The organism is Cellulomonas carbonis (assembly GCF_014636275.1).
Lineage (GTDB): Bacteria > Actinomycetota > Actinomycetes > Actinomycetales > Cellulomonadaceae > Actinotalea > Actinotalea carbonis.
The window spans coordinates 1-55,790 of record NZ_BMEB01000009.1 but is presented as its reverse complement, the minus strand read 5'-3'; the positions used below and the strand labels follow the sequence as shown (position 1 = coordinate 55,790).

Below are 55,790 nucleotides of genomic sequence, written 5' to 3'. Positions count from 1 at the left end.
TCGCCCGAGCCGACGGCCGCCTGGGTGACGTTGCGGTTCATCTCGTTGGTCGTCGCGGTCTGCTCCTCGACGGCCGAGGCGATCGTCATCTGGAAGTCGTTGATCGACGCGATGATCTCCGTGATCCGGCCGATCGCGACGACGGCGCCGCCCGTGTCCTCCTGGATCGACTCGACGCGGCGCGCGATGTCCTCGGTCGCCCGCGCAGTCTCCTGCGCGAGCTCCTTGACCTCCCCGGCGACGACGGCGAAGCCCTTGCCCGCCTCGCCGGCCCGCGCGGCCTCGATGGTCGCGTTGAGCGCCAGGAGGTTCGTCTGCTCGGCGATCGACGTGATCATCTTGACGACGTTGCCGATCTCCTTGGACGACTCGCCGAGCCGGTTGACGGCGTCCGAGGTCGTCGCGGCGGCGTCGACCGCGGTGCGCCCGACCTCGGCGGCGCGCATCGCGTTGTGCGCGATCTCCTGGATCGAGGCGCCCATCTGCTCGGACCCGGCGGCGACCGTCTGGACGCTGCGGGACACCTGCTCGGCGGCGGCCGAGACGACGCCGGCCTGCGCCGCGGTCTCCTCGGCCGTCGAGGCGATCTGCGTCGTCGTCGCGGACATCTCCTCGGCGGCGGACGCGAGCGACGCCGACGACGTGTCGATCGTGCCGAGCATCTCCCGCAGGCGGGAGACGGCGCCGTCGAGCGCGGTGCCCATGCGGCCCACCTCGTCCCGGCTCGTCAGGTCGGCGGTGACGGTGAGGTCGCCGCGCTCGAGCGCGTCCGAGACGCCGCGGACGGTCGCGAGGCCTCGGACGATGCCGCGCGCGACGGTCAGGCCGATGCCGACGGCGACGACGAGGCCGGCCACGAGCAGAAGGACCACCTGCGTGCGGCTCGCGGCGTAGGTCGCGGCGACGCCGTCGGCGGACGCGAGCGCGTCGGCCTTCTGCGCGTCGACGAGCCCGCCGATCGCGTCCATCATCGTGGTGATCGCGGCGCCGGCCGCGTCGCGGCCGTCGCGCCACGCGTCGTAGTCGTTGACCTCGCCCGCAGGCAGGAGCTGCGTGTCGCGGATCGTGACGTACTGGTCGAGCGCGCTCTCGAACGTGTCGAGCCGCTCGAGGTCCTCGCCGCTGAGGTCCATGGCACGGAGCGCGGCGAGCTTCTCGCGCAGGGACGCCTCGGAGTCGTGCGCAGCGGTGTCGAAGGTCGCGATCTCGCGGTCGTCGGCGGCGAGGGCCTGGTTGGTCACCGCGAGCCGCATCTCGAGCGTGTGGCGTCGCAGCGCCGTCGCCTCCTCGATGCCGTGGACGTTCTCCTCGTAGAGACCGCGGGCGGCATCGTTCGTGCGCGACAGCGCGCCGATGCCGACGAGGCCGACGGTGAGCGCGACGAAGGCGGCGACCCCGACGGCGACGAGGATCCGGGTGCTCACGCCACGGTCGGTGAACCACGCGGTCGCGGACCTCCGCGGCGTGGACGGTGCTGAGGACATGCTGATCTTCTTCCCCCTGGGCGGTGCACGGTCTGTGCCGCCGCTCCCATCGGCGGGACCCCGAGTCCCGTTGAGGGGTCTTCGGAAGCAAGCACGGCGCGTGTGCGTCACGCGGCCGTGAGTAAGCGGTGGGGCGGTGCTCCTCGTGGGACGAACGACCCCCGGCGCCGTCGTCGGGTGACGCTCCCGGGCGGCGCTCCCGGGCAGGGCGAGGCACGATCGGCGGATGGACGTCGCACAGCTGCTCGTGGACGGGTTCGGTCGCGTGCGGGAGGAGGTGCACGGGGTGCTCGACGGGCTCGACGAGGGTGCGCTCGCACACCGGCCGCCGCGCGCGGACGGCACGTCGGGGAACTCGGTCGCGTGGCTCGTCTGGCACCTCACGCGCGTGCAGGACGACCACGTCGCCGACGCGTTCGACTCGCAGCAGGTCTGGCTCGACGGCTGGGCCGAGCGTGCGGGGCTGCCGCTGCCGCCCGAGGACACGGGTTACGGCCACGGCTCCGACGACGTGGAGGCGGTCGTGCTGGGTGCCGACGTGCTGCGCGGGTACCACGACGCGGTGCACGACCGGACGGTCGGGCTCGTCGGGTCGCTGGCGCCCCGGGACCTGGACCGTGTGGTCGACCGGTCCTGGGACCCGCCGGTGACGCTCGGCGTGCGGCTCGTCAGCGTGCTGTCGGACGACCTCCAGCACGTCGGTCAGGCCGCCTACCTGCGGGGGCTCATGCTGCGCTGACGCTCGCGTCGCCCGACGACTGCCCAGGGGGCAGGTCGGGGCGCGGTCACCCGCCGGTGCACGCGGGGGTCTCGACGCCGTCGAGCACCGTGGTGAGCTCCCACGTCCAGTCACTCATCCCGTCCAGCACGCTGAGCGGGAGCACGACGCCGAGGCGGCCGTCCTCGAGCGGCGTGCCACGGCCGGGCTGGACGACGTGGTCCACGACCGCGTGGTCGATCGTCCGCCGCACGCCGGTGATGCGGTCCTCGAGGCGGAGCCGCAGCGTCGCCTGCGACGGCAGGATCTCGTCGATCTGCCAGACCACCTCGACGCCCTCCGGGCGGCCGTCCAGGACGCGGCGCTCGACCCCCAGGCGCTCCATGCGCTCGGGCGAGTACCGCACCTCGAGCGAGCCCTCGCCGGGGGCACCGGGGACCGCCTGCGTCGCTGCGCAGTACGCCGACGTGCTGCCGACCCCCCGCCAGGTGGTCGGCCCGTACGCGAACCCGATCCCGACCACGCACGCCGCCGTCGACGCCCCGGCGACGACGCGCATCCACCGCGGGCGGGCGGTGCGCTCCCACACGGGGGTCGCCGCGCGCACGACGGTCGGTCGCGTCCAGGCCCAGGGGAGCGGGGCCTGCGTGCGGACGACGACGGTCGCGGCGAGCGAGTCGGCGAAGGTCTTGCGCTCGCGGTGCCAGAGCGGGCGCAGGTAGCCGATGAAGAGCGGCAGCGCGTCGACCAGGTGCGCCACCTGGCGCAGGAGGACCCGCACGAGGCCGACGGGCCGGAGGTCGCCGTCGTGCAGCACCGCGATGCCGACCGCGAGCTTGCCCGGGGTTCCGCCGAGGTAGGCCTGCATGAGGACCATGACGGCGACGAGGCCGACGTAGGCGGCGCTGTCCGTCCAGACGCCGGCGACCTCCTGGGTGCCCGTGTTCAGCACCGGCCCCAGCCAGGTGGGCGGCTCGACCGGCTGGACGGGGAAGAGGAGGAACGCGGCGCCGGTGAGGAGCACCTGGTCGAGCAGCGCTGCGGCGACGCGGCGCCCCCAGCTCGCGTAGGGGGGCTCGACCGGGACCTGGAGCGGCGGGAGGTGGGGCAGCGGCGCCTGTGCCGTCGCACGCGTGATGGCCGATCCGCCCCCGTCGATCGTCATGCCGGTGATCGTGGCAGAGCGCGGACCCGTGGCGACAGGGTCCGACGGGCTGGGGCCCGCGACCGCGGCTCGGCACCGCCGCGGGCGCGCGTCGTCGTCGGGGCCCGGTGAGGGTCGCGGGCGGGCGCCGGGCGTGGGGGAATAGGTCGAGGGGCGCACAGGTTCCGGTGAGTGGTTGAAAGTTGTACGGTCTCGGTACCGACGAGTCAGGAGAGTGCGCGATGCAGTTCGGAGTCTTCACGGTCAGCGACCTCACGCAGGACCCCACGACGGGCCGCATCCCCACGGAGCAGGAGCGGATCCGCGCGGCGATCGCGATCGCCAAGAAGTCCGAGGAGGTCGGCCTCGACGTCTTCGCCCTCGGTGAGCACCACAACCCGCCGTTCTTCTCCTCCTCGCCGACGACGACGCTCGCGTACATCGCCGCGCAGACCGAGCGGATCGTCCTGTCGACCGCGACCACGCTCATCACCACGAACGACCCGGTGAAGATCGCCGAGGACTACGCGATGCTCCAGCACCTCGCGGGCGGACGCGTCGACCTCATGATGGGCCGCGGCAACACCGGCCCCGTCTACCCGTGGTTCGGGCAGGACATCCGCAACGGCATCCCGCTCGCGATCGAGAACTACGCGCTGCTGCACCGCCTGTGGCGCGAGGACGTCGTCGACTGGCAGGGCAAGTTCCGCACGCCGCTGCAGTCCTTCACCTCCACGCCACGCCCGCTCGACGGCGTGCCGCCCTTCGTGTGGCACGGGTCGATCCGCAGCCCCGAGATCGCCGAGCAGGCCGCCTACTACGGCGACGGCTTCTTCCACAACAACATCTTCTGGCCCATCCACCACACCCGGCAGATGGTCCGGCTGTACCGCCAGCGCTTCGAGCACTACGGCCACGGCAGCGCCGACCAGGCGATCGTCGGGCTCGGCGGTCAGGTGTTCATGCACAAGAACAGCCAGGAGGCCGTGCGCCGCTTCCGCCCGTACTTCGACGTCGCGCCCGTCTACGGCCACGGCCCGTCGCTCGAGGAGTTCTCCGAGATGACGCCGCTGACGGTCGGCTCGCCGCAGCAGGTCATCGACCGGTACGCGTCCATGCGGGACGAGGTCGGCGACTACCAGCGCCAGCTGTTCCTCATCGACCACGCGGGCCTGCCGCTGGAGACGGTGCTCGAGCAGATCGAGATCCTGGGCACCGAGGTCGTCCCCGTGCTGCGCAAGGAGCTCGCCGTCGGGCGCCCGGCGCACGTCCCGGACGCGCCCACGCACGCGTCGCTCGTCGCGAAGGCCGGCGGCCCGGTCGACGCGACCGTCTACTCGGTCGACGGCGTCACCGGCCGTCGCGCGGAGGAGGTGCAGGCATGAGCGCGCAGGGCATGCGGGGCGCGCGGGACGCGGGCGGCACGCGTCGTCTCGCCGTCGTCAGCGCGGGGCTCCGGCAGCCGTCGACGACGCGCCTCCTCGCCGACCGCCTCGCCAAGGCGACCGTCGTCGCGCTGGGGGAGCTGGGCGTGCAGACGCAGGTCGACGTCGTCGAGGTCCGCGAGCACGGGCACGACCTGACGAACATGCTCGCGACGGGCTTCGCGTCGGAGTCGCTCGAGAAGGCCATCGAGACCGTGGTCTCGGCAGACGGCCTCATCGCCGTGACGCCGATCTTCAGCGGGTCCTACACGGGACCGTTCAAGACGTTCTTCGACGTGATCGACGACGGCGCGCTCGCGGGCATGCCCGTCCTGCTCGGCGCGACGGCGGGCACCGCCCGCCACTCGCTCGCGATCGACCACGCGATGCGGCCGCTGTTCGCGTACCTGCGGGCGCTCGTCGTCCCGACGGGCGTGTTCGGCGCGACCGAGGACTTCGGCTCGGCCGACCGCCGCAGCGTGGGCAGCACCGACGGCAGCGCCGACGGCGTCCCGCCCATCGCCGTCCGCGTCGACCGAGCGGCGCGCGAGCTCGCGCCGCTCGTGGCCGGCCGCAAGGCGAGGGAGCGGACCGACCCGTTCAGCGACCCGACGCCGTTCGAGCGGCTGCTGGCTGGGGGGAGCTGAACCGGTCACCAGCCGCGATGGCCTGAACGGGCGGCGAAGCGGTCCATCGCGGCGAGGATCTCCGGCGCCTGCCACACCCGGTCACGCATGCCGCGGCCGACCTGCTCCAGCACTCCGTCCTCGACGAGCCGGTCGATCGCGAGCTGCGCGTTGACAGGGGTCACGCCGAGCTTCTCCGCGGCGAGGCGCACGTCCACGACGGGCCGGGTGGTCACGAGGTCGGCGAGCGCCCAGGCGGCCGCGCCTCGGCGCGCGCGGATGCGGTCATCCCAGACCGCGCGCGCGCCCGTGACGTCGGCGATGAGCATGCGCGAGCTCGCCAGGGCAGGGAACACCGCCTCGCAGACCTGCACGACGACGGGTTCGACGTCTCCGGACCGGTAGACGGTCAGGGCCTCGAAGTACCGGTCGGTGTCCGTCAGGAGGCCTGCGGACACCGGGACGATCGCCTCCCTCGTCAGGCCACCGTGGCGGAGCTGGGCGTGCAGGAGCGCCCGGCCGGTGCGGCCGTTGCCGTCGGGGAACGGGTGGATGGACTCGAACTGGGCATGCGTCAGCGCCGCCTGGGCGAGCAGCGGCATGTCGTCGCGGGACATGAACGCAACGAGGTCGTCGATGGCGGCGGGTACGCGTCGATGCACGGGTGCGACGAACGCGGCGCCGTGCGGGCTCCGCGAGCTTCCCCCGATCCAGACCTGGTCGGCACGCCAGCGCCCCGCGACCGCGGACGCGTGCCCGGCCATGAGCGCCCGGTGCATCTCGAGGATGGCCTGGCCGTCGAGGTGGTCGACCGCGGCGAGAGCTCGGGTCATCGCGGTGACGGTGGCGACGATCTCGTCAGCGTTCGCGCGCCCCTTGCGTCCCAGCTCGGCCATGGCAATGGCCTTCGAGGACGACGTCAGGTTCTCGATCTGCGACGAGCTCGCTGCCTCGGTGCGCAGCAGGAGCGCGGCGAACGACGTCGTGGCCGCGTGCGTCTCGCCGTCGAAGCGCGCGATCTCCGCGGAGGCCTCGGCGACGAGCGCGGCGACCTGCGACGACAGGTGGACCGACGCGTCGGCGATCCGCGGCGCGACGGCGGCCTCGTATGGTCCGGAGTGTGCGCTGCGCCCGGCGCGCGGCCCGTAGTCGGCGTCGGCGGGCCGCCACTCGACGATCTCGGTGGTGAAGGACGGCCACGAGGTCGGAGCAGGCTGAGGTGTCTCGGTGCGCGGCGGCACGGGAGCGTGCGGGCTCGCCGGGGTTCGTCCCCTGGACGGGTCGGTGCGGGGATCCGTTGGCACCGCCTGACCGTAGCATCGGATGTGCGCTTATCCGTTGTTAAGCCCACGTGTTCAGAACGGTTGGCTGCCTCGGGACGCTCCTTACCCCGAGCCGAAGGTCCCTGGCCCTCCCACCGACGCCCTGCCACGGTGGGAGGGTCTCCAGGAGGCCGCCATGGACAGGCGAGCGCAGATCATCGACGTCCAGGGCCTCCAGGACCTCGTCGAGGCCCTGCTGGCCCGGGGCTACACCGTCGTGGGACCCACGGTCCGCGACGGCGCGGTGGTGCTCGGCCCGATCTCGGGCGTCGACGACCTGCCGCGCGGGGTGCACGACCGGCAGGACGCCGCCCTCTACCGCCTCGAGACCCGCGACGACGACGCCCTGTTCGGCTACGCCGCCCCGGTCCAGGGCGCCAAGCCGGTGTTCTTCCCGGCCGACGAGCTGCTGTGGCGCGCGCACCGCTCACCCGACGGCTTCGACGTCGAGGACCCCGACGGTGAGCGTCCCGGTCCCGTCGCCCTGATCGGGGCGCGCGCGTGCGACCTCACGGCCGTCGACATCCACGACGAGGTGCTCATGCGCCGCCGCTACGTCGACGACCACTACGCGCGCCGTCGCGCGGGGACGTTCGTCGTCGCGGTCGCGTGCGGTGAGCCCGGCGGCACCTGCTTCTGCGCGTCCGTCGGCACCGGCCCGTGCCCGCGGACCGGCTACGACCTGCTCCTCACCGAGCTGCTCGAAGCTGAACACCACTTCCTCGTCGAGGTCGGGACCTCGCGCGGCGCCGACGTCCTCGCCGACGTGCCGACCACCGTCGCGACGCCGTCGGACGTCACGGCCGCCGGCGACGTCGTCGCGCGCGCGACCGAGCGCATGGGCCGCACGCTCGAGACCGAGGGCCTGCGCGACCTGCTGTACGCGAGCGCCGAGAGCCCGCGCTGGGACGACGTCGCCTCACGCTGCCTCGCGTGCACGAGCTGCACGCTCGTGTGCCCGACGTGCTTCTGCACCTCGGTCGGCGACGTCACGGACCTCACCGGCGACGTCGCCGAGAGACACCGCGTGTGGGACTCGTGCTTCTCCGAGCAGTTCTCCTACATCCACGGCGGCGCGCTGCGCAGCGAGACCCGCTCGCGCTACCGCCAGTGGATGACGCACAAGCTCGGCTCGTGGCAGGACCAGTTCGGGATGCTGGGCTGCGTGGGCTGCGGACGCTGCATCACGTGGTGCCCCGCCGCGATCGACATCACCGCCGAGGCCGCGGCCCTCCGCGCCGCCGCACCACCACCGGGCCCACCCGCCGCCCCACCCGTCCCGGTGCCGACGGGGGTCCGGCCATGACCAGCGTCCTCGACCCGCAGCCGACGACGGCCCCCGAGGCCGCCGACCCCATGACGCCCGTCCCGTACCGCCTCGAACGGCTCCGCCAGGACACGCGCGACACGTTCACGCTCGAGCTCGAACCCGTCGCCGGACCGCCGCTCGCGTACCGCGCGGGCCAGTTCACGATGCTCGACGCGTTCGGCGTCGGCGAGGTGCCCATCTCGATCAGCGGCGACCCCACGCGCCCGGGCCCGCTCGAGCACACGATCCGCGACGTCGGCGTCGTCACCCACGCGCTCGTCACCGCGGAGGAGGGGGCGGTCCTCGGCGTCCGCGGCCCCTTCGGCACGACGTGGGACGTCGCCGACGGGGAGGGAGGCGACGTCGTCCTCGTCGCGGGCGGCATCGGGCTCGCGCCGCTGCGGCCCGCGCTCCTGGAGCTGATCGGGCACCGCGACCGGTACGGACGCGTCGTCCTGCTCTACGGCGCGCGCACGCCCGAGGACATCCTGTTCGGCGACGAGCTGCGCACCTGGGCGGTCGACCACGGCGTCACCGTCGAGGTCACCGTGGACAACGGGCAGCACGCGTGGCGTGGCAAGGTCGGGCTCGTCACGCACCTCGTCCCGCGCGCGGGCTTCGACGCGCGCAACACCCTCGCCCTGGTCTGCGGGCCCGAGGTGATGATGCGGTACGCCGCCTCGGCGCTCGTCGACCGCGGCGTCCCCGCAGGCCGAGTGCGCCTGTCCATGGAGCGCAGCATGAAGTGCGGCGTCGGCCTGTGCGGCCACTGCCAGCTGCGCGAGCTCTTCGTCTGCGTCGACGGACCCGTGCTCACCTACGACCGCCTCGCCCCCCTGCTCACGTGCCGGGAGCTGTGATGACCACGACCCTGCCCGTGCTGCCGGTCCCGCACGTCCCGGCCCGCGCACCCCACGCGATGCCGACCCTCGCGGTGTGGAAGTTCGCGTCGTGCGACGGGTGCCAGCTCACGCTCCTCAACTGCGAGGACGAGCTCATGGCGCTCGCGGGTCGCATCCGCATCGCGTACTTCCCCGAGGCGACGCGCGCCGTCGTCGACGGACCGTACGACGTGTCGCTCGTCGAGGGCTCGGTGACCACGCCCGAGGAGATCGAGCGCATCGGCCACATCCGCGAGATGTCCCGCACGCTCGTGACGATCGGCGCGTGCGCGTCCGCCGGCGGCATCCAGGCGCTGCGCAACTTCGGCGACGTCGCCGAGTTCCGGTCCGTCGTCTACGCGCACCCCGAGTACCTGTCGACGCTCGCGCGCTCGACGCCCATCTCGGCGCACGTGAGCGTCGACTTCGAGCTGCGCGGCTGCCCCGTCGACAAGGGGCAGCTCCTCGAGGTGCTGTCCGCGTACATCCAGGGCCGACGCCCGCGCATCCCGACCTACAGCGTGTGCGTCGAGTGCAAGCGCCGCGGAGCCGTGTGCGTGACGGTCGCGCACGGGACGCCGTGCCTGGGTCCCGTGACCCAGGCCGGCTGCGGCGCGCTCTGCCCGGCGTTCGCGCGCGGCTGCTACGGCTGCTTCGGCCCGCAGGACACCCCGAACACGGCCGCCCTCGCGGACCGCCTGCTCGCGGGCGGCATGGCGCCCGTCGACGTCATGCGGATCTACCGCACGTTCAACGCGGCGTCCGAGCCCTTCCGCCGCGAGAGCGAGCGCCACGAGCCCGGGCCCGACGACGACGCGCGCGACGACGCGCCCCACGACGCGGCCGCCGACGCACGCCCCGAGCGGGAGGTGCCGCGATGACCCACAAGCTGAGCGACGGCGGTCAGGTGCTCGAGGTCGGCACGCTCGCGCGCGTCGAGGGCGAGGGCGGCATGCACATCTCGTTCCGCGACGGCCGGGTCGAGGACGTGCAGCTGCGCATCTACGAGCCGCCGCGGTTCTACGAGGGGTTCCTGCGCGGCCGCGCCTGGACCGAGCCGCCCGACATCACCGCGCGCATCTGCGGCATCTGCCCCGTGGCCTACCAGTTCAGCTCGTGCCTCGCGATCGAGGACGCGTGCGGCGTCACCGTCCCCGACGCGATCCGGACCGTGCGCCGGCTCCTGTACTGCGGTGAGTGGATCGAGAGCCACGCGCTGCACGTGTTCCTCCTGCACGCCCCCGACTTCCTCGGGTACGACGGCGCGATCGAGATGGCGCGCGACCACCCGCACGTCGTCGAGATGGGCCTGCGGATCAAGAAGGCCGGCAACGACCTCATGACGGTCGTCGGCGGGCGGTCCGTGCACCCGGTGAACGTGCGCGTCGGCGGCTTCTACCGGATGCCGACGCGCGTCGAGCTGCACCGCCTGCGGCCCGCGCTCGCCCGCGCGCTCGACGACGCCGTCGCGACCGTGAGCCTCGTCGCGACCTTCGACGTCCCCGACTGGGAGCAGCCCTGGACCTACCTGTCGCTGCGCCCCGACCACGGCTACCCGATCGAGGGCGGGCGCGTCGTCACCTCGACCGGCGCCGACTGGGACGTCCGCGACTTCCCGCAGCACGTCACCGAGGTGCACGTCCCGCACTCGACCGCGCTGCACGCACGGCTCGACGGCGAGGACACCCCGTACGTCGTCGGGCCGCTCGCCCGGTACACGCTCAACCACCACCGGCTCTCACCCCTCGCCAAGGACGTCGCGCACGAGGCCGGCCTCGGGTCGACGTGCCGCAACCCGTTCCGCTCGATCGTCGTGCGGTCCGTCGAGCTCGTGTACGCGCTCGAGGAGGCGCTGCGGATCGTCGACGCGTGGGCCGACGGCGTCGCACCGTCCGTCCCCGTCCCGGCGCGCGCGGGGGAGGGCTTCGGCGCGACCGAGGCGCCCCGAGGCGTCCTGTTCCACCGCTACCGGCTCGACGACGACGGGACGATCCTCGACGCGCAGATCGTCCCGCCGACGTCGCAGAACCAGCCGAGCATCGAGGCGGACCTGCGCGTGATGGCCGAGCGGTGGACGGTGCTGTCCGACGACGACCTGTCCCACCGGTGCGAGCACGCGATCCGCAACTACGACCCGTGCATCTCCTGCGCGACGCACTTCCTCGACCTGAGGGTGGAGCGGTCATGAGCGCGCTCGTCGTCGGGCTCGGCAGCCCCGACCGCGGCGACGACGCGGTCGGGCCCGCCGTCGCGCGCGGCGTCGCGGCGCTCGGCCTGCCGGGCGTGCGCGTGCTGACGCACGAGGACCCCACGGACCTCGTCGAGCTGTGGACGGGCGCCGAGCTGGCCGTCGTCGTGGACGGCGTCCGCTCGGGTGCGCCGGCCGGGACGCTGCACGTGGTCGACGCGGGCGTGGGCACGCGGGGACTCGCCCATCCCTGGACGGCCACGGCGCACGGCGGCACGCACGCGTTCGGGCTCGCCACGGCCGTCGAGCTCGCGCGCGCGCTCGACCGGCTCCCGCCGCGGCTCGTCGTCGTGGGCGTGGAGGTCGCGGTGCTCGACCACGGGGCGCCGTTGAGCGGTCCGGTGGCGCACGCCGTCGGGCCGGCGGTCGACGCGGTCGCCGACCTCGTGGCACCCGTGCGCTCCGCCGCCTCGGAGGTGCCCCGTGTGCGTCGGTGAGGTGGTCCGCGTGCGCGAGGTGCTGCCGGGCAGGCACGTCGTCGTCGACGGCGCCCGGACGCTGCGCGTCTCGCTCCTCGCGCTCGACGGACCGGTCGTCGAGGGCGACTGGTTGCTCGTGCACGCCGGCCTCGCGCTCGAGCGGCTCACGGACGACGAGGCCCGGGACGCGCTCGCGCTCCGCGCGGGCGACGAGCCGCCCGACGAGCCACCCGCCGACGGACCGTCCGCCGACGGACTGCCCGCCGACCCCCGTCCGGACGCACCGACAGGAGACCCGACATGACCGGCACCCGACGCACCGGACTGCTCCTCGCGCTCACGACGGCCTGCATCAGCGGCGTGGCCGTCTTCCTCAACGGCTACGGCGTGCGGGCGTTCGGCGACGCGACCGCCTACACGACGACCAAGAACCTCGTCGCGGCCGCGGTGCTGCTGGCGGTCGTCGCCGCCGGCCGCGGCGGGTCGGCGCGCCTGACCCGCCCGACGACGACGCGCGCGTGGGTCGGGCTCGGCCTCGTCGCCGTCGTCGGCGGCAGCGTGCCGTTCGTGCTGTTCTTCGAGGGGCTCGCGCGCGCCTCGTCGAGCCAGTCGGCGTTCCTGCACAAGACGCTGCTCGTCTGGGTCGCGCTGCTCGCGGTCCCGCTGCTGAAGGAGCGGATCACGGCCTGGCACGGCATCGCGTTCCTGCTGCTCGTCGTCGGGCAGGTCGGGCTGGTCGGCGGCGTGCCGGCCGGCCTCGCGTCCGGTGAGCTCATGGTGCTCGCGGCGACGCTGCTGTGGGCGGTCGAGGTCGTGCTGGCCAAGCGGCTGCTGAGCGGTCTGTCGGCGTGGACCCTCGGCGTGGCCCGCATGGCGGGCGGCTCGGTCGTCCTCGTCGCGTGGTCCGGCGCGCGCGGGCACCTCGACGGACTCGGCGCGGTCGACGCCGTCGCGTGGGGCTGGGTGCTCGTCACGGGCCTCGTGCTGGCCGGATACGTCGCGACGTGGTTCGCCGCGCTCGCCCGCGCGCAGGCGGTCGACGTCACGGCCGTGCTCGTCGTCGCCGCACCCGTCACGGCGGTCCTCGCCGCGGCCGTCGAGGGCGTCTCACCCGCGCCGCAGGCGGGGTGGCTGCTCATGGTGCTCGCCGGGACCGCGGTGATCGCGTGGCGCGGGTGGGCGCACCCCGCGCTGCCGACGACGCCGCCGCTCACCGGCCTGCCGGCCCGGCCGGCCGCGGGGCCGTGATGTCCGTCGACGGGCCGGTGCTGTTCGCCCGCTACGCCTACCCGCCCAACTCCCTCGGGTACTGCGGCCCGGACGCGGGCCGTGAGCTGCTCGAGCGCGTCAGCGCCGCGACCGCCGCGCCGGCACCGGACGGCGCGACGACGTCGCCGACCGTGCGGCCCGACGACGGCGGGCTCCGACGGCTCGCGCGGTCGTTCGAGGGCGCATGGCCGTACCTCGAGCTGATCGCGCACGAGAACGGCCTCGCCGACCCGCTCGACCCCCGCGTGGTGGAGGCCTACTGGGTCGGCAACCACCTCCTGCGGTCCGTCACCCCGCGCGCCTTCGGGGAGTGCCTCGCCACGCGGTTCCGCGGCCACGGACGCGCCGTGTGGTCGGGCGTGAGCGACGCGCTAGCGACGGGCCTCGCCGGAGCGCCGCACCACGGCTTCCACGTGCTCGCGGTCTACCCGTGGGTCGGCCTGCTCCGCTCGGGCGCACGGGACGAGCCGCTGCGGGTGCTGGACCGCTGCCGGGTCCGGCCCGGCCAGGTGGTCCAGGTCTCCGCCGATCGGGCGCTGGTCCGGTCCCGGCCGCTCCGCTGGGACGGGCACCGCCTCACCGAGGGGCCGCCCGTGCTCGAGGAGGTCGTCCGGGCTCGTGACGGGTACGGCCTCGCGCCCGGGCTCGCGCCGGGCGACTGGTGCTCGATGCACTGGGACTGGGTGTGCGACCGGCTCGACCGGCGGGGCGTCGTCGCGCTGCGGTGGTGGACGGCGCGCCAGCTCGACCTGGTCGACGCGCTCGCCCGACCGCCCGGGGTGCTCGCCGACGCGTGACCCGCCCGGAGGCGCCGAGCCCGCTCAGACCCGACCGGGCGGGGTGGGGCAGCCCTCGGGCCGACCGGGTGCGCCCGTCGCGGGGGCGCCGTCGCGTCCGGCGCGCTCCGCGCCTCGTGCCGACGCCTCGGTGCCGCACGAGCCGTCGGCCGCCTGCGCCGGCGGCTGCGCACCCGGTGCCGGGCTGTCCGGCGCGGACGGGTCGGTCGTCGCCGTGCCGCCGTCCGTCGTGGCGTCGTCCGTCGTGCCGCCGTCCGTCGTGGCGTCGTCCGTCGTGCCGCCGTCCGTGACCGCACCGTCCGTCGTCCCCGACGTTCCGCCGGAGGTGACCGTCCCGTCGTCGTCCACGGCGGGGGACGGGTCGGTCGTCGGACCCGGATCGATCGTCCCCGGATCCGACGTCGTCGGTTCGGTCGACGGGTCGCTCGTGGACGGCTCGCTGGTCGACGGGTCCGTGGCGTCCGTCGGTGAGGCCGTGCTCGGGCCGCTCGTGCCGGTCGACGGCGTCGACGTGCCCGCGCCCTCGGGGGCCGTGGCCGTTCCCGACCCGTCCGTCGTGGTGGTGCCCGCGCCCTCGGTGGTCGTCGTCGTCGGGGTGGCGGTGCCCTGGGCGTCGACGGCGAAGGTGGTCCCCGACGAGCCCGACGACGTAGCCGACGGGCTCGTCGCACCCGTGCCGGAGGTGCTGCCCGACGTCGTGCCCGAGGTGCTCCCGGACGTCCCGGTCGAGGTGGCGCCCGTCGTGCTCGACGACCAGGTCGACGCCGTCGTCCCGCCCGACGTCGCCGTCGACGTCCCGCCCGCAGAGGTGGTCCCGCTCGCCGTCGTCCCGGCCGAGGTCGCCCCGGATGTCGCGGGAGCCGTCGTGACCTGCCCGGCCGGATCCGCTGCTGCGGGAAGCGCGACGGTGACCGCGGTGGCGGACCCGACGATCGCCGCGACCGCGATGCCGGCCGCGCTCGCGGCGAGCGACCCGACGGCCGACGCCCCGGCCAGCGCGGTCGTCGCCGCGGCCGTGCCGCCCGCAGCTGCGCCGACGGCGACGCCGGTCGCGGTCCCCGCGACGCCGGTCACGGCCAACGCGGCCGAGGTGGCGACCGACGTCGCCGCCGCTCCGGCCGCTGCGCTCGCCCCGACCGCCGTCGTCGCTCCGGCAGCGCTGGTCACGCCGGCGGCACCGGCCGCTGCGCCCACACCCGCGGCCGCGCTCGCCCCTGCCGCAGCGCTCGCACCCGCGGCCGCGCTCGCCCCTGCCGCAGCGCTCGCCCCGGCAGCAGCGCCCGCGCTCGTCGCTGCGGTCGCTCCTGTGGCGCAGGCGGCCGCGGCCGTCCCGGCGGTCGCTCCCGTTCCGGCGGCGACGGTCGACGCCCCCGCGGCGGCGCCCGTCCCCGCTGCGCAGGCGGCGCCCGCACCCGCACCGGCCCCCGCACCGGCCCCGGCCACGCCTGCACCCCACGCACCCGCGGCCCCGAGTGCCACGTCGCGCACGGCAGCGAGGACGGCGGCGGAGGTCGCGCCGAGCACGGCGGGGGCCACGAGGACGCGCATGGTGCTGCCGACGTCGTCGAGCTCGATGACCCGGGCCTGGCACGGCGTGCAGGTCGCGACGTGCGCCTCCACGCGCGCCGCCTGGCGCTTGCCGAGCCCGCCGCGCACGTACCCGCCGAGGCTGTCGCTCACGGCCGTGCACGCGCGGCTCGCGGGCGCGGGCCCGACGTGCTGCTGCAGGAACGCCTGGCGCAGGCCCTCGCGCGCGCGGTACGCGAGCGCCGCGACCCCGCCCGGCGTCAGACCCAGCACGACGGCGACCTCGGCCGGCTTCCTGCCCTCGATCTCCGTGTACCAGAGGACGGCCTGCCACCGCTCGGGCAGGGACCGGAACGCGCGCGCGGCGGCGCCGCGCTCGAAGTCCCCGAGCACGGCGTCGTCGGATGCCGCCACCGGGTCGGCGGCGCGTTCGAGCGCGTCGGCCTCCACGGGGGCCGTGCGGGACTCGGACGCCGAGCGGTCGACCGCGACGCGGCGCACGACGGTGAAGAGGTACGCCCGGAAGGCGACGTCGGGACCCTGGCCCCGGCCGAGCGCGGACAGCACGCGCTCGAACGCCTCCGCGACGACGTCGTCGGCGTCCGCCTCGGACCGCGTGTAGTGGCGCGCGACGGCGAGCGCGGCCCCGACGTGACGCTCGTAGAGGCACTCGTAGGCCGTCCGGTCGCCCGCGCGCACGGCCGCGATGAGCCCGGCGTCGCTCACGGGCTCCCGCGGTGCGTCGCGCGGTGCCGCGCGCAGCGGTTCGTGAGGGAGCGGTTCGTGAGGGAGCGGTTCGAGGACGTGCGGTGCGCGGAGGGGCTGCGCGTCGAGGGCCGGTGGCGCCTCGTGCGGCGCGGCGAGCCGGGGCGGGACCGGGCGCGGCGTCGGCGCGACGTGCGCACCCTGCGTGCGGGACCTGCGCGTGCCGTGCAGGGCGCGTCGGCGTGCGTGCTGCTCGGCCTCGTCGGTCATGGTCGTCCCAACCGTGTGGCTGCCCCGGAGAGCCAGAGTCTCATGCCGGGGACCTATCGGCACAGGGTGTCCGAGATCGGGCGAACCCGGACGACACGGCCCTAGGTCCTTGGCGCGCGGCCCGTCCGGCTGGGACGGTGGGGGACGGCAGGGGCGCGCAGCTCGTGCGGGGCCCGCAGCACAGCGGTGTGCGGAGGTGTCATGTCACGTCTCGTGATCGGCCTGGGGTCGGCCCGGTGGGCGGACGACGGGGTGGGTCCCGCCGTCGCCGCGGAGGTCGACCGGATGCGGCTGCCCGACGTGCACGTCGTGGTCGAACCGGACGCGCTCGGCCTCATCCCGCGGTGGGACCACGCCGACGTGGTGGTGGTCGTCGACGCCGTCGCGACGGGCGGCGTCCCCGGAGCGCTCACCGTCCACGAGGTGGTCGGCGACGGCGCGGCCGGCACGTCCACGGGTGCGTGGGCCTCGACGTGGTCCCGGCCGGCCGGCCCGCAGCCGTGCGGGCTCGCGGCCGCCGTCGAGCTCGCCCGTGCGCTGCACCGGCTCCCGCGACGGCTCGCCCTGGTGGGGATCGAGGCCGGGTCGTTCGACGACGGGTCCGCGATGAGCCCACCCGTGAGCGCGGCCGTGCCGCGCGCCGCGGCGGTCGCGGCAGCGCTCGTCTCGCTCGGCCTCGACCGGGCACCCGTGGGCGCCGCGCCCGCCGTCGTCGGCTGACCGCGCCGGCCCGCCGGAAGGGGCGGGCCGCCTCCGGATGCCGATGCCCGGGAGTAGTGGTTCCGTTCTCACACGGGCTCCCCGTCGCAGTCAGTAAACGTTGCACCGTTCACCAGCGGCGCTGTCGGCACCGTCGGCACCGTCGGCACGGTCGCCGCCGGTCCGGGTGACTGGGGGACCCGCGGTCCGCCGTCCGGCGGGCCGGTCGCGGGGGCGCGCCCCCGCCGTCCCACGGAGGTGGCAGGTGAGAAGGACCACGACGCGGCGTGCGGCCAGGTGGACCGCTCTCGCGGTGGCCGGAGGCCTCGCGCTCACGGCATGCGCGCAGGGCACCGGAACGGGCGGGGGAGAGGCGGACGACACCGACTTCGACCCCGAGGCCGAGCTCGAGGGCTCCATCAGCATCATGGGGTTCGGCGTCGGCGACGACGTCGCGGAGACCCGCTTCCAGGCCGCCCAGGAGGAGCTCGGCGAGGTCGAGATCGAGCTCGTCGAGGGGGACCTCGACATCCAGCAGTTCCTCTCCGCGGTCGCCTCGGGCAACCCGCCGGACCTGATCTACGCCAACCGCGACCAGATCGGGACCTTCGCGTCGCGCGGCGCCATCGTCCCGCTCGACTCGTGCATCGAGGGCGAGGGGATCGACACCGACGTGTTCCGCGAGCCCGCGCTCGCCCAGGTCACCTTCAACGACTCGGTCTACGGCATCCCGGAGTTCAACCAGGTCCAGGTGCTCATGGCGAACCAGGACCTGCTCGACGCCGCGGGCGTCACCGTCGAGGACCTCAACGGCTCGGACTGGGCCGCGGTCGAGTCCGCGACCGACGCGCTCGTCGTCGGCGAGGGCGGTGGCCTCCAGGTCATCGGCTTCGACAGCAAGCTCCCCGAGTTCCTGCCACTGTGGTCGAAGATCAACGGCGCCGACCTGCTCTCCGAGGACGGCCGCACCGCGCAGCTCGACGACCCGGCCGTCGTCGAGGCGCTCGAGTTCGCGGTCGGCATCTACGACCGCCAGGGCGGGTTCAGCGCCGTCAAGGCCTACCGCGACTCGGCCGACTTCTTCGGGGGCGGCAACCAGTTCGCGACGGGCGTGCTCGGCGCGATGCCGATGGAGCAGTGGTACGTCAACGTGCTCAACGACGTGTCGCCCGACGCCCCCATGGCGTTCGACAGCATGCGCACCAAGGACGGCGACCCGGTCGCGTACGCGTCGGGCTCGGCGTGGGCCGTCCCGGCCGGGACGGACACGGCCGACATCGCGTGCCGCTTCGCGCGCGTCATGACCCAGACCGAGACGTGGATGGCCGCGGCGCAGAACCGCGCCGAGACCCGTGAGGCCGAGGGCCAGCTGTTCACGGGCCTGCTGACCGGCAACGCCGAGGCGGACGAGCAGATCCGCGACGAGTTCATCACCGGCGACGCCCCCGAGCCGTGGGCGTCGGCCATCGAGGCGGTCTACGAGAGCAACGACAGCACCTTCTCGCTCCCCGCGAACCCGGCCGATGCGGAGTTCAAGGCCGCGTGGCAGGACGCCGTCAACCGCGTGCTCAACGGGCAGGCCGAGCCGCAGGCGGCGCTCGAGGAGGCGCAGGAGGAGGCCCAGACCGCGCTCGACGAGGCCTGGGAAGAGTGGGACGCCGAGCAGGACTGATGGCCACCACGACGCACGACGGCGGTGCACCCTCGGGCGCGGCGGGCACCCCGCCGCGCCGGGGGGCGCGCTCCGACGGCGGCCTGCCCCCCGCCGGGCGCGCACGCCGGCGCCGCGACACCCGCGCGGCCCTGCTGTTCATCAGCCCCTGGATCCTGGGCTTCGCAGTCTTCACGCTCTGGCCCGTGATCTACAGCGGGTACCTGTCGTTCACCGACTACGACGTGCTGACCGACCCCGAGTGGGTGGGTCTGGAGAACTACGAGCGCATGCTCGACGACAGCGACGTGCGCCTCGCGCTGTGGAACACGTTCTACTTCACGGCGATCCACGTGCCCCTGCTCGTCGTCGTGTCCCTCGCGCTCGCGCTCCTGCTGAACCAGGCGGGGCGCTCGGCCGGGTTCTTCCGGACGGCGTTCTTCCTGCCGAAGATGACGCCGCCGGTCGCCGTCGGCGTCCTGCTCCTGCTCCTGTTCAACGGGCAGAACGGCCTCATCAACCAGGTGCTCTCGTGGTTCGGGATCCAGGGGCCCGCGTGGACGACGGACCCCGACTGGGTCAAGCCCGGCCTCATCCTCATCAGCCTGTGGTCGGTCGGCTCGTCGGTGATCATCCTGCTCGCCGCGCTGCGCAACGTGCCCCAGGAGCTCTACGACTCCGCGCGGGTGGACGGTGCGGGCTTCTGGCGCGTGACGACGCGGATCACCATCCCGATGATCAGCGGCGCGCTGTTCTTCGTCTTCATCGTCAACTCGATCGCGGGATTCCAGACCTTCACGGAGGCCTACACGGCGTACTTCGGGTCCGGTAACTCGACGTACTCCAACGACGCCGCGCTGTTCTTCGCGATCTACCTGTTCCGGCAGGCGTTCGAGTTCCTCAACATGGGCTACGCGTCCGCCCTGGCGTGGCTGCTGTTCGTGATCATCCTCGCGATCACGCTCGTGCAGCTGCGCGTCTCCAAGCGCTTCGTCTACTACGAGGGGGAGCAGCGGTGAGCGCCACCTCCGGTCCCGGCACCTCGCTCGAGGGCGGCCCGCTCGACGCGGTGGCGCGCGCCGCGGCCGTGGACGCCGTCGGCGGGCTGCCGCCCGAGCGCCGCAAGGCCCGGTTCACCGTCAAGCGCGTCCTGGTCGTGACGGTCCTGGTCCTGCTGACCGTCGTCTTCATCTACCCGTTCGTGTGGCTCGTGAGCGCGTCGTTCAAGCCGCGCGGCGAGGTGTTCGACAACAAGCTGGTCCCCGAGACGTTCACGCTCGACAACTACGTGCAGGTCTGGCAAGAGGCGCCCATGGCGCTCTGGCTGTTCAACACGGTGCTCGTGACGGTGCTCGCGGCGGTGACCGTGACGCTCTCGAGCGCGCTCGTGGCGTGGGGGTTCTCGTACTTCCGCTTCCGCGGGCGCAACGCGCTGTTCGGGCTCGTGCTCGCGACGATGATGCTGCCGGGCGCGGTCACGATGATCCCCACGTTCCTCATCTGGAACGCGCTCGGCCAGGTCGGGACGCTCACGCCCCTGTGGGCCGGGAACCTCTTCGGCTCGGCGTTCTACATCTTCCTGCTGCGGCAGTTCTTCCTCGGGCTGCCGCGGGACGCGTTCGAGGCCGCGACGATCGACGGCGCGAACAACTGGCAGCTCTTCTGGCGGATAGCGCTGCCGCTCACGCGGCCCGCGATCGTCGTGACGCTGCTGTTCGAGTTCCAGGCGGCGTGGACGGATCTCATGCGCCCCCTCATCTACCTGCGCGACTCGAGCACCTTCACGGTGCCGCGCGGTCTCAAGGCCCTCGTCGACCAGTACGGGTTCGGGGGTGAGTGGCACTGGGAGATCATCGTGACGGCGAGCGTCATCACGACCGTGCCGATGATCGTCCTGTTCTTCCTCGGTCAGCGGCACTTCATCGAGGGCATCGCCACGACGGGCTCCAAGGGCTGAGGAGGACATGACCAGGGGGGACGGCACGCGCGGTCCGGTGGCGCTCCCGCCGCACCGCCGGCCGACGATCAAGGACGTCGCGCAGGCCGCGGGGGTGTCGCGGTCCGCGGCGTCGCGTGCGCTCCGGAACGACGGCTACGTCGGGGAGCGCTCGCGCCGTCGCGTCCTCGAAGCGGCGGCCGACCTCGGCTACGTCCCGCACGTCACGGCGCGGTACCTCAAGGAGGGCGTGAGCAGGTGCGTGGGGGTGCTCGTCGCCGACCTGCGTGACCCCGACGGCGCCGCGCTCGCCGCGGGCGTGGCCCGGTCCGCGCGCGACGCCGGGCTCGCGACGATGGTCGCCGACCTCGCCGGACGACCGGGCGACGCGCTCACGTGCCTCACGGACTTCGTCGCCTTCGGCGTCGCGGGGGCCGTCCTCGGGCCGGTCTCCGACGAGCCCGCCACGTACCTCGGGCGGTACGGCATCCCGGTCGTCGAGGTCGGTGAGCGGCTCGCGACGGTCCCGTGCGACGCCGTCGTCGGCGGGGAGCCGTACGACGCCGGACGGGAGGCCGTGCGGTGCCTGCTCGAGCGTTTCGCCGAGCCCGACCGCCCGGCGGCCGTGGTGACCCTCCCGCCCGGCGGGCACGGTGACGACGGGTCCGGCGCGCGCGCCTCGGGGTTCTAGCGGGCCGGCTGCGCGACGAGCGGGAGGACGTCGAGCGCGTCGACGTCGGGCACGGGGTCGGTGCGCAGCCGCGCGTGGGTCTCGACGTCGAACCGCTCGCTGCCGTACCGCAGCTTGGCGCGCTCGACCCCCTCGGCCGCGAAGCCCGCGGCGTGCGCGACGCGGCACGAGGCGGGGTTGTTGGTGCGGTGCGCCAGCTCGAGCCGGTGCAGGTCGAGCTCGTCGAACGCCCAGCGGCTCACCGACGCGAGCGCGCGCGTCGCGAGGCCCCTGCCGCGCACGCTCGCGCGCAGCCAGTACGAGACCCACGCCGTGTCGTGCACGTGCTCGACGTGGCTCAGGCCGATGTTCCCGACGGCGCGCCCGTCGACGGTGATCGCGAGCTGGAACGTGCGCGGGCCCCACGGCTCGAGGTGCTCCGCGACGAACGCCGCGCCCGAGTCGGCTGCGGTCACGTCCGCACCGCCGAGCTGGCGCGCGAGGTCGGGGCTCTCGACGACGGCGCCGGCGAGGTCGCCGCCGTCAGCCGTCGTCCACCGCCGGAGCACCACCGCCATGGGAACCGATGCTCGCACGGCGTCACGGGCGCGGCGCGGCCTCGAGGTGGATCGCCTTGAGCACCGTCATGGCGCTGAGGAGGTCCGGGCCGTAGCCCGCGCCGGCGCCGCTGTCGCGCCGCGGGTCCGCCGAGCCGCCCGGGGCGCCGCCGAACACGGCGTTGACCTTGACCGTCCCGACCTCGAGCTCCTCCGCGGCGCGCAGCGCGTTCGCCATGTCGGGCGTGAGCACCGTCGCGGCGAGCCCGTACCGGCCCGCGTCGGCGAGCCGCAGCGCCTGGTCGAACGACGCGACGCGGCGCACGGCCGCGACCGGCCCGAACGTCTCCTCGGTGAGCAGGTCGACGTCGTCCGGGCAGCCGTCGACCACCGTCGGCGGGTACCACGCGCCGGGGCGGTCGAGCGGCGCCCCGCCGGCGAGCACGCGCGCCCCCGCCTCGACGGCGCCGCGCACCTGGGCGTCGACGACGGCGAGCTGCTCGGCGTCGACCATCGGGCCGAGGTCGGTCGCGTCGTCCCGCGGGTCGCCCACGGTCATGGCCTGCGCGATGCGGACGAGCTCGGCGACGACGGCGTCCGCGACGTCCTCGTGCACGTAGACGCGCTCGACGGACGTGCACAGCTGGCCGGAGTTCGTGAACGCTCCGGTCGCGATCTGCTCGGCCGCCCAGCGCGGGTCCACGCCCGCGTCGACGACGAGCGGGTCCTTGCCGCCGTTCTCGAGCAGGACGCGACCGCCGCGCGCGCCCACGACGGACGCGATCCGGCGGCCGGTCGCCGACGAGCCGACCTGGGCCACGAGCGCGACGCGCGGGTCGGCGACGATCGCCGCCCCCGTCGCACCGTCGCCGTTGACGACCTCGAGCACGCCCGGCGGGAGGGCCTCGGCCACCAGGCGCGCCATGCGCCACCCGGCGTCCGGGCAGCGCTCGGACGGCTTGTGCACCACGGTGTTGCCCGTCACGAGCGCCGCGGCGAGCAGGCCCGCAGCGGCCGGGAACGGGTCGTTCCACGGCGTCACGACCGCGACGACGCCGTGCGGCTCACGACGCACCACGTCGACCGCGGACGACGCGCCCGCGAGCGTGCGGCCGGCCGCCCCGAGGCCCGTCGTCGCCGCCTCCTCGAGGATCGACGCCGCGACGTGCGCCGACTCGACGGACTGGCGCAGCAGGCGGCCGGTCTCCGCGGTCAGGGCCGCGCCGAGCTCGTCCGCGGCGTCGTCGACGGCGCGGGCCGCGGCCCGCAGCGCGGACGCCCGGTCCGCCGGGGCCGTGCGTCGCCAGGTGGCACGGGCGTCCCACGCGGCGCCGACGGCGGCCGCGACCTCGTCGTCGGTCGCGGGGACGAGCACCGTCCCGCTCCGGCCGTCGACGGGCTCGGTGCGGCGCAGCTCGCGCGGGCCCGTGGCCGGGACCTCCCGTCCGGCGAGGAAGAGCCGGTCGACGCGTGCGCTCGCGGGCGCTGCGCCGTCGCGCCGGGCCTGGACATCGGCCTCGACATCGGCCTCGACATCGGCCTGGCCATCGGCCTTCCTCTCGGTCGCGGGCGACGTGGGCGTCGAGGTGTCCGTCACAGGTGTCCTCCAGGGAGATGTGGTCTCGGAACCACTTCGAGATGCGCGTCCGCCGACTGCGGTTCACGCTGGCTCGGGTCGGGCGATCAGGACGACTTTGTCGGATCCGAGGGGGTTCTGCGACTCATGCGCGTGCTGGGTGTCAATGCGATCTACCACGACCCGTCGGCCGCCCTGGTGGTGGACGGCGAGGTCGTGGCCGCGGCGGAGGAGGAGCGGTTCAGCCGGCGCAAGAAGGGCAAGCGCCCCGTCCCGTTCGCCGCGTGGGAGCTCCCCGAGCTGTCGATGCGCTGGCTGCTCAAGGAGGTCGGGCTCAGGCCCCAGGACCTCGACGCGGTCGCGTACTCGTTCGACCCCGCGCTGACCAAGCCGGCCGAGGAGCTCGGCCTGCACGACCCGTGGGACCACCTGCGCATCACGTACGCACAGCGCGCCCCCGGCTTCCTCGCGGCCGCGCTCCCGGGGCTCGACGAGGCGCAGGTGCGCTTCGTCCCGCACCACGTCGCGCACGCCGCGTCGGCCGCGCTCGCCTCGCCCCACCCGCGCAGCAGCGTGCTCGTGCTCGACGGCCGCGGCGAGCGCGCCTCGCACCTCGCGGGGCGCTACGTCGACGGCCGGCTCGAGGTGCTGTTCCAGCAGGAGCTGCCGCACTCGCTCGGCCTCGTCTACGAGTCGCTCACCGAGCACCTCGGCTTCCTGCGGTCCAGCGACGAGTACAAGGTCATGGCGCTCGCGTCGTACGGGTCGCCGCGCTACCTCGAGGAGCTCCGCGAGATCATCCGTCCCACGGGCGACGGCGGCTTCCTCGCCGAGGCCCCCGACTGGTCCCGCTGGGCGCCGCGGCGCGACCCGGACGCGGCCCTGAGCGAGGACTCGTGGCGCGGGCCCCACGCCGACCTGGCGTGCTCGGTGCAGCAGCGCCTCGAGGAGGTGCTCGTCGAGCTCGCCCGGTGGGTCCACGAGCAGACGGGCGACCGCGTCCTGACGATGGCGGGCGGCACCGCGCTGAACTGCGTCGCGAACTCGCGGATCTGGCGTGAGACGCCCTTCGAGGACGTGTGGGTCCAGCCCGCCGCCGGGGACGCGGGCACCGCGCTCGGGGCGGCGCTCCAGGTCTCCGCCGACGGCGGCGAGGTCGCCGCGCCCATGCCGGGCGCGGACCTGGGCCGCGAGTGGTCCGACGACGAGCTCGCGGCGTGGCTGCGGTCGGCGGCGGTCCCCTTCGAGACGCCGGAGGACCACGCGGGTGCCGTCGCCGACGTCCTCGCGCGCAACGGCGTCGTCGCGTGGTTCGACGGGCGCAGCGAGTTCGGCCCGCGCGCTCTCGGGCACCGCTCGCTGCTCGCGCACCCCGGTCACCCCGAGAACCTCGAGCACCTCAACGTGGTCAAGGGCCGCGAGCAGTTCCGGCCCGTGGCGCCCATGGTCCTGCTCGAGCACGCGGCCGAGATCTTCCACGACGGCCCGGTCCCGAGCGACTACATGCTCTTCGTGCACAGCGTCGACCCGGCGTGGCGCGACCGGATCCCCGCGGCGGTCCACGTCGACGGGACCGCGCGCATCCAGACGGTCGACCCGGCGCGGCAGAAGCGGCTCGGCGCGACGCTCGAGGCCTTCCGCGCGCGCACGGGCCTGCCCGTCGTCATCAACACGAGCCTCAACACGGCGGGCCGGCCCATGGTCGACGACCCGCGCGACGCGCTCGAGCTGTTCGGCTCGGCGCCTGTCGACCTGCTCGTCCTCGGGCCGCACCTCGTGCACCGCGGGTCGATGTTCGGGACGGCCCGATGACGACGGCCGCGACGACGGGTCGCGTGACGGGGCCGACGGACGCGTCCTCGGGTGGGCCGGAGGCCGCGCCCTCGGCCGAGCCCTCGACCGCCCGCGCCACCGGGTCGGCGACGGCCGCGAGCACCCTGCGGTACGCCGTCGTCCTGCCCTCGATCGGGCGGCCGTCGCTCGGCGTGACGCTGCGCAGCCTCGCGGGACAGGTGGTCACGCACGACGCGCCCGCACCCGAGGAGGTCGTCGTCGTCGACGACCGGCCCTTCGGCGACGCCGAGCCCCCGGCACCGCTCGCGCTCGACCCCGACCTGCCGTGGCCGGTCCGCGTCGTCCGCACGGGCGGACGCGGGCCCGCCGCGGCGCGCAACGCGGGCTGGCGCTCGACGACGACGCCGTGGGTCGCGTTCGTCGACGACGACGTCGTCCTGCCCGAGGGGTGGGTCGCGGGACTCGCGGCGGACCTGGCCGCGGCCGACGCCGACGTCGCGGGCGTCCAGGGACGCCTGCACGTCCCGCTGCCCGCGCACCGCCCGCCGACCGACTGGGAGCGCAGCACGCGCGGCCTCGAGGACGCGCTGTGGGCGACGGCCGACATGGCGTACCGCCGCACGGCGCTCGAGGCGGTCGGCGGCTTCGACGAGCGGTTCCCGCGTGCGTACCGCGAGGACGCCGACCTCGCGCTGCGCGTGCGCCGCGGCGGGTGGCGGCTCGAGCGCGGCGACCGCACCACCGTGCACCCCGTCCGGCCGGCCGACGACGGCGTGAGCCTGCGGGTCCAGGCGGGCGCCGCCGACGACGCGCTCCTGCGCGCGCTGCACGGCCCACGCTGGCGCGACCTCGCCGAGACCGGCCGCGGCCGCTTCCCGTGGCACGTCACGACCGTCGCCGCGGCCGCCGTCGCCGCGGTCGGGCTCGCGGCACGTCGCCCGTGGGTCGCCGGGGCCGGTTCGGCCGCGTGGCTCGCCCTGACCGCCGACTTCGCACGTCGTCGTCTCGCCCCCGGGCCACGACCGGGGCACGACGGGTGGCGCGACGAGTGGACCCGCATGGCGTGGACCAGCGTCGCGATCCCGTTCGCGGCGGTCCGCCACCGCGTGCGCGGTGCGCTGCGGCACGCGGCCGCGACCGGCGACGGCCCGCCCGAGCCGTGGCCCCCGGCCGTGCGCGCGGTGCTGTTCGACCGCGACGGCACGCTCGTCCACGACGTCCCGTACAACGGCGACCCCGAGCAGGTGCGGCCCGTCGACGGCGCGCGCGAGGTGCTCGACGCGCTGCGGGCCCGGGGCGTGCGGGTCGGCGTCGTGAGCAACCAGTCGGGCGTCGCGCGCGGCCTCCTCACGTCCGCGCAGGTCGACGCGGTCAACCGCCGCGTCGAGGACCTGCTCGGCCCGTTCGACGTGTGGCAGGTCTGCCCGCACGGCCCCGACGACGCGTGCGTGTGCCGCAAGCCCGCGCCGGGGATGGTGGTGCGCGCCGCCGCGGCGCTCGGCATCGCCCCCGCGGAGTGCGCGGTCGTCGGGGACATCGGCGCGGACGTCGGTGCGGCGGTGGCCGCCGGTGCCCGTGCGGTGCTGGTCCCGACTGCGGTCACGCGCACCGAGGAGGTCGACGCGGCGCCGCTCGTCGCCCCCGACCTCCGGGCTGCGGTCGCGATGCTCGGGGTCGGGCCGTGAGCGCGGCGCGGCTCGGCCGCGTGCTCGCCGTCCGGCTCGACTCCGACGGGGACGTCCTGCTGACCGGCCCCGCGCTGCGCGCGCTCGCCGCCGAGGCGACCGCGCTCGACGTGCTCGTCTCGTCCGCGGGCCGCCGTGCGGCCGAGCTGCTGCCCGACGTCGACGACGTGCTCGTCTTCGACGCGCCGTGGAGCGGCTACCTCCCGCCCCCGGTCGACGCGGCCGCCGTCCACGAGCTCGTCGAGCGGCTGCGGGCCCGGGCGTACGAGCGCTGCGTCGTCTTCACGTCGTTCCACCAGAGCCCGCTGCCGATGGCGCTGCTCGCGCGCCTGGCGGGCGTCGGGCACGTCGCCGCGACGAGTGAGGACTACCCCGGGTCGCTCCTGGACGTGCGGCACCGCCGTCCCGAGGGCCTGCACGAGGTCGAGGCCGCGATCGACCTGGCGGTCGCGGCGGGCGCCGCGCGCCCCGCGGACACGCGGCTGCGCGTGCGCGAGCCGCTGCCCGACGTCACGGGGCTCGTCCCCGCGGGCCGGTACGTCGTCGTGCACCCCGGCGCCTCGGTCCCCGCACGTGCGCCCCTGCCCGAGCACGCGTCGGCGCTCGTCACGGCGCTCGCCGGGGCCGGGCACGACGTCGTCGTCACCGGCGGGCCGGCCGAGACGGCGCTGACCGCCGCCGTGGTGGCGGGTGCCTCCGCGCACGCGGTAGGCGGCGCGTCGGCGAGCCGGGCCGGAGGCGTCGTCGACCTCGGCGGACGCACCACGCTCGCGGAGGCGGCCGCGGTGCTCGCGCGCGCCGACGCCGTCGTCGTCGGCAACACCGGTCCCGCCCACCTCGCCGCGGCCGTCGGCACACCCGTCGTGTCGCTCTTCTCGCCCGTGGTGCCCGCCGAGAAGTGGGCACCGTGGGGCGTGCCGACCGCGCTGCTCGGCGACCAGGCGGCCGCGTGTCGGGGGACCCGCGCGCGCGAGTGCCCCGTCGCGGGTCACCCGTGCCTGACGGGCGTCCCGCCCGCCGACGTCGTCGCGGCCGTCGCGTCCCTGTCCCGCACCCTGGAGGTCAGCGCATGAGGGTCCTCGTGTGGCACGTGCACGGCTCGTGGACGACGTCGTTCGTCCAGGGGCCCGACGAGTACCTGGTCCCCGTGGTCCCCGACCGGGGCCCCGAGGGGCGGGGGCGCGCGCGGACGTGGGACTGGCCCGCGTCGGCACGCGAGGTGACGCCCGAGGAGCTGCGCGACGCCGAGGTCGACGTCGTCGTCCTGCAGCGCCCCGAGGACCTCGAGCTCGCCGAGCGCTGGACGGGTCGGCGTCCCGGCGCCGACCTGCCCGCGGTCTACGTCGAGCACAACACGCCCGCGGGTCACGCGGCCGCGACCGTCCACCCGCTCGCGGACCGCTCCGACATCCCCGTCGCGCACGTCACGGCGTTCAACCGCCTCATGTGGGACTGCGGCCGGGCGCCGACGACGGTCGTCGACCACGGCGTCGTCGACCCCGGCCACCGGTGGACGGGCGAGCGGGCGCGGCTCGGCGTGGTCGTCAACGAGCCCGTGCGTCGCTGGCGCGTCGCGGGCACGGACCTGCTGCTCGACGTCGCGTCGCGGCTGCCCGTCGACGTCTACGGCATGGGCATGGCCGCGCTCGACGAGCGTGCCGCGGCGCACGAGCCGCCCGCCGACGTCGTCACGCACGACGACGTGCCGCAGGACGCGATGCACGACCTGCTCGCGCGCGACCGGGTGTACCTGCACCCCTACCGCTGGACGAGCCTCGGGCTGTCGCTGCTCGAGGCGATGGCGATCGGCATGCCCGTGCTCGCGCTCGCCACGACGGCCGCACCCGAGGCCGTGCCGGCGTCGGCGGGCCTGGTCACGAGCGACGTCGACGCGCTGGTCGCCGCGGGCCGCCGGTGGCTGCACGACCCCGACGAGGCGCGGGCACGGGGGCTGGCCGCACGCGAGCACGTGCTCGCGCACTTCGGCCTCGACCGCTTCCTCGACGACTGGCAGACCCTGCTGAAGGAGGTGACGCGATGAGGATCGACCTCGTCTCGGAGCACGCCAGCCCGCTCGCCACGCTGGGTGGCGTCGACGCGGGTGGGCAGAACGTCCACGTCGCCGCGCTCGCCCGCGAGCTCGCGCGCGAGGGGCACGACGTCGTCGTGCACACGCGTCGCGACGCGCCCGACCTGCCCGAGCGCGTGACCATGCCGGGCGGCGTCAAGGTCGTGCACGTGCCCGCGGGCCCCGCGCGCGCCGTCCCGAAGGACGACCTGCTGCCGTGGATGGCGGACTTCGGCGCGTGGCTCGCGCAGGAGTGGCGGCGGTCGGGTGCGCCCGACGTCGTCCACGCGCACTTCTGGATGTCGGGCCTCGCGGCGCTCCAGGCGTCCCGGTCGATGCCCGTCCGGGTCCCCGTCGTGCAGACGTTCCACGCACTGGGCTCGGTCAAGCGCCGCCACCAGGGCGACCGCGACACGAGCCCGCCCGGACGCATCCAGACCGAGGCGACGCTCGGCCGCTCGGTCGACCTCGTCGTCGCGACGTGCAGCGACGAGGTCGCCGAGCTGCGCCGGCTCGGCATCCCCGCGTCGCGCATCACCGTGGTGCCGTGCGGCGTCGACCTCGAGCGCTTCGTGCCGCACGGGCCGGTCGCGCACCTGTCGACGGACACGGCTGCGGACGGTGCCGAGGACGGCGGGGCGTCGGGGCCCGCGGGCTCGGCGGACCTGTCCGCAGGCGCGGCGCCCGCGCGGCACCGCCTGCTGTCGATCGGCCGGCTCGTCGAGCGCAAGGGCGTCGCGACGGTCGTCGAGGCGCTCGCGCAGCTGCCCGACGCCGACCTCGTCATCGCGGGCGGACCCGCGGCGCACGAGGTCGCGGCCGACCCCGAGGCGCAGCGGCTCGCGGACCTCGCCGAGCGGCTCGGCGTGCGCGACCGCGTGCACTTCGTCGGCAGCGTGGCCCGCGACGACGTGCCCGCGCTCCTGCGCGGCGCCGACGTCGTCGTCGCGACGCCCTGGTACGAGCCCTTCGGGATCGTGCCGCTCGAGGCCGCGGCGTGCGGCAGGCCGCTCGTGGGGTCCGCCGTCGGCGGGCTCCTCGACAGCGTCGCCGACGGCGTGACGGGGCTGCTCGTCCCGCCGCGCGACGCCGACGCGCTCGCGGCCGCGCTGAGGACCCTGCTCGACGACCCGGCCCGACGGCGGCGCTTCGGCGCCGCGGCCCGGACGCGGGCGGTCGAGCTGTACGGCTGGGACTGCGTGGCGCGCGAGACGCTGCGCGCCTATCGCTCGCTGGTGGGGGACGACGCCGCGACCGCGCGCGTCGGGGACGCAAGGACGGTGAGGGCGGTATGAGCTGGATCTCCGAGCACGTCGCAGAGCTCAACCCGGCGCTCGACGCGCTGCGGGACCAGGGGGACGTCGTCGAGCGGTGGGGCCGCGACCTCGCACGCCTCCTGTGGGACGGCGGGCGCCTCCTTGCCGCCGGCAACGGGGGGAGCGCCGCCGAGGCGCAGCACCTCACGGCCGAGCTCGTGGGCCGGTTCCTCGCCGAGCGCCGCGCGCTGTCGGCGATCGCGCTGTGCGCCGAGACGTCGAGCCTCACGGCGATCGTCAACGACTACGGCGCCGACGAGATGTTCGCGCGGCAGGTCGAGGCGCACGGGCGGCCCGGGGACGTCCTCGTCGCGCTGTCGACGTCGGGCACGAGCCCGAACGTCCTGCGCGCCGCGGAGCGCGCACGGGACCGCGACATGACGGTGTGGGCGCTCACGGGACGGGGGCCGAACCCGCTCACCGGGCTCGCGCACGAGTCGATCGCGGTCGACGCGCCGTCGACCGCCGCGGTCCAGGCCGTGCACCTCGTCGCGGTGCACGCGGTCTGCGCCGCGGTGGACGCGCACGTCGGGGCTCTCGTGCGACGCGAGAAGCACCTGCGGGTGAGCGCATGACGACGCCCACGAGCGCCCGGCCGCACGTCGTCGTCGTGGGCGACATGGTCCTGGACCGCGACGTCGACGGCCGCACCGAGCGGCTGTGCCCCGACGCACCCGTGCCTGTCGTGGACGTCACGTCGCGGCGCGAGAGCCCCGGCGGCGCGGGGCTCACGGCCCTGCTGGTCGCCGGGTCCGGGGCGCGGACGACGCTCGTCGCACCCGTCGCCGACGACGACGGCGGCCGCGCCCTCCGGTCCCTGCTCGGCGACGTCGACCTGCTCGCGCTGGGCCACGAGGGTCCGACGCGGCGCAAGATCCGCGTCCGCAGCAGCGGCCAGTCGCTGGTCCGCGTCGACGACGGCGGCCCCGGAGCACCCGTCGACGTGCCCGAGGACCGGCTGCGCGCGCTGCTCGCGACGGCCGACGTCGTGCTGGTGTCCGACTACGGCGCCGGGACGACCCACGACGCCGTCGTGCGGCGCGTGCTGGCCGAGGCCGCGACCGAGCGGCCCGTCGTCTGGGACCCGCACCCGCGGGGCGGGGCACCGGTCGCAGGTGTCGCGCTCGTGACGCCGAACGCCGCCGAGGCGCGGCGCGCGGTCGAGGACCTCGCGACGGCGAGCACGGACCGGGGCGTCCGGGGTGCCCGGAGCGCCCGGGAGGTCCGGGACGTCCCCGCGACCGAGGACGCGCTCGCGCAGGTCCTGCGGGACGCGTGGGACGCGACCGGGGTCTGCGTGACGGCCGGCGCGGCGGGGGCGTTCCTCGCCCAGGCGGCGGGTGAGCCGCTGTTCGTGCCCGCACCCGTCGTCATCGGCGGGGACCCGTGCGGTGCGGGGGACCGGTTCGCGGCGACCGCCGCCGTGGCCGTCGCGCGCGGCGCCGACCTGCGCGACGCCGTCGGGCTCGCGGTGCGCGACGCGTCCGCGTGGGTCGCCGACGGCGGCGCCGAGGGCTACCGCCGACGCGAGCGGTCCGGGGCGCCCGTGTCGGCGCAGCGGGCCGGGGACGGCGTGGTCGCGGTTGAGGCCGGTCGCGGGGCCGCGGCCCCGGACGGGCCCGCGCTGCGTCCGGTCGGCGACGGCGTCGACCTCGCCGAGGTCGCGGCGCGGCTGCGGTCCGGCGGGCGACGGCTCGTCGCGACCGGCGGGTGCTTCGACATCGTCCACGCGGGGCACGTCGCGACGCTCCAGGCGGCGCGGCGGCTCGGTGACGCGCTCGTCGTGCTCATCAACTCCGACGAGTCGGTGCGCCGGCTCAAGGGGCCGACGCGGCCCGTCGTCACCGCCCGGGACCGCGCACGTGTGCTCGAGGCGTTCGACTGCGTCGACGCGGTGGTCGTCTTCGACGAGGACGACCCGCGTGCGGCGCTCGAGCAGCTGCGGCCCGACGTCTGGGCCAAGGGCGGCGACTACGGCGACGCCGAGCTGCCCGAGGCCCCGGTCGTGCGCGCGCACGGCGGACGCGTCGTGCTGCTGCCGTACCTGGGCGGGCGCTCGACGACGTCGATCCTCGAGCGCTCGCGCTCGGCATGAGAGTCGAGCGATCGCGCTCGGCATGAGGGGCGGAGCGCTCGCGCTCGGCGTGACGCTCGGGCCCCGCAGCACGGACCCCGCCCGACCGGGCGGTCCACCCACCACGAGAGGAACCCTGTGACGACCAGCACGACCCCCTCCGGCGCACCCGCCGGCCTGCCCACCCCGCGCGAGATCGGCACGGTGTACGTGACCGGCGGCGCGAGCGGTCTCGGCGCCGCCGTCGTCGACGCGGTGGCTGCGGCGGGCGGCACCCCGGTGGTGCTCGACCGTGCCGCGCCGCGCGACGGCGTCGCGTACGTCGAGGTCGACCTGTCCGACTCGGCCGCCGCGGCGCGCGCCGTGGAGCAGGCCGTGGGGCAGGTCGGCCCGCCCGACGCCGTCGTCACGGCCGCGGGGACCGACGCGTGCGGACCGCTGCTCGAGATCGACCCCGAGACGTGGGAGCGCGTCGTCCGCGTGAACCTGTTCGGCACGGTCGCCGTCGTGCGGGCGGCGCTGCCCTACCTCGAGCGCGTCCGCGGCACGGTGGTGACCGTCGGGTCGACCCTGTCGCTGCGCGGCATGGGCGACGCGACGGCGTACAGCGCGTCCAAGTACGGCGTGCGCGGGTTCAGCCACGCGCTCGCGGCCGAGTACAAGGGCCGCGTGGGCGTGACGCTGCTCATCCCGGGCGGCATGCGGACCGCGTTCTTCGACGGCCGGACCGAGCAGTACAAGCCCGGCCCGGACGCCGACCTCAACGACCCGGTGCACACCGCCGGGACCGTCATCACGGCGCTGCGCCAGCCCGTCGGCTGCGAGATCCGCGAGATGCTCGTCATGGCGTCGGGCGAGTCGTCCTGGCCGTGAGCGGCGTCCGCGGGACCGGCGGGGCCGGCGCGGGTGCGCGTCCGGTCGTGCTCGCGCTGCGGGCGCTCGGGCTCGGGGACGCGCTGACCGGCGTGCCCGCGCTGCGCGGGCTGCGCCGGGCGTTCCCGGGCCACCGCCTCGTTCTGGCGGCACCGGCCGGTGTCGGCGGGTGGTTGCGGGACCTCGGCGTCGTCGACGACGTCGTCGGGTCGTCGGGCCTCGATCCCGTCCCGTGGGGCGACCGCGACGGTCCCGACGTCGCGGTCAACCTCCACGGGTCGGGGCCCGAGAGCCACCGGTTGCTGCTCGACCTGCGGCCCGGCCGGCTGGTGGCGTTCGCGAGTCCCGAGGCCGGCGTCGACGGGCCCGCGTGGCGGCGCGACGAGCACGAGGTCGACCGGTGGCTGCGCCTCGTGCGGTCCGTCGGAGCGGAGTGCTCGCGCGAGGACCTGCGGCTCGACGTGGGCGTCGCGCGGGGGATGCGCGACGACGACGCGGCGCCCGTGGTGCTGCATCCCGGCGCCGCGTCGGGGTCGCGGCGGTGGCCGGTCGACCGGTGGGCCGCGCTCGCGGCGGGACTCGTGGCGGGCGGCCGACGCGTCGTCGTCACCGGCGGACCCCAGGAGGCAGCGCTCGCGGGCGCCGTCGTCGACGGTCTGCCGCCGGACCGCGCGGCGAGCACCGCGGGGGACCTCGACCTGCCGGGACTCGCGCGCCTGGTCGCGGACGCCGCGCTCGTCGTCTGCGGGGACACGGGCGTCGCGCACGTCGCGACGGCCGTGGGGACGCCCTCGGTCCTCCTCTTCGGGCCGACGCCTCCGCGGTGGTGGGGTCCGTGCATCGACGAGGACGCGCACGTCGTGCTGTGGCACGGGGAGCCCGGGCGGCCGGGCGACCCGCACGGCGACGAGCCCGACCCCGCGCTCCTCGCGGTCCCGACGGCGGAGGTCCGCGACGCCGTCGAGGTGCTGCTCGCACGGGTCGCGCCGACGCACGCGTGACGGGCGCGACCGTCGCGGGCACTCGCTGGTCGCGCTTCCGGCGGCACGGGCTCTCGCGTGGCGGCGCTCCCAGTTCCATGCGTGAGGATGGGCCGCGTCGTCGGACCGGCGACAGCGCGGACGGGGCCCGGACACGCACCGACGCGTGAGCAGCACCACCAGCAGCGCCCACCCGCACGACCCACCTGCAGCGAGGAGCCGCATGACCCTGGCCGACGCGCTGCGCGCGGGGACCCGCGAGGCGCACGAGAGCGCCGAGGGCACGCCGTTCGTCGGCGACCTGCTCGAGGCCCGCGTGCCGGTGTCGGCGTACGTCGACCTGCTCGTCCAGTACCGCGCGGTGTACGCGGCGCTCGAGGAGACGGGCCGGGCCCTGCGCGACGCGGGCCGTTGCGGGGGCCTCGCCGACCCGGCGCTCGAGCGGTCGGCCGCGATCGAGCTCGACCTCCGTGCGCTCGACGGCGACGCGTGGCGTGACCGGCCCGTCGTCCCGGCCGCCGCCGAGCACGCCGGCCGGATCCGCGCCGTCGGCGACCGCCCGGGCCTGTGGGCCGCGCACGCGTGGACGCGGTACCTCGGTGACCTGTCGGGTGGTCAGGCGATCCGCGTCGCGCTCAGGGACCGGCACGGTCTCGGCGACGACGCGCTGCACTTCTACGCGTTCGACGTCGGTCGCGTGAAGCCCTACAAGGACCGCTACCGCGCCCTGCTCGACGCGCTGCCCCTGACGCCGGACGAGGTCGACGCCGCGGTCGACGAGGCCCGCCGCGCGTTCGCCCTGACGAGCGCCACGATGCGCCAGGTCGGCGAGCGCCACCCCCGCTCCTGAGGACGCGCCGCCGTCGTCCCCGCGCCGACCCCGCAGGCGGGGAGCGCCCCCGGCGCCGACCCCGCAGCCCGGGAGCGCCCCCCGCGCCGACCCCGCAGCCGGGGAGCGCCCCCGGCCCGCGTGCCTCGCCGCCCCACCCGGGTCCGTCGCCGCCCCGACACCCGCATCGCCGACTTCGCGCAATTGCCGCCGAGTTCGCGTGCGACGTCCGCGAGCTCGACGGAGAAGCGCGAACTCGGCGATCGGGGAGCGTGGAGGGGCGGGTGCGCCGCCCGGTCAGCGTGCCCCGCCCCGCCCCGCCCCGCCCCGCCCCGCCCCGCCCCGCCCCGCCCCGCCCCGCCGCCCCGCCGCCCCGCCCGCCGCCCCGCCCGCCGCCTCGCCGCCCGGATCGCCGACTTCGCGTATTCGCCGCCGAGTTCGCGTGCGACGTCCGCGAGCTCGACGGAGAAGCGCGAGCTCGGCGATCGGGGAGCGGGCGGGCGGGGCGCGAGAAGTGGCAAGTCGGCGTTCGGGGAGGGCAGGTCCGGTCAGGGGCTGGGTTGGTCGGCACCTGCCTACGCTGACGGGATGGCCCGCTACGTCGTCGACGCCCGCACGCTGCTGCACCTGGTGGACCACGGCGCACGGGTCGATCCGGCGATCCATCTCGTGGCACCCGGTTCGATCAGGTCGGAGGCGCTCCAGCTGCTGCTCGACGACGTCAGGGCCGGCACGCGCACCGACGAGGAGGCGCTCGCCGCGCACGAGCAGGTCACCGCCCTGAAGCTGCGGCTGCTGGGTGACCGGGTGTCGCGAGGCACGGCCTGGCGCATCGCGCGCGAGCACGGCTGGGACAGCCTGCGCGACGCCGAGCACCTCGCGATCGCCCGGCTCCAAGCGGACGCGCTCGTGACGGTCGACCCGCAGCTCGCGGCCAGGGCCGACGGCGTCGTGCCGCTCGCCCCCCTGGAGGCCCTCCTCGCCGACGCCGACGCCGACGCCGACGCCGGCCCGACCGAGGACGCTTCGACCTAGGCGCCGCGCAGCAGCAGGGACCCGTCCGTCATCCGCCCCGCGATCCGGTCGACGAGTGCCGCGACGTCCGACGTGACGTCCGTGAGCAGATGACGGTCGTCGACGTCCGCCTCGGCGAACTCGCGGTGCATGTGTCGCGTGGCGTCGGCGTCGGTGAAGCCGTGCCCGGTCCGCGCGGCGACCCGGCCGAGGCACGTCTCGAGCGGTGGCAGGAGCACGACGTAGTGCAGGTGAGGGACCGCCGCACCGAGCCGGTCGACGAACGCCTCGACCATCCACGGCCCGAGGACGCCGTCGTACACGGCGTGGAAGCCGCCCGCGACGAGGCGCCCGGTGGCCGCCGCGGCGGCAGCCACCACCACCCGGTTCTGCTCGTCGGCCTCGGGCAGCCACGGCGCGATCGCCCCGCGCACCAGGAACCCGAAGAACGAGTCGCCCGTGACGAGGGCCGACGGCTCCAGGCCCTCCGCGAGCGCGGCGGCGACGGTCGACTTGCCGGCCCCGGGCGGGCCCGTGACGACGACGAGCTCGGCCATGCGCTCAGCCGATGCGGTGCAGCGCCACGAGGGTGACGTCGTCGTCGCTGCGGGGTGCACCCGCGAGCAGGGCGTCGACCAGCCCGTCGGCGTCGGGCGGGGCGGCCTCCGCGTTGGCGACGAGGGCCCGCAGCGACGCGCTCATCGCCGTGCCGCGCTGCTCGACGAGCCCGTCGGTGAAGAGCACGACCGAGTCGCCCGAGCCGAGGGTCGTCTCGTGGACGTCGAGCTCCGCCGCGAGCCCGAGCCCGAGTGCGGGGCCGCGAGCGCCGTCGAGCAGCTCGGCCCCGGCCGCCCGGCGCACGAGCGCGGGGAGGTGGCCGGCCGACGCCGCCACGAGCCGCCCCGTCGCAGGGTCGAGCTCGACGGCGCCGATCGTCGCGAGCTCCCCGGGAACGAGCTCCGCGACGAGCCGCCCGAGCCGCGCGATCGCCTCGGCGACGCTCCCGGTGTCGACGAGGTACGCGCGCAACGCGTTGCGCAGCTGCGCGGTGATCGCGGCCTTGCCGATGCCGTGCCCGGCGACGTCCCCGATCATGACGACGAGCCGGCCGTCCGGCAGGGCCGTGACGTCGAACCAGTCGCCGCCGACGACGTCCTGGCCGCTCGGCGTGTAGCGGCTCGCGAGCGCGTACCCGGCGGGTGTCGGGGGTCGCGTCGTGAGGACGATCTGCTGCAGCGCACCGGCGAGCCGCGCGTCCTCGGCCGACCGCCGCACGAGCACCTCGCCGACCGTCACGGCGAGCTGCTCCGCCGCGGCGACCTCGAGCGGGTTCCACGGGGTCGACGTGCCGCGCACCTGCTCGACGTACGTCGCGAACGACGCGCGCGGCGTGAGCCGCAGGCCGTCCGGCGTCTCCTCGAGGCCCTTCTCCGTCGGGTCACCCGCCCACCGCACCTCGGTGAGCACCTCGGGCTTGAACCACACGAGCGCGTCGTCGGGCGCCCCCGACGCGACGGGCACCGCGAGGATCCCGCTCACCGTGTCCCGGACCCGCGCGGCGACGTCGGACCCGGGGAGCGCGGTTCCGAGCGCGTCGGAGACGACCGTCGTCCGGGTGCGGTCGGCCCAGAGCTCGGCGAGCAGCGCGGTGACGTCCTCGAGCGCGGGCGTCCGGCCGACGAGCGCCGTGCGTCCCTGGAGCCGGACGGCCGCGCCCGCCGCGCCGTCGACCAGGTCGAGCACGGCGTCGTCGCCCGTCAGAGCGGCCACCGGGCGCCGGTCGTGCGCCGTGACGAGCCGCGCGAGGTCGCCCGCCGTCGCGGTGAGCGCGAGCGAGTCGAGGTACTGGTTGCGGTTCTGCCAGCCCTCGAGCAGGACCGAGGCTGTGCGCCCGAGGAACTCGGCCGTGCCGCGCTGGCCGGCCGTGGGGAAGTGCGGGCCGCGGTAGTGGTGGCACGCGACGAGCCCCCACAGGACGCCGCGCGTGATGAGGGAGACGGACATCGACGCCTCGACGCCCATGTTCGCGAGGTACTCCAGGTGCACGGGGGACACGCTGCGCAGCGCCGAGTCCGACAGGTCGACCGGCTCGCCCGAGGGACGCAGCGGCGGGACGAGCGGGCTCGGGGTGTAGCGCGCGTCGGGGATCGACCGCAGCCACTGCGACGTGTACAGCGCGCGGGCCTGGGCCGGGATGTCGCTCGCGGGGAAGCGCAGGCCGAGGTACGGGTCGAGGCCGAGGTCGGGCGCGGCGTCCTCGGCGACGACCGTCCCGTTCCACGCCGCGTCGAACCGGTAGACCATGACCCGGTCGAAGCCCGTGACGGCCCGCACCGCGCGCGCGAGCTCGGCGGTCAGCGCGTCCTCGGCCCCGGCGGCCTGGAGCCCGCGCAGCGCGGCCCGGGCACGCACCGACTGGTCGGCGGGCACGGGCCGGCGCGGCTCGAGCTCGAGCAGGACGAGGTCGTCCGACGCGTGCGCGAGCAGGTCGAACGAGCGCCGCCCACCGTCGGGGAGGTCGACGTCGACCGTCCGCGGCTCGACGGCGTCGAGCGCGGCCAGTCCCTCCTCGGGCCAGGACGCGCCGAACAGCTCCTCGAGCGCGACGCCGACGACGTCCTCGGCGTCGCGCCCCAGGTGCTCACGCACGCTCCAGGAGGCGACGACGACGCGCGTCGTGCCCGCGACGACGGCGAGGAGGGCGCCGTGCGGCTGCACGGAACCCGGGATCCGGATGGGCTCGTCGGCGCAGTCGATGACGACGCGGGAGATGTCTGCGTCGGTCGTGGGCTCGGACGTCACGGGTCTCCAGGGAAGGGGCGGCGGCCCGGGGGAGACCGACGGCGGACGCTCAGGCCGACTCGACGAGAGCGCGTTCGAACCAGGAGACGGTACGTCGAAGACCCTGGTGCCAGTCCACCTCGGGCTCCCAGCCGAGCAGCTCCTGGGCCAGCGTCGTGTCGGGCCGCCGCACGGTCGGGTCGTCCTGCGGTCGCTCCACGAACGTGATGCCGGCCGTGGACCCGGTGGCGGCGAGCACGTCCTCGGCGATCTCGAGCACGGTCCGCTCGTGCGGGTTGCCGATGTTGACGGGGCCGGGGTGCCCGCTCTCGGCGAGCGCGAGGATGCCGCGCACCAGGTCGTCGACGTAGCAGACCGAGCGCGTCTGGGACCCGTCGCCGGCCACCGTCAGCGGCTCGCCCGCGAGTGCCTGGCGGATGAACGTCGGGATCGCGCGCCCGTCGTACGGGCGCATGCGCGGCCCGTACGTGTTGAAGATGCGGACGATCGCGGTGTCGACGCCGTGCGCGGTCCGGTACGCGGTGGTGAGCGCCTCCGCGTAGCGCTTCGCCTCGTCGTAGACGCCGCGCGGGCCGATCGGGTTGACGTGTCCCCAGTAGTCCTCGCGCTGCGGGTGCTCCTGGGGGTCGCCGTAGACCTCCGACGTCGATGCGAGCAGGAACCGCGCGCCCTTCTCCTTCGCGAGGCCCAGCGCGTGCCCCGTGCCGATGGAGCCGACCTTGAGCGTCTGGATCGGCAGCTTGAGGTAGTCCACGGGCGATGCCGGCGACGCGAAGTGGAGCACCAGGTCGACCTCGCCGGGCACGTGGACGAAGTCCGTGACGTCGCACCGCACGAGCTGGAACCGCGGGTCCTGGACGAGGTGCGCGACGTTCGCGGGCGACCCGGTGAGGAAGTTGTCGAGGCACACGACGTGCCAGCCGCGTGCGACGAGCTCGGTGCACAGGTGGCTGCCGAGGAACCCGGCGCCGCCGGTGACGACGACGCGGCGCGGCGCGGACTCGGACGACGAGGTGGACTCGGGCGCGGGTGCCTCGGTCATGCGGCGTCTCCTCCGTTGCTCGGTGCGGGGCGGGATGCGGGTGCGGTCGGGCGCGCGTCGTCGTCCGGCCTGCCGGTCAGGACCGCGAGGTCGCGCAGGACGTCCGGCGTCGTCACGCGGCGGCCGCGGACGGCACGGGGCAGGTCGCGCACGGCGTCGAGCACGCCGAGACGCGTCGCGCCCGACGCCCCGGCGCCCACGAGAGCGCGCGCGACCCGGGCGGCGGCGGCGCGGGCGGGCAGCCGCAGGACGCCCGTGAGCACCGCCGACCGCGTGATCGCGCGGACGCGCCGCGCGGGGGAGTGGCGGCGCGGTGACGGGTGGTGGTGCACCACGGCCGCGGGCAGGTGCACGAGGTCCCAGCCGGCCGAGGTGAGGTCCCACGCGACGCGCTCCTCCTCGCCGGGGAAGCGCACGACGTCGTCGAACCCGCCCACGGCGAGGAACGCGTCGCGGCGCACGGCGACCGCGCACGCGACGAAGCCGAGGACGCGCGGACCCGGCAGCGGCGCGGTGCGCGCCCCGAGCGGGGAGCCCGCGAGCACCTCGTCGAACGGGTCGGGGCGCTCCTGCGGCCCGACGAGCACCGACGCCTGGACGACGGCGACCGTGGGGTTCGCGTCGAGCGCGTCGGCCGCGGTGCGCAGCGACCCGGGTGCCCACCACGAGTCGTCGTCGGCGAACGCGACGTACGGCGTCCGCGCGCGCCGCACGCCGACGGTCCGGGCCGCCGCACCACGGTTCGCCGGCAGCGGGACCACCTCGACGTGGGGGTGCGCGGCGCGGACGGCGTCGACGGTCCCGTCGGAGGACCCGTTGTCGACGAGCACGACGGGTGCGCGGTGGCGTCCGAGGGACGCGAGCAGCTCGTCGCGACGGTTCATGCTCGCGACGACCACGGTGACCCGGGGGTCCTCGACGGGCGGCGCCGACGGGTCGGGGCGTCCGCCGTCGGGCCCACCGGCAGGGTCGGGGGCAGGGGTGGGCTCGGGCACAGGCCCAGTCCTACCGTGATCGTCCGACGACGGCGCGTCGAGCGGTCCGCCCCGGCCGCGCGCGCACCGCCGGGCGCGCCTAGCGTGGAGGGATGACGACCTCGAACCCGGACCCGGACCCCAGCGAGACCACGGGTCTGGAGCCCGGCGGCTCCGTGGCGCCGGGCGACACGCCGCCCGGTGAGGCGAGCACGACGTCGGGCGTGACGACCCACCAGCCCGACCTGCCGAGCGAGCGGACGAACAAGGCCGTCTACGGCGTCGTGGTCGCCCTCGGCCTGCTCGTCGTCGTGATGCTCGTGGCGTACGCCGCGGGCGCGTTCGGCTGACCTCCCTCGGAGCGGGAGGTCAGGCTCAGCCGGCGAAGACCTCCTCGACGTCCGTCGTGAACAGGTCGGCGCCCTTGATCGCGGCCGTGCGCTCGGGGCCGAGCACGACGGTCCGGCCGTCGTCGTCGACGACCTGCGACGCGCCGCCCTCGGGCCCGAGCGGGAGCACGATGCGCTGCGGCTCGGGCTCGTGGACGGCCGACGGCGCCCGGCCCTCGATGAGGTCGTGGATGTTCGTGGCGACCACCTCGGCGTGCGCGCGCGCAGCGGTGGCCCGCTTGTCCTCACGGACGTCGGTGATGTCCCCGACCGCGAACACGCGGTCGTGCCCGACGAGCGAGAGGTGCCGCGTGACCCGCACGGACCCGTCGTCGCGCCGCAGCGCGGACAGGTCGTCGTCGAGGTAGTCGGTCAGGGGTCGTGCGCCGTGGCAGCGGAACCACATCTGCGCGTCGACGCGCTCGCCCGCGGTCGTGTGCACCGTGAAGGGCCCGTAGCGGCCCACGTCGAACGGCGGCAGGTAGCCGAGGGGGGCGCCGGTGACGATCCGCACGCCCCGCGCCTCGAGCTGGGCGCGGACCGACGCCCGCAGCTCCGGCAGCAGGTCGGGCGCGGGCAGGATGTCGTCCTCGCGCTCGACGAGGGTCACGCGCAGGTCGCCGAACGCCGCGGTCAGCTCGCCTGCGAGCTCGACGCCCACCGGACCCGCGCCGACCAGCAGCACGTCCTCGCAGCGCACGAGCTCCTCACGCATCCGCGCGAGGTGGGCGCGGGCGACGTCGGTCGCGTTCTCGAGGAACTTGCACGGGAACGGGTAGCCCGTGCCGGTCGCGAGCACCACGTAGTCGGCGTGCAGCCGCTCGGTGCTCGAGAGCCGGACGAGGCCCGGCGAGACGAGGCGCGCCCAGTCCTGCACGACCCGCCCGCGGGCGAGCAGCCGGTCGTACGGGTGGAAGACCCGCTCCTCGAACTCGTGGTCCACCGCGGCGCGCAGCGCGCCGACGGAGTGCACGAAGGCGTCCTTGGGCTCGACGAGGACGACGTCCGCGACGTCGTCGAGCGCCTGGGCGACGGCGACGCCGCCGTACCCGCCGCCGACGACGACGACCTGTGGTGCTGCCATGGCTCCGCCTTCCCTCGTGGTGCTGCCACCATCGTCGGTCGCGGATCCGGCCGGTCGCGGGACGTACGGCCCGGGCGGGGTGCGCGCGACCTGGACCCGCGCACGCGGGAGGGGGTCGGCAGACGGGGTCAGCCCGCGGGGTCAGCCCGCGTCGTGCCCGCGCGCGGGTGCGTCCTCGCGCTCGTCCCCGACGCCCGGCAGCAGCTCGTCGGGCAGCTCGGCGCACGGGACGACGACGGCGTCCTGGACCTTCCAGTCGAGCGCCACGAGGGCGTCGCGCGCCTGGGCGAGCTCCTCGAGCGACGGCGGCGCGCCGATCGGGACGACGAACCCCTCGACGTGGAACACGTGGCCCTCGTCGCGCACGCGCGAGCCGGCCTCCGCGACCCACGGGAGCCCGCGCAGCAGCGCGTCCACGCGTCCGACGAGCGGGTGGACCTCCTTGCCGTCGACGGTCGTCGCGCGCGCGTCCATGAGCGCGGTGACCGCCGTCCGGACGTTGCCCACGCCGTCGCGCAGGATGCTGCCGGAGATGAAGAGCGCGGCCGCGGCGTCGGCCCACCACCAGCCGACGCCGACCCCGACGATGCCGACGATCCCGCCCACGGCGGTCATCCAGTCGGCCTTGTTCATGTCCGCGTCGGCGTAGAGGACGCGGTCGTGGAGCTTCTCGGCGAGCGGCATCTTCGCGCGGCCGAGCAGCACGGGCGGGACCGCCGTGTACGCGAGCGCCGCGATCATGAGCCACCCGGACCAGACGACGTGCCCGCCGACCTCCATGACGCCGATCGGCGGGTGCTCGGCCTTGAGCAGGCCGCTCCCCGAGTCCCACACAAGGAACGTCCCCATGATCACCAGCGACGTCCCGGCGACGAGGTGGCCGACCCCGATCGAGCGGTGGTGGCCGTAGGGGTGGCGCGGGCTCGGCGGCTTGCGCGTCAGGTGCAGCGCGACGAGGAACGAGATCGGCGGGATGAACGACAGCAGGTCCTCGGCCCACGCGGCCTTCATGGCCTGCGAGCTGCCCATCGTCACGTAGACCGCGACGACGGCGGTCACGAGGAACCCGATCGTCACCCACGCGAGCCGGACGGCGCGGCGCAGGGCCTCCTCCTGCTCGCGCGGGAGCTCGGTGTGCCCGAACCGGGTCGGCTCGCGCCGCCCGTCCTGGCGCCCGCCCTGCTGACCCACGTCGCTCATCCGCCCACGTCCTGCGCGAGGAGGAAGCGCTCGAGCGCGACGAGGAACGCGTTCTCGCCCATCGGGGTGGCCATGACGTGCAGCTCCTCCTCACCCTTCTCGCCGGGGACGCTCGCGTAGGGCCGCGTGAGGGCCGCGTGCGACGCCCACGGGCTGCGCGCGGTCAGCCCGCCGACGACGACGTCGAGCGCACCCGTCTCGAGGTCGCCGAGGAGCTCCTCCTCCGAGCCCGCGGCCCACACGACCTCCGCGTCGAGGCTCTCCGCGAAGTCCTCCACGAGCTCGACCTCGCGACCCGACGGCCGGAGCGGGTCCCCGAGCCCCTCCGGGAGGTCGGTCCACGGCGGGTTGGGCGACACGCCGACCCGGAGGAACCCGCCCTCGACGCGGTCGAGCGTGCCCCGGGGGTCGGCCGGGATGTCGGCGAGCGAGTCGACCTGGCAGCCGGCCGTCAGCGCGACCGCCACGAGCGCCGCGATCGCCGCGAGGTGCGTGCGCCGGCGCAGCGTCAGCGTGTCGTGGTCCCTTCCCCTCACACCGCCGATTGAACTCCACCGGTGCGGTTCTGCACGTCGAGGGCGATTTCTCCGTCGCGGGACCCCGTGCCGACCGCGTCGGCGGACGCGTCGGCGCCCGCGGGCGTCGAGCGGCGCAGCCAGTCGACGATGCCGCACACCGCCTCGGTGCACCCGCCGCACCCGGTGGTGGCCCGCGTGGCCCGGGCGACGTCCTCGACCTCGCGGGCCCCGTGCTCGAAGCACGCGACGATGTCACCCTTGGTCACGCCGTTGCACCGGCAGACCGTCGCGCGGTCGGGCATGAGCGTGGGGGACGGCTCGGCGGCGGCGCTCGCGGCCCCGGCGACCCGCCGGAGCAGGAGCTGCGCGGGGTCGGCCGGGACGGGCGTGCGGCGCGTGTACGCGGCCGTGAGGTCGGCCGCGACGCGCGCGTCGCCGACGCACGTCGCCCCGACCAGCACGCCGTCGGCGACGACGACCTCGACGTGCCGACCGCCGTCGGGGTCGCTGAGCCGCACCGACCGGACCGGCCGGCCGACGTCGCGGCGCGAGCCGCACACGCCCATCGCGACGACGTCGAGGCCGTGGGCCTTGAGCCGCACGACGTCGTCGGTGCCGGTCGCGTCGGGCGGCTCGTCGGGCGCGCGGCCGGCGCCCGGGATCGCCCCGGTGCCGCCGCCCGGCGCCGCGCCACGCTCCGTCAGCTCGGCTGCGAGCCGCGTGGCGAGGCGTCGCGCCTGGTCCCAACCCTGGGCGACGAGGCCGGTACCGCCTTCGGGCGGCTCGGCGCAGTCGCCGATCGCGTGCACGCGCGGGTCCGCGGTGGTGCAGGTCCGGTCGACGAGGACGCCGCGCCCGACGGCGAGGCCCGCGGCGCGCGCGAGCGCCGTCTCCGGCTCGGTGCCCGCGGTGAGCACGACGAGCTCGGCGGGGACCACGCCGTCGTCCGCATCCCCGAGGCGCAGCCCGCCCGCGCGGCCGCCGTCGAGCACGACGCCCTCCGCCGCGGCGTCCGCACGCACGTCGACACCGAGCGCCGTGAGCCCCCGCCCGACGACGTGCCCGGCGTCGGCGTCGAGCTGGCGGTCCATCGCGTGCGGTCCGCCGTGGACCACCGTGACGCGCAGCCCGCGGCGCGCGAGCCCGCACGCGGCCTCGAGGCCCAGCACGCCGCCACCGAGCACGACGGCGCGTCGCGCGTTGACCGTGGCGGCGACGATCTCCCGCGCGTCGTCGAGCGTGCGCAGCGCGTGGACGCCCGCGGGCAGCGGTCCGCCGGGCGCGAGGCCCGCGAGAGCCGGCACGCGGGCGCGCGCACCGGTCGCGAGCACGAGGTGGTCGTAGGCGTGGCTCGACCCGTCGTCGGCGAGCACGACGCGGCGCTCGCGGTCGACCGCGTACGCCGCGACGCCCGGCAGGACGCGCACGCCCGCGACGTCCCGCCGCGGGAGCGTGAGGGACGCGACGTCGACCTTGCCCGCGACGACCTCGCTCAGCAGCACGCGGTTGTACGGCTCGTACTCCTCCGCGCCGAGCACGGTCACCTCGACCGCACGGGCGCCCGCGGGCGTCCCGGCGACCCGCTCGACCAGCTCCTCCACGAAGCGCGCGCCCACCATGCCGTGCCCGACGACGACGACGCGTGCCGGCCTCATGCGCCCACCTCGGCCCGCTCGGGGACGTGGGCGCGCACGCGCACGGCGGCGACCTTGAACTCGGGCATGCCCGAGATCGGGTCGGTCGCGTCGGTCGTGAGACGGTTCGCGCTGCCCTCCCCGCTCCAGTGGAACGGCATGAACACCGTGTCGGGGCGCGCGCCGGGCGTCACGTGGGCGACCGCGACGGCCGTGCCGCGCGCGGACGTGACCTCGACGGGCTCGCCGTCGGCGATGCCGAGGCGGTCCGCGAGCAGCGGGTGCAGCTCGACGTACGGCTCGGGCTGCGCAGCGGCGAGCGCGGGCACGCGGCGCGTCTGCGCACCCGACTGGTAGTGCTGCAGGACGCGCCCGGTCACGAGGTAGAGCGGCTGGTCGGGGTGCAGCCGGTCGGACGGGCCGCGGTGGTCCACCGGGACCATGAGCGCGCGACCGTCGGGCCGCGGGAACCCGTCGGCGAACAGCCGGGGTGTGCCGGGGTGCTCGGCGCCGTCGCGCGCCGCGGGGACGGGCCAGTGCAGCGCCTGACCCGCGGCCTCGGCGGCGTCGAGACGCGCGTGGCTCAGCCCCCCGTAGTCGGCGATCCCGCCCGAGCTCGCGCGGGCGAGCTCGTCGAAGACCTCCGCCGGGTCGGTCGGGAAGCCCGACGTCACGCCGAGCCGCGCCGCGAGGTCGTGCAGGACGTCGAGCTCGGAGCGGACGCCCGGCGGCGGTGCGAGCGCGCGGCGCCGCCGGATGACCCGGCCCTCGAGCGACGTCATCGTGCCCTCCTCCTCGGCCCACTGGGTCACGGGCAGGACGACGTCGGCCAGGAGCGCGGTCTCCGACGGGAGGAAGTCGCACACCACGAGCAGGTCGAGCGCCTGGAGCCGCTCGCGGACCGCCTGGTTGTCGGGGGCGCTGACGACGAGGTTGCACCCGTGGACGAGCAGCGCGCGGGGTCCCCCGGGCGTCCCGCAGCGGCGCACGAGCTCGACGGCCGCGACGCCCGGGCCGGGCAGGTCGTCGGGGTCGACGCCCCAGACCGCGGCGACGTGCGCGCGTGCGGCCGGGTCGTCGATCTTGCGGTACCCGGGCAGCTGGTCGGCCTTCTGGCCGTGCTCGCGTCCGCCCTGCCCGTTGCCCTGCCCGGTGATCGCGCCGTACCCGCTGCTGGGCCGTCCGGGCAGCCCGAGGCTCAGGGCGAGGTTGATCGCGGCCGTCACCGTCGCGGTGCCCTGCGTGCTCTGCTCGGCGCCGCGGCCCGTGAGCACGACCGCTCCGGCGCCGCCGTTGACGGGGGCCGCGGCGGCGAGCACGCGCGCCGCACGGCGCAGGTCGTCCGCCGGGACGCCGGTCACGCGCTCCGCGCGCTCGGGCCACCACGCCGCGACGCTGCGTCGCACGTCGTCGGCCCCGGTGGTCCGCGCGGCGAGGTAGTCGGCGTCGACGAGCCCCTCGGCCCAGACGACGTGCAGGAGCGCGAGCAGCACCGCGAGGTCCGTCCCGGGAACCGCCTGGAGGTGGAGGCCCGCGCCGTCGTCGGCGAGCGCGGCCGTGGGCGAGTGCCGCGGGTCGACGACGACGAGCCCGCCCGCCGCCCGCGCGCCCGCGAGGTGCTGCGTGGACGGGGGCATCGTCTCGGCGAGGTTGGACCCGAGCAGGAGGACGGCCTGCGCGCCCCCGAGGTCGGCCAGCGGGAACGGCAGACCCCGGTCGACGCCGAGCGAGCGGTTCGCGGCCGCGGCCGCGCTCGCCATGCAGAACCGGCCGTTGTAGTCGATGAACGGCGTGCGCAGGACGACGCGCGCGAACTTGCCGAGGGCGTAGGCCTTCTCGTTGGTGAGGCCGCCCCCGCCGAAGACCGCGACCGCGTCGCGCCCGTGCCGCTCCTGGATCTCGGTGAGGCGCCCGGCGACGAGGTCGAGCGCGTCGTCCCACGTCGCGGGGTGCAGCTCGCCGTCGGCGCCGCGCACCAGCGGTGTCGTGAGCCGGTCGGTCGCGCCGAGCACCTGGGCGCTCGTCCAGCCCTTCTGGCACAGGCCCCCGCGGTTGGTCGGGAACTCGCGGCCCGTGACGGCGACGGGCGCCCGGACCCGCCGCGCCTCGGCGTCGGCGGGCCCGAGCGTCATCGCGCACTGCAGCGCGCAGTACGGGCAGTGCGTCGCCGTCATCAGATGACCGAGGCGGCGAGGGTCGAGCCGCGCCGCGCGTAGACCGCCCACGTCACGAGCGCCATGACGGCGTACATCCCGACGAACGCCCACAGCGCGGGCTCGAGGCTGCCGGTCGCGGTGCTGGAGACCGCGAAGCCGCGCGGGATGAGGAACCCGCCGAAGGCCCCGACGGCGCCCGCGATGCCGATGCACCCCGCGGCGGCCTTGCGCCCGCGGGCGGCGGCGTCCGTCGTCGTCGCGCCGACCTGGAAGACCGCGGGGATCATCCGGTACACGGAGCCGTTGCCGACGCCCGTGGCGATGAAGAGCACGAGGAACGACGCGAGGAAGCCCCAGAAGTCCCCGCCGCGCAGCGAGAGCACCGCACCGACCGTGCCGAGCGCCATGACCCCGTAGGACGCGATGGTCACGCGGGCACCGCCGAGGCGGTCGGCGAGCATGCCGCCCGTGGGCCGGGCGAGGGAGCCGACGAGCGCTCCGAGGAACGCGACGGTGAGCGTGACCTCGGGGAACTGGCCCTTGAGCAGCGTCGGGAACGCACCCGAGAACCCGATGAACGAGCCGAACGTGCCGATGTACAGGAACGAGATGATCCACGTGTGCCGGCTGCGCGTCGCGGCGCCGAAGGCGCGATAGTCCGACTTCATGCCCGCGAGGTTGTCCATCCGGCGCCACGCCCAGAAGGCCGCGAGCAGCACGAGCGGGATGAACATCAGGCCCGCGCGCTCGAGGTGCAGGCCCGCGCCCGCGACGATGACGAGCGGGACGGCGAGCTGGACCGCCGCGGTGCCGATGTTGCCGCCGGCCGCGTTGAGGCCGAGGGCCTTGCCCTTCTCGCGCTCGGGGTAGAAGAACGAGATGTTCGCCATCGACGACGCGAAGTTGCCGCCGCCGAGGCCCGCGAGCGCGGCGACGACGAGGAGCGTCCCGAACGACGTCTCGGGCCGCGTGACGACGTACGCGAGGGCGCTCGCGGGCAGGAGCAGCAGGAGCGCGGAGACGATCGTCCAGTTGCGGCCGCCGAGGAGCGGGACCGCGAAGGTGTACGGGATGCGCAGGGTCGCGCCGACGAGGCTCGGCAGCGCGATGAGCCAGAACTGCTGGTCGACCGTGAGCGCGAAGCCGACGGACGCGAGCTGCGGGACGACGATGCTCCACGACGCCCACATCGCGAAGCCGAGGAACTCGGCGAAGATCGACGGTGTGAGGTTGCGGCGCGCCGTGACGCGTCCGCCGTTCTCCCAGAAGTGCGGGTCCTCGGGGTCCCAGCGGTCGATCCACCGGCCGCGGCGGCGCTCGACGACGCCCGTGGGGGAGAGGGTGGTCGTGGCTGTCGCAGTGGTCGTGCCGGGTTCGGTGGTGGTGCCGGGTGCGGTGGTCACGGTCGGAGCGGCCATGAGGACCTCCTGGTCGGTGCCGGGCCCGGCAGGCCCGGAGCGGCTGGCGCCGACGCTAGGCAGCGGGTGTTTCCACCGGTGTGGCCCGGGTGTTACCCCCGCGGAACGTTGTCCTCACGCGGGCTGGTGCGCGCGTGTGAGGCGCGGTGGGCCGTCGCCGAGGGCGAGCTGACACGGTCGTGTCCCCAGGGCTCGCTCGGTGGCCCCAGGCGGGGGAGGATCGCTGTCATGTCCGGGGACGTGCGTGAGCTGGCGATGTTCCCGCTGGGCGCCGTGCTGTTCCCGGGCATGCCGCTCCCGCTTCGCGTCTTCGAGCCGCGCTACGTGGCGATGCTCGCGGCGGTGCTCGAGGACCCGCAGCGGGAGTTCGGCGTGGTCCTCATCGAGCGAGGCTCCGAGGTCGGCGGCGGCGACGTCCGCTTCGACGTCGGGACGGTCGCCCGGATCGCCTCGGTCGACGTCGCCGAGGGGTGGATCGAGCTGGTGGCGACCGGTGCCGAACGGCTCGAGGTGGTGCGCTGGCTCGGCGACGACCCGTTCCCCCGGGCGGAGGTGCGCGAGCTGCCCACGCTCGACCTCGACGCCTCCGCGCTGCCCGCTCTCGACGCCGCCGAGGCCCTGGTTCGCGCCACCCTGACGAGGGCCAGCGAGTTCGTCGAGCTGACGTGGCCACCGGACGTCGTGCTGTCCGCGAGGCCGTTCGAGCGCATCTGGCAGGTGGCCGGGATCGCACCGCTCGGCTCGCTCGACCAGCTCACTCTGCTGCGCTCGACGACGGCCGCGGAGCTGCTGACCACGCTGGTCGAGGAGACGCGAGCCGCCGACGTCCGCCTGACCACCGTCTGGGCCGACGACGACGACGCGGACGGGGACGTCAGCTGAGCCAGGTGCCGGGAGGTCAGGCCGTGGGTCGCGGCCGACGGCGCCTCGCCACCGTGGGCGTCACCCGAACCAGCGCCGCCACCGGGACTCCTCATGCCCCGGCGCGGCCTCCTCGCCCAGCGCGCGGGCGGCCTCGGCGAGGTCGTCCCCGGTGAGCGTCATGACGTCGGTGCGGTCGAGCGCATCGACCCGCCCGCTCCCACCCCGCACGAGCCGCAGTGCCTGACGGTTGAGCGCCTGCTCGAACAGCGTGCGGGCGAAGCGTGCGTTGCCGGACTCCTCGCCGGGGCGCAGGCCCTCGATGATCCGGCGCAGCGTCGCGTCGGCGCCGGGCGCGAGCACGTAGTCGTGCTGGGCGAGGATCAGCGTGAAGATCGCCTCCAGCTCGCCCGTGGAGTAGTCGGGGAACCTGACCTCGCGGGCGAACCGCGAGCGGAGGCCGGGGTTGGAGAGCAGGAACGCCTCCATGAGGCGGGGGTAGCCGGCCACGATCACGACCAGGCGGTGTCGGTGGTCCTCCATGCGCTTGAGCAGGATCTCGATCGCCTCGGCGCCGAAGTCGACCCGCCCGTCGGTCTCGGGTGCCAGCGAGTACGCCTCGTCGATGAACAGGACCCCGTCGAGCGCGCGGCGGATCACGCGGTCGGTCTTGATCGCGGTCGCGCCGACGTACTGCCCGACCAGGGCCGCCCGGTCGACCTCGACCAGGTGGCCCTTCTGCAGCAGGCCGACCGCCCGGTACATCTCGGCCAGGAGGCGCGCCACCGTCGTCTTGCCCGTGCCCGGGTTCCCGAGGAAGACGAGGTGCTGGGACGTCGCGACCTCGGGCAGCCCGTGCGTCGTGCGTCGGGCCTGCACCTGGAGGAAGGCGACGAGCGCCTGCACCTGCTCCTTGACCGTCTCGAGGCCGACGAGACCGTCGAGCTCCGCCTGCACCGCCGCCAGCGGCCGGGCTGGGCCCGGACGTGCGCCGAAGAGGTCGTCCACGCCTCGCAGCCCGTGGCGCGGCAGCTGGTCTCCCAGGCGCCCCACGGTCTCGCGCAGGTCGTCGAGCGGCTTGCGGTGGGAAGCCATGCGGCGAGCCTAGGTGTCGCTCCCCGGGTGCGCCCGGCCGCGCTCAGTGGGCGCGAGCGGGCGCGAGGCACCACGGCGCGAGCAGCCACGCCGCGGCGGCGCAGAGCGTCCCGAGCGCGAGCGCGCCGACCCACGGTGCCCCGACGGCGAGCGCGAGGGCGGACCCCGCGAGGCCGGGCAGCGGGACGAGCACGAGACGCCGTCGGGCGCCGTCGAGGCGTGGTCGGGCGCGCAGGGCGGCGTGCAGCACGACGGCGTTCGCCACCTGCACCGCCACCCCGGCGGCACCTCCGACCATGGCGCCGACCGAGAACCCGCCCACCGCGTACCACGGCGTCGCCCAGGAGAGAGCCGCTCCGGACAGACCGCCGATCAGGAGCCCGGCCATGACACCCACCCACAGGAGCCGACCCAGAACGGTGAGGCCGGCGGGGGCCTCGGGTGCAGAGGTCCGGTGGCAGGAAGCGGATCGAGGGCGCTCGGCTGTGCCGCTCGTATCGGACCGTCGAGGTCGTGGAGGAAGATCTCGATCCGCCGCGGCTGACCCGTACGCCGGCCCGTCGTCGTCAGGTCGATCACCTGACTGCGGTGCAGTGCCTCGCCTCTTCATCTCGGGCATGCCGTTCCCGGCCAAGCGCAGGTGGTTGCTCAACGTCGAGGCGGACCCGCACGTCGTCGTCCACCTCAAGCAGGGCGTCGTCGCCGACGTGCCGGCCGTGGCCAGGGTGATCGAGGGCCCCGCCGAGCGGCGCCCGCTCATCGAGGCGGCGGCCCGCAGGTGGGGGCGCGACGACGTCGACCGGATGATGGCTCAGAGCCCGCTCATCGAGCTGACACCGGTCGACGCCGGCGCGGAGGGCGACGCGATCGGCTGAGCCCTTGCAGGGTCGTCTAGCCGGTGGCCGGACGCTTCATCGCCCGAGGGCTCAGAGCAGCGTGTGCAGTGCCGCGAAGCCCGCCCCGCCGAGGAGGCATGCGGCGGGTAGCCACGTGAGCAGGGAACGGAGCTGACGCCCGGCGACGCCGAGGAGGACGGTGAGCACCGCGGCGACGGCACCGAACACGGCAGCCTCGCTGCCATAGCGCAGGACGACGAGGTACGTGACGATCGCCTCGCTGACCCAGCAGCCGACGAGCAGCGCAGGGCCGAGCCCGCGCACGCGCCCCGTGGCTGTGCGCCAGGCCCGCCCAGCCCAGCCGAACAGGGGCCCGCCGAGCACCCCTGCGACCGCCCAGATGATCAGGAAGGCGTTGCTCACGCCGAAGCCGCGCAGATGGGCGACCAGGTAGTAGCCGAAGACCTGGGCGACGCAGGCCAGCAGCCCGGCAGCCGACGCGTGCCCGTCCCGTCGGGCCAGCGCCCCGACCGCGAACGGGAGCACCAGCCAGGGGCTGACCGCGTTGCCCAGGCCGGCGAACGCTGTGCTGCCGAGGAGCGTCTGTCCGAGGGAGGTCAGGCCGCCGACGCCCAAGCCCGCCGACGACGCGAGCAGGATCAGCCGGCCCGACCCGGCCAGCGGTCCACCTCGGGGCCGCTGAGCGGGCAGGGACGGAGCAGGACCGGTGGTGCCGTCCGGCGCGCCTGCGGCACCGTCGGCGAGGCTCGGACGGTCAGCAGAGATCTCGCGCACGGCTCGATCGTCGGCCCTCGGCGCGTCTGCACGCGTCCGTCCTCGGTCGGACCGCAGGCTGCCCGCGGCTCCGACCAGGGTGCGACGCCCACGCCAGTGCCCTTTTCGCCCGGGTTCGTCCTGCGCCACACTGGCGCCGACAGCAGCCGTCGGCTGGTCGCCGGAACCGAGGAGCTCGCCGTGCGTACGTCCCGACTCGTGATTGCCCTGTCCCTGACCGCCCTCGGCACGGTGGGTCTCGCCGGGCCCGCTGCCGCCGACCACTACAGCAGCGTCACGGTCGACGGGTCGTCCTGCTACGCCGGCGGGCTCAGCACCGGCATCGGGTACGACCTGTTCACCACGGACGTGCGCGTGACGTACGCGCCGGACGGCTCTCTGCTCGAGTTCACGTGCCGGTTCCCGACGACGCCTGCGCCGGACGAGAACTGGTACGTGCCCTGGACCGGGAAGGGCCCGTACGTCATGGCAGGCGTGGTCTGCGCCGACGAGGACGGTCGCCTGTTCGAGGAGTCCGGCACGTTCCGCATCACCCCCAACGGCAAGGCGACGCTGCGCTGCCGCCTGCCCGTCGAGGAGGTCTGACCGCCGGCGCCCGCCTCATCGGCGCAGCGCCTCGGCCACCTCGCTCGGGTCCGACGTCGGTCGGTCGCACACCAACCCCCGGCACACGTAGGCCGCGGGCCGCTCGTCGAGCAGCGGCCGGCCGGCCAGCAGCGGCACGCCCTCCGTGTCGGGCTCGCCGTGGACGACGACGGCGCCCGGAGCGGGGGAGCGCCGCGCCGCCCGCAGCAGCTCGACCGTCATCGGGTTGTCCACCGGGCCGACGACGGCGACCTCGCGCGGCCCGTCGAGCAGCGCTTCGAACGTCGCGAGCGCCCACCCGGCGGCCCGCGGCACGCGCGCCCCGACGGCGACCGGCTCCCTGAGCGCCGCCTCGGCCGCCGCCCGGTGGTCGGTCGAGCCCGTGAGCGCCGCGTACGTCAGGAGCGCACCGGCCGCGGCCGACTGGCCGGCGGGGGTCGGGCCGTCCCCGACGTCGCGCGGGCGGCGGATCGACGCGAGCACGGTGTCCGTCGCGTCGTCGGCGGTGTCGTAGAAGCCGCCGGCGCCGTCGGTGAAGCGCGCGAGGACCGCGTCGAGCAGCGCACCAGCGCGGGCCAGCCACGCGGCGTCGCCGGTCGCCTGGTGCAGCGCCAGGAACCCGTCGGCGACGTGCGCGTAGTCCTCGAGGACCGCGGGCGCCGTGCCCACCGCGCCGTCGCGCGACGTGCGGGCCAGGCGGTCACCCGTCAGGTGCACGCGCACGAGCAGGTCCGCGGCGCCGACGGCGGCGTCGAGCCAGTCCGGCCGCTCGAGCAGTACCGCGGACTCGGCGAGGGCGGCGACCGCGAGGCCGTTCCAGCCCGCGACGACCTTGTCGTCGCGGCCCGGCCGTGCGCGCTCCTCCCGTGCTGCCATGAGGCGGGCCCGTGCGTCGGCCAAGCGGGCCTGGTCGTCCTCGACCGGGTCGACGAGCAGCTGGAGCACCGAGGAGCCGTGCTCGAACGTGCCGTCGTCGGTGACGGAGAACGTCGTGGCCGCCCAGGCGCCGTCGTCGTCGCCCAGGACCTCGCGGAGCTGGTCGGGCGTCCAGACGTAGAACGCCCCCTCGGCGGGACGGCCCTCGGCGTCCGGGCTGTCGGCGTCGAGCGACGACGCGAACCCGCCCTCACCGGTCCGCAGCTCGCGGACGAGGAAGTCGGCGGTCTCCGTGACCACCCGCTGCGCGAGCGGTGATCCCGTGAGCCGCCACCAGTGCACGTACACGCGCAGGAGGAGCGCGTTGTCGTAGAGCATCTTCTCGAAGTGGGGCACGACCCAGTCGGCGTCCACCGAGTACCGCGCGAAGCCGCCGCCGAGCTGGTCGTACATCCCGCCGCGCGCCATCGCGTCGAGCGTCCGCTCGGCCATCCGCAGGGCCGGGTCGACGTCGCCCGACGGCGCCCCCGTCGCGGTCGCGTCGAGCGCGTCCGGCAGCTCGAGCGGGTCGGCGCCGTCGCCGTGGCCCGCGGTCCGCGCCGAGTGGCGCAGCAGCCACTCGAGGACCATCGACGGCGGGAACTTGGGTGCCCCGCCGAACCCCCCGCGCGTCGTGTCGAACGAGCGCGCGAGCGTGGCCAGGGCGCGCTCGGCGGCATGGGGGTCGAGGTCCTCGCCCAGAGGCGCCGTGGGCGGTCGCTCGGCGAGCGCGGCCCGGATGCTCTCCGCGCTGCCGTCGACCTCGTCGCGCCGCGTCGTCCAGGCGGCGGCGACGGACGCGAGGACCTGCGGGAACGACGGCATGCCCTGGACGGGCTGCGGCGGGAAGTACGTCCCGCAGAAGAACGGCGCGCCGTCGGGTGTCGCGAACACCGTCATGGGCCAGCCGCCGTGGCCCGTCATGGCCTGCGTCGCCTCCATGTAGACGGCGTCGACGTCGGGCCGCTCCTCGCGGTCGACCTTCACCGAGACGAAGTGCTCGTCCATGAACCGCGCGGTCGCCTCGTCCTCGAACGACTCGTGCGCCATGACGTGGCACCAGTGGCACGCGGCGTAGCCGACGGAGATCAGGAGCGGGACGTCGCGGCGCCGCGCCTCGGCGAACGCCTCCTCGCCCCACTCGTACCAGTCGACGGGGTTGTCGGCGTGCTGCTGGAGGTACGGGCTCGTGCTTCGGGCAAGACGGTTCGGCATCTCACTCCTCGCTGGCGGTCACTGGGACGAGTGATGCGATCTGTCCGAAACGACCTACTGGACAAACCTTGCGGACAGACGGAAGAGCCCTGCAGGACGGGCTTGGCAGCCGTCGCGACGGCGCCCGCGCGGTGCTTCGTGTCGAGATTGACGCTACGCGTCGACGGCTCACGGTGCCCCGGCATGAACACCACCGCAAGGTCGCACGCGACCGACCAGGACCCATGCCCCGCACCGAACGCAACTCGAGCATGTGTCTCGTGACGGGTCAGTTGGAGGCTCTTGGTGTGTCCCGCGTTCGGTGGAGTCGGGTTCCTGGACTCTGGTGCCACTTGACCCTTGGAGGAGGGCCTTGTGGGACGTCGTGGGTATCCGCCGGAGTTCCGGCGCAGAGTGCTGGACCTGG

At 75.5% G+C, this 55,790-nt stretch carries 51 protein-coding genes and 1 pseudogene (1 of these 52 running past the window's edge); 32 read left to right on the top strand and 20 right to left on the bottom strand.

All coding sequences use genetic code 11. The annotated features are described in order from the left end of the window. On the bottom strand, window positions 1-1,484 hold the 5' portion of the coding sequence (locus IEV86_RS16775) for a methyl-accepting chemotaxis protein (RefSeq protein WP_043607721.1). The gene continues 139 nt to the left of window position 1, outside the view; only the first 1,484 of its 1,623 coding nucleotides appear in the window; it begins with the start codon at window positions 1,482-1,484; its stop codon lies off the left edge, out of view. Window positions 1,485-1,710: 226 nt separating this feature from the next. Here IEV86_RS16775 and IEV86_RS16770 point away from each other — a divergent pair, with 226 nt between their 5' ends. Beyond that, window positions 1,711-2,223 carry a mycothiol transferase gene (locus tag IEV86_RS16770; RefSeq protein WP_043607720.1) on the top strand — a complete coding sequence of 171 codons (513 nt, stop codon included), beginning with the start codon at window positions 1,711-1,713 and terminating at the stop codon, window positions 2,221-2,223. A 46-nt stretch (window positions 2,224-2,269) separates the two neighbouring features. Here the strand turns inward: IEV86_RS16770 and IEV86_RS16765 are convergent, their stop codons facing one another. Next, window positions 2,270-3,367 (bottom strand): RDD family protein, encoded by a 1,098-nt coding sequence (locus IEV86_RS16765; protein ID WP_052426326.1) that lies wholly within the window; start codon window positions 3,365-3,367, stop codon window positions 2,270-2,272. Between the two features lie 221 nt (window positions 3,368-3,588). On the opposite strand from IEV86_RS16765, the gene IEV86_RS16760 reads away from it, so the two are divergent. Continuing rightward, entirely contained in the window at window positions 3,589-4,731 is a 1,143-nt protein-coding gene (locus IEV86_RS16760; RefSeq protein ID WP_043607719.1) for an LLM class flavin-dependent oxidoreductase, read from the top strand. Next, window positions 4,728-5,417, top strand: a complete 690-nt coding sequence (locus IEV86_RS16755) for an FMN reductase (RefSeq protein ID WP_229734712.1) — start codon at window positions 4,728-4,730, stop codon at window positions 5,415-5,417. The genes IEV86_RS16760 and IEV86_RS16755 overlap by 4 nt, the downstream gene beginning before the upstream one ends. A 5-nt stretch (window positions 5,418-5,422) precedes the next feature. On the opposite strand, the gene IEV86_RS16750 is transcribed toward IEV86_RS16755, so the two are convergent. Beyond that, the gene (locus IEV86_RS16750; RefSeq protein ID WP_229734711.1) at window positions 5,423-6,700 is read right to left on the bottom strand and encodes a Fic family protein; all 1,278 of its coding nucleotides are present in this window, start codon (window positions 6,698-6,700) and stop codon (window positions 5,423-5,425) included. Between the two features lie 154 nt (window positions 6,701-6,854). Here IEV86_RS16750 and IEV86_RS16745 point away from each other — a divergent pair, with 154 nt between their 5' ends. From IEV86_RS16745 to IEV86_RS16710, 8 genes are read left to right on the top strand one after another with little or no spacing between them, the layout of a single operon-like run. Then, window positions 6,855-8,024, top strand: coding sequence for a 4Fe-4S dicluster domain-containing protein (locus IEV86_RS16745; protein WP_081978808.1), 1,170 nt, complete (start codon window positions 6,855-6,857; stop codon window positions 8,022-8,024). Next, the gene (locus tag IEV86_RS16740; RefSeq protein WP_043607718.1) at window positions 8,021-8,887 is read left to right on the top strand and encodes an FAD/NAD(P)-binding protein; all 867 of its coding nucleotides are present in this window, start codon (window positions 8,021-8,023) and stop codon (window positions 8,885-8,887) included. Before IEV86_RS16745 ends, IEV86_RS16740 begins: the two co-directional genes overlap by 4 nt. Beyond that, on the top strand, window positions 8,887-9,789 hold the full coding sequence (locus IEV86_RS16735; protein WP_081978810.1) for an NADH-quinone oxidoreductase subunit B family protein: 903 nt from the start codon (window positions 8,887-8,889) through the stop codon (window positions 9,787-9,789). Before IEV86_RS16740 ends, IEV86_RS16735 begins: the two co-directional genes overlap by 1 nt. Then, a complete protein-coding gene (locus IEV86_RS16730) occupies window positions 9,786-11,096 on the top strand; it encodes a Ni/Fe hydrogenase subunit alpha (RefSeq protein ID WP_043607716.1) in 1,311 nt (436 codons plus the stop codon). Before IEV86_RS16735 ends, IEV86_RS16730 begins: the two co-directional genes overlap by 4 nt. Then, window positions 11,093-11,593 carry a hydrogenase maturation protease gene (locus tag IEV86_RS16725; protein ID WP_043607714.1) on the top strand — a complete coding sequence of 167 codons (501 nt, stop codon included), beginning with the start codon at window positions 11,093-11,095 and terminating at the stop codon, window positions 11,591-11,593. The genes IEV86_RS16730 and IEV86_RS16725 overlap by 4 nt, the downstream gene beginning before the upstream one ends. Further along, window positions 11,580-11,879: a HypC/HybG/HupF family hydrogenase formation chaperone gene (locus tag IEV86_RS16720; protein WP_043607712.1), complete on the top strand. Its 300-nt coding sequence runs from the start codon at window positions 11,580-11,582 to the stop codon at window positions 11,877-11,879. Before IEV86_RS16725 ends, IEV86_RS16720 begins: the two co-directional genes overlap by 14 nt. Beyond that, window positions 11,876-12,823 (top strand): DMT family transporter, encoded by a 948-nt coding sequence (locus IEV86_RS16715; protein ID WP_043607711.1) that lies wholly within the window; start codon window positions 11,876-11,878, stop codon window positions 12,821-12,823. Before IEV86_RS16720 ends, IEV86_RS16715 begins: the two co-directional genes overlap by 4 nt. Then, entirely contained in the window at window positions 12,823-13,641 is an 819-nt protein-coding gene (locus IEV86_RS16710) for a DUF6390 family protein (RefSeq protein WP_043607728.1), read from the top strand. Before IEV86_RS16715 ends, IEV86_RS16710 begins: the two co-directional genes overlap by 1 nt. 24 nt (window positions 13,642-13,665) lie before the next feature. Here the strand turns inward: IEV86_RS16710 and IEV86_RS16705 are convergent, their stop codons facing one another. Then, window positions 13,666-16,143, bottom strand: a complete 2,478-nt coding sequence (locus IEV86_RS16705; RefSeq protein WP_188484775.1) for a sigma-70 family RNA polymerase sigma factor — start codon at window positions 16,141-16,143, stop codon at window positions 13,666-13,668. Between the two features lie 201 nt (window positions 16,144-16,344). Here IEV86_RS16705 and IEV86_RS16700 point away from each other — a divergent pair, with 201 nt between their 5' ends. The 5 genes from IEV86_RS16700 to IEV86_RS16680 all read left to right on the top strand — a co-directional run bounded on the left by IEV86_RS16700 (window position 16,345) and on the right by IEV86_RS16680 (window position 21,120). Then, entirely contained in the window at window positions 16,345-16,863 is a 519-nt protein-coding gene (locus tag IEV86_RS16700) for a hydrogenase maturation protease (protein WP_052426516.1), read from the top strand. 244 nt (window positions 16,864-17,107) lie between these two features. Further along, window positions 17,108-18,514, top strand: coding sequence for an ABC transporter substrate-binding protein (locus IEV86_RS16695; RefSeq protein ID WP_052426517.1), 1,407 nt, complete (start codon window positions 17,108-17,110; stop codon window positions 18,512-18,514). After that, a complete protein-coding gene (locus IEV86_RS16690; protein ID WP_081978915.1) occupies window positions 18,514-19,512 on the top strand; it encodes a carbohydrate ABC transporter permease in 999 nt (332 codons plus the stop codon). Before IEV86_RS16695 ends, IEV86_RS16690 begins: the two co-directional genes overlap by 1 nt. Beyond that, window positions 19,509-20,450, top strand: a complete 942-nt coding sequence (locus tag IEV86_RS16685) for a carbohydrate ABC transporter permease (RefSeq protein ID WP_229734710.1) — start codon at window positions 19,509-19,511, stop codon at window positions 20,448-20,450. The genes IEV86_RS16690 and IEV86_RS16685 overlap by 4 nt, the downstream gene beginning before the upstream one ends. A gap of 7 nt (window positions 20,451-20,457) precedes the next feature. Further along, window positions 20,458-21,120: a LacI family DNA-binding transcriptional regulator gene (locus IEV86_RS16680; RefSeq protein ID WP_081978916.1), complete on the top strand. Its 663-nt coding sequence runs from the start codon at window positions 20,458-20,460 to the stop codon at window positions 21,118-21,120. Here IEV86_RS16680 and IEV86_RS16675 read toward each other — a convergent pair. Both IEV86_RS16675 and IEV86_RS16670 read right to left on the bottom strand, forming a co-directional pair. Further along, the gene (locus IEV86_RS16675; protein WP_043609505.1) at window positions 21,117-21,677 is read right to left on the bottom strand and encodes a GNAT family N-acetyltransferase; all 561 of its coding nucleotides are present in this window, start codon (window positions 21,675-21,677) and stop codon (window positions 21,117-21,119) included. The genes IEV86_RS16680 and IEV86_RS16675 overlap by 4 nt on opposite strands. Before the next feature lie 22 nt (window positions 21,678-21,699). After that, a complete protein-coding gene (locus tag IEV86_RS16670; protein ID WP_229734709.1) occupies window positions 21,700-23,253 on the bottom strand; it encodes an aldehyde dehydrogenase family protein in 1,554 nt (517 codons plus the stop codon). Between the two features lie 126 nt (window positions 23,254-23,379). Here IEV86_RS16670 and IEV86_RS16665 point away from each other — a divergent pair, with 126 nt between their 5' ends. The 12 genes and pseudogenes from IEV86_RS16665 (at window position 23,380) to IEV86_RS16615 (ending at window position 35,886) form a co-directional block, all read left to right on the top strand. Continuing rightward, complete coding sequence (locus IEV86_RS16665) at window positions 23,380-25,044, top strand: carbamoyltransferase family protein (protein WP_043609368.1); 1,665 nt, start codon at window positions 23,380-23,382, stop codon at window positions 25,042-25,044. Further along, a pseudogene (locus IEV86_RS18305) lies at window positions 25,041-25,520 on the top strand (glycosyltransferase family 2 protein); the annotation flags it as partial. The gene IEV86_RS16665 and the pseudogene IEV86_RS18305, both read left to right, overlap by 4 nt. 678 nt (window positions 25,521-26,198) lie before the next feature. Continuing rightward, window positions 26,199-26,711 (top strand): D-glycero-alpha-D-manno-heptose-1,7-bisphosphate 7-phosphatase, encoded by a 513-nt coding sequence (locus IEV86_RS18300; protein WP_229734713.1) that lies wholly within the window; start codon window positions 26,199-26,201, stop codon window positions 26,709-26,711. Beyond that, window positions 26,708-27,784 (top strand): glycosyltransferase family 9 protein, encoded by a 1,077-nt coding sequence (locus tag IEV86_RS16655; RefSeq protein WP_043609371.1) that lies wholly within the window; start codon window positions 26,708-26,710, stop codon window positions 27,782-27,784. Before IEV86_RS18300 ends, IEV86_RS16655 begins: the two co-directional genes overlap by 4 nt. Beyond that, window positions 27,781-28,752: a glycosyltransferase family 4 protein gene (locus IEV86_RS16650; RefSeq protein ID WP_043609373.1), complete on the top strand. Its 972-nt coding sequence runs from the start codon at window positions 27,781-27,783 to the stop codon at window positions 28,750-28,752. Before IEV86_RS16655 ends, IEV86_RS16650 begins: the two co-directional genes overlap by 4 nt. After that, window positions 28,749-30,074, top strand: a complete 1,326-nt coding sequence (locus IEV86_RS16645; RefSeq protein ID WP_043609375.1) for a glycosyltransferase — start codon at window positions 28,749-28,751, stop codon at window positions 30,072-30,074. The genes IEV86_RS16650 and IEV86_RS16645 overlap by 4 nt, the downstream gene beginning before the upstream one ends. Beyond that, window positions 30,071-30,670, top strand: a complete 600-nt coding sequence (locus IEV86_RS16640; protein ID WP_043609377.1) for a D-sedoheptulose-7-phosphate isomerase — start codon at window positions 30,071-30,073, stop codon at window positions 30,668-30,670. The genes IEV86_RS16645 and IEV86_RS16640 overlap by 4 nt, the downstream gene beginning before the upstream one ends. Beyond that, window positions 30,667-32,190 carry a PfkB family carbohydrate kinase gene (locus tag IEV86_RS16635; protein ID WP_188484774.1) on the top strand — a complete coding sequence of 508 codons (1,524 nt, stop codon included), beginning with the start codon at window positions 30,667-30,669 and terminating at the stop codon, window positions 32,188-32,190. The genes IEV86_RS16640 and IEV86_RS16635 overlap by 4 nt, the downstream gene beginning before the upstream one ends. Window positions 32,191-32,307: 117 nt before the next feature. Next, entirely contained in the window at window positions 32,308-33,042 is a 735-nt protein-coding gene (locus IEV86_RS16630; RefSeq protein WP_081978964.1) for an SDR family oxidoreductase, read from the top strand. After that, entirely contained in the window at window positions 33,039-34,043 is a 1,005-nt protein-coding gene (locus IEV86_RS16625; protein WP_052426580.1) for a glycosyltransferase family 9 protein, read from the top strand. The genes IEV86_RS16630 and IEV86_RS16625 overlap by 4 nt, the downstream gene beginning before the upstream one ends. Before the next feature lie 202 nt (window positions 34,044-34,245). After that, window positions 34,246-34,872, top strand: coding sequence for a biliverdin-producing heme oxygenase (locus IEV86_RS16620; RefSeq protein WP_043610372.1), 627 nt, complete (start codon window positions 34,246-34,248; stop codon window positions 34,870-34,872). Window positions 34,873-35,439: 567 nt separating this feature from the next. Then, window positions 35,440-35,886 (top strand): PIN domain-containing protein, encoded by a 447-nt coding sequence (locus tag IEV86_RS16615; RefSeq protein ID WP_052426558.1) that lies wholly within the window; start codon window positions 35,440-35,442, stop codon window positions 35,884-35,886. Here the strand turns inward: IEV86_RS16615 and IEV86_RS16610 are convergent. From IEV86_RS16610 to IEV86_RS16595, 4 genes are read right to left on the bottom strand one after another with little or no spacing between them, the layout of a single operon-like run. After that, window positions 35,883-36,422, bottom strand: coding sequence for an AAA family ATPase (locus IEV86_RS16610; RefSeq protein ID WP_052426559.1), 540 nt, complete (start codon window positions 36,420-36,422; stop codon window positions 35,883-35,885). The genes IEV86_RS16615 and IEV86_RS16610 overlap by 4 nt on opposite strands. A 4-nt stretch (window positions 36,423-36,426) precedes the next feature. Continuing rightward, on the bottom strand, window positions 36,427-38,667 hold the full coding sequence (locus tag IEV86_RS16605) for a SpoIIE family protein phosphatase (RefSeq protein ID WP_052426560.1): 2,241 nt from the start codon (window positions 38,665-38,667) through the stop codon (window positions 36,427-36,429). 49 nt (window positions 38,668-38,716) lie between these two features. Beyond that, window positions 38,717-39,709 (bottom strand): UDP-glucuronic acid decarboxylase family protein, encoded by a 993-nt coding sequence (locus IEV86_RS16600; protein WP_043610135.1) that lies wholly within the window; start codon window positions 39,707-39,709, stop codon window positions 38,717-38,719. Continuing rightward, window positions 39,706-40,704, bottom strand: a complete 999-nt coding sequence (locus tag IEV86_RS16595; protein ID WP_229734708.1) for a glycosyltransferase family 2 protein — start codon at window positions 40,702-40,704, stop codon at window positions 39,706-39,708. Before IEV86_RS16595 ends, IEV86_RS16600 begins: the two co-directional genes overlap by 4 nt. Window positions 40,705-40,796: 92 nt before the next feature. On the opposite strand from IEV86_RS16595, the gene IEV86_RS16590 reads away from it, so the two are divergent. Then, window positions 40,797-41,033 carry a DUF6480 family protein gene (locus IEV86_RS16590; RefSeq protein WP_043610179.1) on the top strand — a complete coding sequence of 79 codons (237 nt, stop codon included), beginning with the start codon at window positions 40,797-40,799 and terminating at the stop codon, window positions 41,031-41,033. A 25-nt stretch (window positions 41,034-41,058) separates the two neighbouring features. Here IEV86_RS16590 and IEV86_RS16585 read toward each other — a convergent pair whose 3' ends face one another. The 6 genes from IEV86_RS16585 to IEV86_RS16560 form a co-directional block, all read right to left on the bottom strand. Continuing rightward, the gene (locus tag IEV86_RS16585; RefSeq protein WP_043610181.1) at window positions 41,059-42,156 is read right to left on the bottom strand and encodes an FAD-dependent oxidoreductase; all 1,098 of its coding nucleotides are present in this window, start codon (window positions 42,154-42,156) and stop codon (window positions 41,059-41,061) included. A 141-nt stretch (window positions 42,157-42,297) separates the two neighbouring features. After that, window positions 42,298-43,356 carry a cation efflux transmembrane domain-containing protein gene (locus IEV86_RS16580; RefSeq protein ID WP_052426564.1) on the bottom strand — a complete coding sequence of 353 codons (1,059 nt, stop codon included), beginning with the start codon at window positions 43,354-43,356 and terminating at the stop codon, window positions 42,298-42,300. Further along, window positions 43,353-43,892, bottom strand: a complete 540-nt coding sequence (locus tag IEV86_RS16575; protein ID WP_229734707.1) for a transporter substrate-binding domain-containing protein — start codon at window positions 43,890-43,892, stop codon at window positions 43,353-43,355. Before IEV86_RS16575 ends, IEV86_RS16580 begins: the two co-directional genes overlap by 4 nt. After that, window positions 43,889-45,529 carry an FAD-dependent oxidoreductase gene (locus IEV86_RS16570; RefSeq protein ID WP_188484773.1) on the bottom strand — a complete coding sequence of 547 codons (1,641 nt, stop codon included), beginning with the start codon at window positions 45,527-45,529 and terminating at the stop codon, window positions 43,889-43,891. Before IEV86_RS16570 ends, IEV86_RS16575 begins: the two co-directional genes overlap by 4 nt. Beyond that, a complete protein-coding gene (locus IEV86_RS16565) occupies window positions 45,526-47,682 on the bottom strand; it encodes a molybdopterin oxidoreductase family protein (protein WP_043609009.1) in 2,157 nt (718 codons plus the stop codon). Before IEV86_RS16565 ends, IEV86_RS16570 begins: the two co-directional genes overlap by 4 nt. Beyond that, window positions 47,682-49,082 (bottom strand): MFS transporter, encoded by a 1,401-nt coding sequence (locus tag IEV86_RS16560; protein WP_043609012.1) that lies wholly within the window; start codon window positions 49,080-49,082, stop codon window positions 47,682-47,684. The genes IEV86_RS16565 and IEV86_RS16560 overlap by 1 nt, the downstream gene beginning before the upstream one ends. A 228-nt stretch (window positions 49,083-49,310) precedes the next feature. On the opposite strand from IEV86_RS16560, the gene IEV86_RS16555 reads away from it, so the two are divergent. Next, complete coding sequence (locus IEV86_RS16555; RefSeq protein ID WP_043609015.1) at window positions 49,311-49,964, top strand: LON peptidase substrate-binding domain-containing protein; 654 nt, start codon at window positions 49,311-49,313, stop codon at window positions 49,962-49,964. 60 nt (window positions 49,965-50,024) lie between these two features. Here IEV86_RS16555 and IEV86_RS16550 read toward each other — a convergent pair whose 3' ends face one another. Together IEV86_RS16550 and IEV86_RS16545 are read right to left on the bottom strand one after the other, a co-directional pair. Then, the gene (locus IEV86_RS16550; RefSeq protein WP_043609018.1) at window positions 50,025-51,038 is read right to left on the bottom strand and encodes an AAA family ATPase; all 1,014 of its coding nucleotides are present in this window, start codon (window positions 51,036-51,038) and stop codon (window positions 50,025-50,027) included. A 43-nt stretch (window positions 51,039-51,081) separates the two neighbouring features. Next, entirely contained in the window at window positions 51,082-51,426 is a 345-nt protein-coding gene (locus IEV86_RS16545; protein WP_043609021.1) for a hypothetical protein, read from the bottom strand. Window positions 51,427-51,631: 205 nt separating this feature from the next. Here IEV86_RS16545 and IEV86_RS16540 point away from each other — a divergent pair, with 205 nt between their 5' ends. After that, window positions 51,632-51,913, top strand: a complete 282-nt coding sequence (locus IEV86_RS16540) for a hypothetical protein (RefSeq protein ID WP_043609023.1) — start codon at window positions 51,632-51,634, stop codon at window positions 51,911-51,913. 51 nt (window positions 51,914-51,964) lie between these two features. On the opposite strand, the gene IEV86_RS16535 is transcribed toward IEV86_RS16540, so the two are convergent. Next, window positions 51,965-52,669 (bottom strand): DUF6518 family protein, encoded by a 705-nt coding sequence (locus IEV86_RS16535; RefSeq protein ID WP_052426480.1) that lies wholly within the window; start codon window positions 52,667-52,669, stop codon window positions 51,965-51,967. Window positions 52,670-52,849: 180 nt separating this feature from the next. Between IEV86_RS16535 and IEV86_RS16530 the strand changes: the two genes are divergently transcribed. Next, entirely contained in the window at window positions 52,850-53,254 is a 405-nt protein-coding gene (locus tag IEV86_RS16530; RefSeq protein ID WP_152605751.1) for a hypothetical protein, read from the top strand. Window positions 53,255-53,269: 15 nt separating this feature from the next. Here the strand turns inward: IEV86_RS16530 and IEV86_RS16525 are convergent, their stop codons facing one another. After that, on the bottom strand, window positions 53,270-55,384 hold the full coding sequence (locus IEV86_RS16525; RefSeq protein WP_043609026.1) for a thioredoxin domain-containing protein: 2,115 nt from the start codon (window positions 55,382-55,384) through the stop codon (window positions 53,270-53,272). Window positions 55,385-55,790: the final 406 nt, after the last annotated feature.

What these genes read in the sequence shown, in the direction of transcription:
- IEV86_RS16770 (WP_043607720.1), top strand. Translation starts at nt 1,711, where the DNA reads ATGGACGTCGCACAGCTGCTCGTGGACGGGTTCGGTCGCGTGCGGGAG.
- IEV86_RS16765 (WP_052426326.1), bottom strand. Translation starts at nt 3,367, where the DNA reads ATGACGATCGACGGGGGCGGATCGGCCATCACGCGTGCGACGGCACAG.
- IEV86_RS16760 (WP_043607719.1), top strand. Translation starts at nt 3,589, where the DNA reads ATGCAGTTCGGAGTCTTCACGGTCAGCGACCTCACGCAGGACCCCACG.
- IEV86_RS16755 (WP_229734712.1), top strand. Translation starts at nt 4,728, where the DNA reads ATGAGCGCGCAGGGCATGCGGGGCGCGCGGGACGCGGGCGGCACGCGT.
- IEV86_RS16745 (WP_081978808.1), top strand. Translation starts at nt 6,855, where the DNA reads ATGGACAGGCGAGCGCAGATCATCGACGTCCAGGGCCTCCAGGACCTC.
- IEV86_RS16740 (WP_043607718.1), top strand. Translation starts at nt 8,021, where the DNA reads ATGACCAGCGTCCTCGACCCGCAGCCGACGACGGCCCCCGAGGCCGCC.
- IEV86_RS16735 (WP_081978810.1), top strand. Translation starts at nt 8,887, where the DNA reads ATGACCACGACCCTGCCCGTGCTGCCGGTCCCGCACGTCCCGGCCCGC.
- IEV86_RS16730 (WP_043607716.1), top strand. Translation starts at nt 9,786, where the DNA reads ATGACCCACAAGCTGAGCGACGGCGGTCAGGTGCTCGAGGTCGGCACG.
- IEV86_RS16725 (WP_043607714.1), top strand. Translation starts at nt 11,093, where the DNA reads ATGAGCGCGCTCGTCGTCGGGCTCGGCAGCCCCGACCGCGGCGACGAC.
- IEV86_RS16715 (WP_043607711.1), top strand. Translation starts at nt 11,876, where the DNA reads ATGACCGGCACCCGACGCACCGGACTGCTCCTCGCGCTCACGACGGCC.
- IEV86_RS16710 (WP_043607728.1), top strand. Translation starts at nt 12,823, where the DNA reads ATGTCCGTCGACGGGCCGGTGCTGTTCGCCCGCTACGCCTACCCGCCC.
- IEV86_RS16705 (WP_188484775.1), bottom strand. Translation starts at nt 16,143, where the DNA reads ATGACCGACGAGGCCGAGCAGCACGCACGCCGACGCGCCCTGCACGGC.
- IEV86_RS16700 (WP_052426516.1), top strand. Translation starts at nt 16,345, where the DNA reads ATGTCACGTCTCGTGATCGGCCTGGGGTCGGCCCGGTGGGCGGACGAC.
- IEV86_RS16690 (WP_081978915.1), top strand. Translation starts at nt 18,514, where the DNA reads ATGGCCACCACGACGCACGACGGCGGTGCACCCTCGGGCGCGGCGGGC.
- IEV86_RS16680 (WP_081978916.1), top strand. Translation starts at nt 20,458, where the DNA reads ATGACCAGGGGGGACGGCACGCGCGGTCCGGTGGCGCTCCCGCCGCAC.
- IEV86_RS16675 (WP_043609505.1), bottom strand. Translation starts at nt 21,677, where the DNA reads ATGGCGGTGGTGCTCCGGCGGTGGACGACGGCTGACGGCGGCGACCTC.
- IEV86_RS16665 (WP_043609368.1), top strand. Translation starts at nt 23,380, where the DNA reads ATGCGCGTGCTGGGTGTCAATGCGATCTACCACGACCCGTCGGCCGCC.
- IEV86_RS16650 (WP_043609373.1), top strand. Translation starts at nt 27,781, where the DNA reads ATGAGGGTCCTCGTGTGGCACGTGCACGGCTCGTGGACGACGTCGTTC.
- IEV86_RS16645 (WP_043609375.1), top strand. Translation starts at nt 28,749, where the DNA reads ATGAGGATCGACCTCGTCTCGGAGCACGCCAGCCCGCTCGCCACGCTG.
- IEV86_RS16640 (WP_043609377.1), top strand. Translation starts at nt 30,071, where the DNA reads ATGAGCTGGATCTCCGAGCACGTCGCAGAGCTCAACCCGGCGCTCGAC.
- IEV86_RS16635 (WP_188484774.1), top strand. Translation starts at nt 30,667, where the DNA reads ATGACGACGCCCACGAGCGCCCGGCCGCACGTCGTCGTCGTGGGCGAC.
- IEV86_RS16620 (WP_043610372.1), top strand. Translation starts at nt 34,246, where the DNA reads ATGACCCTGGCCGACGCGCTGCGCGCGGGGACCCGCGAGGCGCACGAG.
- IEV86_RS16615 (WP_052426558.1), top strand. Translation starts at nt 35,440, where the DNA reads ATGGCCCGCTACGTCGTCGACGCCCGCACGCTGCTGCACCTGGTGGAC.
- IEV86_RS16610 (WP_052426559.1), bottom strand. Translation starts at nt 36,422, where the DNA reads ATGGCCGAGCTCGTCGTCGTCACGGGCCCGCCCGGGGCCGGCAAGTCG.
- IEV86_RS16600 (WP_043610135.1), bottom strand. Translation starts at nt 39,709, where the DNA reads ATGACCGAGGCACCCGCGCCCGAGTCCACCTCGTCGTCCGAGTCCGCG.
- IEV86_RS16590 (WP_043610179.1), top strand. Translation starts at nt 40,797, where the DNA reads ATGACGACCTCGAACCCGGACCCGGACCCCAGCGAGACCACGGGTCTG.
- IEV86_RS16585 (WP_043610181.1), bottom strand. Translation starts at nt 42,156, where the DNA reads ATGGCAGCACCACAGGTCGTCGTCGTCGGCGGCGGGTACGGCGGCGTC.
- IEV86_RS16580 (WP_052426564.1), bottom strand. Translation starts at nt 43,356, where the DNA reads ATGAGCGACGTGGGTCAGCAGGGCGGGCGCCAGGACGGGCGGCGCGAG.
- IEV86_RS16570 (WP_188484773.1), bottom strand. Translation starts at nt 45,529, where the DNA reads ATGAGGCCGGCACGCGTCGTCGTCGTCGGGCACGGCATGGTGGGCGCG.
- IEV86_RS16565 (WP_043609009.1), bottom strand. Translation starts at nt 47,682, where the DNA reads ATGACGGCGACGCACTGCCCGTACTGCGCGCTGCAGTGCGCGATGACG.
- IEV86_RS16560 (WP_043609012.1), bottom strand. Translation starts at nt 49,082, where the DNA reads ATGGCCGCTCCGACCGTGACCACCGCACCCGGCACCACCACCGAACCC.
- IEV86_RS16555 (WP_043609015.1), top strand. Translation starts at nt 49,311, where the DNA reads ATGTCCGGGGACGTGCGTGAGCTGGCGATGTTCCCGCTGGGCGCCGTG.
- IEV86_RS16550 (WP_043609018.1), bottom strand. Translation starts at nt 51,038, where the DNA reads ATGGCTTCCCACCGCAAGCCGCTCGACGACCTGCGCGAGACCGTGGGG.
- IEV86_RS16545 (WP_043609021.1), bottom strand. Translation starts at nt 51,426, where the DNA reads ATGGCCGGGCTCCTGATCGGCGGTCTGTCCGGAGCGGCTCTCTCCTGG.
- IEV86_RS16525 (WP_043609026.1), bottom strand. Translation starts at nt 55,384, where the DNA reads ATGCCGAACCGTCTTGCCCGAAGCACGAGCCCGTACCTCCAGCAGCAC.